We start from the raw sequence: 51,571 nt of genomic DNA on the forward strand, positions 1-51,571 counted from the left end.
CGCCGCGCGCAGCAGGTCGAGACCGGACAGGGAAAGCGGATTCATCGGGTTGTCTCCTGATTGAACGCGCGTCGCCGCGCGAGTAAGTTCCAAATTGGAACTGATTATTGATAAGCGCGCCGGGCTTGTCAATGCAGCCGGCACCCGGTGCAACCGAAGGTCAGTTCTATAATCGAACCCACTCCTTCGCTGAACCGTCGCACGAGACTCGATCATGAAATGGGATGACATCGGTACGCTGAACTGCTCGGTCGCGCGCACGCTTGCCGTGCTCGGCGATCGCTGGACCATGCTGATCCTGCGCAACGCCTTTCTCGGCTGCCGCCGCTTCGATGCATTCCAGACGCAGCTGGGCCTCACGCGTCACGTACTGGCCGAGCGGCTCGCGCGCCTCGTCGACGAAGGCGTACTGGTCAAGCGCGCGTATCAGGAACGCCCGCCGCGCTTCGAATACCGGTTGACCGAAAAAGGCCTCGACCTGTACCCGGCCCTGCTCGCGCTGATGACCTGGGGCGATCGCTGGAAGGACGACGGCCAGGGGCCGCCGGTGCAATTGCGCCATCGCACCTGTGGCCAGCTGATGCATGCGGTCGCGGTGTGCTCGGCGTGCGGTGAGCCGCTCGACCCGCGCCACGTGCAGCCGGAACCCGGGCCCGGCTGGGTCGCGCACGAGGTGGCCGGAACGCACGATGCGTGACGCGTCGCGCTGAGCGCCGGCCGTACGCACATGGGTACGCCCATGACAGCGCGGCGCGGCCATCATGCGTGCGCGTGTTGCATGCGTCTTCGCTCGACGCGCATCGTTCGTGTTGCCGCGCCCTGCCTGCCGTTCCCGTCTCGTCGATCGCACGCCGCATCGACCCTGCGCCCGCACGTGCGTGCCGTTCGTCACGCAGGGACCGTGCCGCCTGCGCACACGCGCGCACCGCATCGACTTCCGTCACCCGGCACGACTGCCGAGCCGATGCAGGCGCGGCGCGGCATGATGAACATCACCACGTCGAGCGCTGCAGACAGCCATCCAGCGTCTTCCATTCACATCCGGGCGTGACCACGCCGCCGTGTCTGCGTTACACTCACGGCCCGCTGTCTCAAAAAAGATTCGCTGTCCAAGATGTTGTCGCGCAAACGCCTCGCCGCCGCCTGCCTCGCTGCTTCCCTCCTCGCCACACCCTTCGCCGCCTTCGGCAAGACGCACAACGAATCGCTGCTGCAGCAGGCGTTCGACTTCATCGCGCAACTGCTGCCGACCCCGACCCATGAAGCGCCCGCCACGCAATCGGTCGAATCGGCGTTTTCGCCCGATGGCGGTGCGGAGGCACTCGTGCTGAAGGCAATCGGTGCCGCGCGCACCTCGATTCGCGTGGCCGCCTACTCGTTCACGTCGCCGCCCGTCACGCGCGCGCTGCTCGCCGCGAAGCGACGCGGCGTGAATGTCGCGGTCGTCGTGGACGACAAGGGCAATCGCGCGAAGAGCAGCAAGCAGGCGCTGAACCTGCTCGTCAACGCGGGCATTCCGACGCGCACGATCGACGCCTATGCGATCCACCACGACAAGTACCTCGTGATCGATGCCGAACATGTCGAGACGGGCTCGTTCAACTACAGCGCTTCGGCAGCCAGCCGCAATTCCGAAAACGTCGTCGTGGTCTGGAACAATCCGCAACTCGCGTCGCGCTACCTCGCGCATTGGCAAAGCCGCTTCGACCAGGGCACGCCGTACCGCTCGTCGTACTGACGCTTCGCCGCACGCGATCACAGGCGCCGTTCGCGTGCGACGCGGCCGACGCGCGCCGTCGTCGCACATCCGCGTCGTGATGTCGTCAATGATCGGTGCGCATTGCATGGCGATCAACCTGGCCGAATGGCCTGCACACCGGGCGTGACGGCGCCGCGATCGCTGGAATCAGTTGAAATCAGTGGATGTCGGGCGAGCGCTCGGCGATCTGCGTGGCCGCGACGCACCGTCCGGCATGCGCACGCGCATCGCTTGCCGAAGGCTTCGGCCGATCGCGCGTACCGCCAGGCAACGCGTCGAGTACGCAGTCGGCACTGAAGGTCAACGTGTTCTGGACCATCGGATAGAGCAGATACAGCGCCAACGCGAGATACCCCGCGTACAGAATTCGAACCATGGTGCGTGGGATGAACGATTGATCTTGCCCTGTTTACGGCATCACGTCGGACAGCTTGAGCACCGGGCGTCGAATTGCATGGCCGGCAGCAACGCACGACGCGTGAAGCGTCCGTATCGCATCGACACGGCTACAACGCGTGGTGGCAGCACGATGGAGCATGCGTGATGCTGCTCGACGGGCGCTCGTCGAGCGTTGCGGTATCGACAGAAGCGAAGCACGCCGCCCGGCTCGCCGAGCGACATACGATCCCGCGCGGCATCGCGCGGTCGCCGACCGGCTCGCATCGGCCGATCGGCACAGGTACGAACCCGCGGACAAGCAGCGAAGCAACGCCGCCGGCACCTGAACGCGGACGAGCCGCGCGCCGATACGCGCGGCCATGAGCCACGTTCAGTCGCGTTCAACCGGATTCGCCCGGCCCGGTCAGGCTCCGCACGGCGGCGCGCTCGCCATCGCTTCCGCGATCTGCTCGGGCGTCAGGTCGCGCTGGTGGGTCGCGATCGACCAGCGATGGCCGAACGGATCCTCCACTTGCCCATAGCGATCGCCCCAGAACATGTCGGCGGCCGGCATCGTGACTGTCGCGCCGGCCGAGACGGCCTGCGCGATCGCCGCGTCGGTGTCCGGCACGAACAGGTGCAGGCAGACCGGCGTGCCTTTCAGCGTCTTCGGCCCGAGTGCGCCGTGCTCCGGCATTTCATCCACGAGCATCAGCGTCGAATCGCCGATTGAGAGGCATGCGTGCGCGAGCCGGCCGTCCGGGGTCGGCAGGCGGAACCGTTCGGTCGCGTTGAACGCGCGCTTGTAGAAGTCGATGGCTGCGGCGGCGCCGGCGCAGATCAGATGCGGCGTCAGCGTGCGCATCCCTTCCGGGATCGGATTGACGGATGTGGTCATGGGTGTCGCTCCTTCAGTCGGTATCGTGTCGGAAATCGGGACGGACGCACGATGCGCACGCCTCCGATGCTACGACGGACGGACTCGACGGAAATCGACACGCCGGACGACATTTTTTTGTTCGCGACAGGCGCCGGAACAGGTTCGGCCCGACAACGCGCGAGCATCAGGCAGGGGGCGACCTCCAATGGGGCGATCGCGCATCCGGGCATGGCCTCGTGCGCGATGGCACGGCTCGCGGAACACGCGCCGATCGCCGCTCAGATCTGCGGAAGGTCGCGCAACGTGCGCGACTCGCTCGTCGCATCGATGTCGAGTTCGATCCCCTCCGACGCGTCGCGATACAGCACGCGCTTCAGCCGCGGCCCCACCGCTGTGCCGTCCGCTTCGTCAAATACGGCGCGAACGTCGTTGCCGGCCGCGAGCGCACGTGCCACTTCCGCCACCGACGCCTCGCTCGGCGTCGCCGCCCAGGACCGGTCCGCCGGATTGACGGCCGCCCAGCGCACGTGCGTCACACGCGCACTGCGCACATCGATTCGGACACCATTCACCGCGAACATCGACATCGGAATCTCCTTCGAAACGGTTGCGGCCGGGCGAACGCCCGACGATGGAAACCGGCGATGGCGCGACAGCACGCATTCGATCGCCACCGGACCCGCCGGACGCGCGATCACCCAGGCACGCAGCTTCGGCCAACGCGATTTTCGATGATACATTGGGACGCTTTGCAACCGTCAACAGACAATCGTGCACGGGAGAAACACATGACCGACGCCTGGGGAACCTTCCCTGCCAGAATGGGCGACCATCAGGCCTTCATCAGCTTCAATCACGGCTTTGCGGAAATCGCCGAAAGCGACCCGCGCACGTCGCTGCTCAGCGTGCGCGTCACCCTTGCGCATCCGACGCCCGACGGCCTGCCGAGCGGTGACGAATTCGCCGATCTCACGAAGATCGAGGATCTGCTGGACGCCGCGGTGACCGCGAAAAACGGCGTGCAGGTCGGCCGCATCACGGTCGACGGCAACCAGGATTTCCTGTTCTACGTGCCGTTCGACGAAGCAGCCGCGGGCGAGATCGTCGACTCGCTGGCCGAACAGACGACCTACGCACTTCAGTACGCCTATCAGGACGATCCGGACAAGGAAACGTACTGGCGCACGCTCTACCCGACCGACGACGACTGGCAACTGATGCGCGACATGCGCGTGCTCGAGGCGCTGCGGCAGAAAGGCGACGTGAGCGACGTGAGCCGGCGCGTGATGCACTGGGCCTACTTCCCGGACCCCAGCGACGCGCACCAGTTCGCCGACTGGGCCGAGTCGAAAGGCTATCTGGTCGAATCGGTCGCGCCCACCGAGGACGGCAAATCGGCCGTGCGGTTCGCGCACGAAGGTACGACGGTGCTGGCCGACATCACGCACCATACACTCGAGATCAATCGCGAGGTGCACTCGCTCGGCGGCGAATACGATGGCTGGGAAACCAGCGTCGAGCAGGCAGGCTGATTGCGCTGACACGCGCGTGACGCGCGATCGGACCGTGGCGGGTTCGGGATCAAAAGCATCCCGGCGGCGCAACCGCGTACCGCCGGGACCCAGGCATCGCCGGCCGCAACCGGCGATCGGCCCCAAGCGATCGCTCACGCACGAGGAATGCGATTCATGCGGATCAGGCGAACGGATGCCGGGACGCGAAACGTCGTCTGCCGAACGCCTGTCCGGTTCCGCCGACGCGGCTTGCATGCGTCGTGCGGCCAAAAAGCCCCCGCTCCTGCGCGAGCGAGCGGGGTAACGGTTGACCGGGCCGGGGTAGAACGGTCAACCGGCCAGATTGTCATCGTGGCCCGTGCAACCGTCTGTGCGGCAACTCACCCTTTCAACCGGAAAGCCCGCCTGCGCCGGCACCGCATGCGGCACTTCGCGGTCAGCGCGCGACGCCGGCGAGTGGCGCGGCGACCACGACAATCACCGGGAACAACACGACAGCCCCGATCATCATCACGCCGTCGGCCGCCAGCGTGACCGGCGTCGCAAGCACGCGAACGGCCTTGTCGCCCTTCGTCAGGCGATCGTCGACCTCGATCGTGTAGGTATGGGAAAACGACGACCACGCCTTGCCCTGCTCAAACCCGTCGGCCCGATAGCGCGAACCGTTCAGCGCGCCTTCCATGCTCAGCTCGCCTTGACGGGACGTCGTAAAGCCGTCCGCCTGCGCACGCGCCCAATCGTCGTCCGTCATGCCGGCGCGGGAAAGCACGAGCCGGTATTCGCCCGAGATCTTGCTGCCCTGCGCGACGAATCCATGGAGCGCCGCCTGGATCGACTTCCGGTAGGACGAAGCCAGCACGGCGCCGAGATGCGCGGGCATGTCGAAGATGTAGTGATACTGGTTGCCGAGCACGACGAATTTCTTGCCGTCCTCGCTGACGAGGAATCGATCGACCGTCTCTTCGTATCGGCCGTTTTCGAACAGCATCGCGGTACATCCTGCCAGACTGGCGGCAGCGACGATCGCGCCGGAGGTCAGCAGCGTTCTTCTTTTCATGTTTCAAGTCTGGATTTTTTTGATTTATATCGGCGATTTTCAAATCGCGCGCCAGTCTCCGGTATCGCGCATGCATCGTCAAAGCGGCGTGATGCCGCTTTCCGTGAATCCGCGCTTTTCTTTCCGGATTTTCGTGAAACGACGTTTCACGATCCAACCCACTCTTGCTGGATGGAACGGTGCAAATCCGACGCTACGCCGGGCCGTCCGTGAACCATTCCGCAATCATGTCGATCCAGTCGAGATCGCTGGCGATTTCGACGACGACGTCGCTGATGGTTTCTTCGACTGAAGAATCGCTGGCGACCGCACTGGCGGTACCCGCGGCAGCACCTGCTGCGACCGCCTTCGCGGCTGGGATTTCGACGAGCGGCGCGCCCCGCGGGCTGACCAGCTGCTCCAGCCAGTCGACGATACTGGCGCGCGCGTCGTCCTCGTCGGCGAAGTCGGTGCGCTTCAGAAAACGGTCGAACACGACCCATGCGAGCGTCTTGCTTCGGGAAACGGAATCCAGTTGCCATTCGGTCACGGCGACCCGCCCCGTTTCCCGGGTTTCGAGCGTCGCTGTGAAGTGGTAATCGAGATATTCGATCTCAAGTTCAGGCGACATGATTTTCTGCGGCCACTCCGCTCTCTCGGTTCTTATTGATGTGCCACGCCAGTCCGGTTTCACGCGCCGCGTGAATCTTGTGTGAATTCCGGACCGCGCGTCATGCAGACACGCAGTATCGCGATATTCTCACAAGCTGTCGACCGCGACTGAAAATGCATGGCCGCACCCGTCCAGTAACCGATACCCGTTATGTGATCGATTCCGCGCCGCGTTCTTTCGCGCATGATGCCGCCGGCTCGATTCCGGGTATCCGCCTGCTCCGCGGTCGCAGCCGCGCTGCTACACTCCCGCCACAAAAAACGCTTGCCCCACCTCAGGAAACAATGACAGTCGCTCGGGCACAACATGACGGCGTCGATGTCTGGATCATCCAGCTTCCGGGACACCCCGCCTATGCCTATACACATCTCAAACGGGTATTCGCGTCCGACGACTCGCGGCATCGCGTCGTGACGGTCGACCTGGCGAAGCTGCTCGCGTGCGCCGATCGCGACACGACCGACTATGTGCTGCCATCGGTTCAATACTGGGCGCCCGGCAAGGCCGCCGGCATCCGCGATTTCCTCGATCCGGCCGAAGCCCGGATTCCCGACATGCCCTTCATCACGTTTCGCGAGACGAGAACGCGGACGCTGCTTGGCCTTCCGGGCCTGTCGAAAGTCGGCATCGCGTCGTTCCGGAACGGTCAGCATCGCGCGCGCTATCTGGCATTTGCAGGGGCAACGAGCCTGCCTGTCGAGGTGCATGAAACGGAGGCAGATTTGCTCGTGCGGTATTGCGGCGAGTAGCGGACGCGCCGCTTCATCTTCAGCGGCATCGGTCGTGCAGCGTGCAGCCTTGGGGTTCGGTGCCGGCATCGATCACGTAGATCCGGTCGGCGACCTCCGTGCGGCCGATGAAGCTGGTTTCGACGCCTGCCAACCGCCAGCCGTTATGCTCGTAGAAGCCGATCGCGCGGACGTTGCCGTCGAGTACCGAAAGATGAACCTTGTCCTCGCCGATATGGCGGGCCCATGCGCGAACGGCTTCGATCATGCGCTTGCCGGTACCGCTTCCGTGATGCGCGGGATGCACATGAAGGCAATCGAGCATGACGCCGCGCGCCGGATCGACCGGCCTTTCGGCGCTGACGAAACCGACCGGAGCCCCGTCGGACTCGGCGATCAGCACGAGGCCCCACTCCGCTTCGGCGCGGTCGAAATAGTTTCGCCACCGCGTCGCGTGCTCCGTCGGCACCTCATCGGCGAGATAGGCCGCCGGCAGGATATGGCTATAGGCGTTCTGCCAGCTCAGCGTGTGCAAACGAGCGATGTGTTCCGCGTCGTGTGGTGTCGCGTTGCGCAGCGTGATGGTGCGGTTTTCCGGCATGCGAGGGTCGCTCTCGTTGTGCGATGGAGGCAGGGAAAGTGTAGCAATCGCGACGTTTCAGTGGCGGGTTGCATAGGGAATCGTGTGCGGCAGTGCGCGTCATGCCGTGGTAATCGCGTAGTTCACCGTGACGTCTGCCGCATTCTCCAATTCCTCGACAGCAGCGCCGCAAAAAAAAATGTCCCGACGCCTTCCGGGGCGTCGGGACCGAACGGCCCTGCAAAGCTAAGGGCACGAGGAATCGATACATTACATGAATGTAAGACTATTAAGCATTGGCGGCTCGTGCCAAGTCATTGGCTTAATCCGCCAATCTGCGAGACGATGAGCGAAGCCGGTCGCCGCTTCGCTTCGCGGGCTCATGAGCAGCGGCCGCTCGATGGATCGGCCACGCGCGAGTGACGTGACTCGGCGCGCAGTCTCAATATCGAAACGGCTTTCGTCGGCTGACGCGAAATGGATGAATGGCGAGCAGAACGCTCTGGAAATGGCGCGGCTCGAATCGATGCAATCGCATCGAATTTTCCGCACAAAACAAAACAGGCGCCGAAGCGCCTGTTTTGTTTGAGAATTTTGGGGTGGCTGATGGGACTCGAACCCACGACAACAGGAATCACAATCCAAGACGCCAACCGACGAAATCCCATTAAAATCAAACAACTAGACAAATTTCGTTGGAATGATTTCAGAGTTTCGTGCACCGCCGGGCGAGGGTTTGCGACCGGTCATTCCGAAAAGCACGCCAACTACGAGGCATGTTTCGAGGGCCGCACTCCTGCATCGAAGGTAGCAAAAAGGCTACCGCAGTAGCGGCAGCCTACCTCTCATCTCAGAACGTCGGCATCTCACTGATGGGATATTTGGTTTCGTTCTTCGCGATTCGAAGTTCAACCTCGACTCGAGCCCCGCGCCAAATTGACTTCCCGTCATATTTGGCCGTAATCACCTCGTTCCCCTTCTCGATCAGTTCGACAACCTGTTTCGCAGTCGCAGGCGACAACTGTGGTGCCCACGATTCATTTGCTGTGTCCCACAGCCACAACTTGAATTTGGAAGCGACGTGGTTGCTCGGATTATCGTGATTTGCTGCCGTAATGCAGTAGAGTGCCATGCATTTCTCCCGTAGTACCATCGATATTGACGGCACTGGCATATTGGGGGGTCAAAAGCCAGAAAACAACCCCCACGGAAACTGATCCATCAATTGATGGGAATGAGTTGCCGTTTCGGGACCGGCAATCGGTCGGTCGGCGTGCTCTCCGAGGGTTGTCCCTTTCCTGCTACGTAGCGGTACACGATATACCGCTTGTCGGTGCCCTTGTCCGTATTCGGCATCACCACTAACATTTCCCGATCACCCGAATAGAGCCACCGTGGCAGCGCCTTTTCCGCAAAATAGATGCGTTCGTTGGCGTGAGTGCGCGGGTTCACTCGAATAGCGACGCCTTTCAGGTAGGGCGACCCGTATTCAAGGGCAAAGACGAGCGTCTGGCCAACGCACTTCGACATCACAACACGGCCTACAAAGTCGCTATCCGGCATGTCGAGGAATGCGCGCTCAATCTTGTCATCGATCTGCACGAACAACTCATCACCATCCAGCCCGTGCGATCGAGCCTCCAAGATGGCAGTACTTCCGTCAGCAAGAGTGCACGACAGAATCGGCCGTAGCTGGATAGAATCGCTAGCTCGTGCAGGCATACCCATCGATACGCTCGCGATCAACAGAAGAGCAAGGGCCAGGATTTTCATTTGGTCATGTCACGCAGAATTTGCATCGATTCCGGGTCGGCCTTCAGTTTGGCAGCGCAGGCACTGATTTTTTGATAGTAGATGCCATTCGCGAGGCCGCGATATTTCTTGTAGGCATCCGCCACAGAAGGCGATGTATCGATCCAATATTGCATGTATTCCGTACCGAGCTGGATGTTGGTTGCCCCGTCGAATATCTGAGGGCCATTATGGATCGTGGCTCCGTCCTGAAATGCCTGCTGGACCTGCGGATCGCTCGGCATGTGTCCGAGCGTCCTTTGCATTCTGTACTTGTAGACTTGCTTAACCGCTGCAGTCGTCATCTGCATGAGCCCCTTCGCGCTACTTCCCGAGGTAGTAGCGTTAGCGTCGAACCTAGACTCCATGTAAATCTGGCAGATGACGATGTTCTCGTCGAGCACTGAACGATTGTTCGCACGAACCAGATTACGAATCTCGCGCAATCGCGCAGAATCGTCTACCTGTACACCAGCTGGCGTTGTATTCGACTTCGGTGTTAATGCGGCCTTGTGCGTTTTGATAATTTTTTTCTTCGCTGTCATAGGTATCGATCCCAGTTCGGGTCAAGCGGTGCATGCTCTTCGAATACGTGAATGGTCGCACTTATTGCGCTGTTCGCGGCTACTTTTTGCGTGCGGCCCAGTGAATCTGTACGGCCCTCGATTTCTCGTCCGTCCTCAGACACGATTTTGTAGGGTATGTCTATCAGCGGCGCGCCCGTGCGCTCGCTCTTCACGAGAAAGTGCTGATCGTATGCTTCACCCGTGGTTTGGCCGTAGTCTAGCGTGGTGTAGTCTCCGTGCTGTCCCTGCTTTGCACCCATGTCCTCGAACCATGCCGTCGCGATTGTACGAGCGACCATGCGAGGAGGCTTAGGGCAAGCACAAAGCAGAATATCCCCGTCGAGCGCGAGTTCAGTGCCGTGGTGGATATGCCGCCGCGATCCGCCAGCCTTGGTAATCAAGCCGGTGTGCTTACAGGCGTTGCAGTAGCAACGCGCCCCGATCTTCGCCGGCGCGTGTCCGTAAAAGCCGATCGGCGGCCCCGAATACGGCTCGATCACGCCTCCTGTTTCCGGTTGATCGTCCACAGATAGGTAGCGCCGCATCATGTTGCTGGCCTCCTTAAACTTTAAAGGGAGACCACCCTAGCACCGAACTCCTGAGGCAAGTATCAACAAGTGTCAGGGTGCCGACGAGGCCGAGATCCCCCCTCCTACAGAGCCGACGTCCCTAAAAAAGCCCGTCGGTCTGCGTACCGGGCTCCCAATTCGTAATCACCAGCTCGCGGCTCGTCGACGCCCCTCCATTCCTATTGTCGATGCTGTACTTGATCGACAGGCCGAGCATCGGAAAGCCATCGAACGCGCGCCGTATGTCCGGATGGTCGTTGATGCTGACCATCACCTTACCTTTGCAGGATCGCATGAACGCGGCCATGCGCTCGTACTCTTCGAATGGAAACGGCACACCGTAGCCTTCGGTTTTCCAGTACGGCGGGTCGCAGTAAAAAAACGTGTGCGGCCGGTCGTACCGGGACATGCACTCATGCCACGGCAGGTTGTCGACGTGCGCGCCGGCCAGGCGCAAATGCGCGGCTGACAGGCTTTCCTCGATTCTGAGCAGATTGACCGATGGCGCGGTCGTCGCTGTACCGAATGTCTGTCCGTCGACCTTGCCGCCGAATGCGTGATGCTGAAGGTAGTAGAAGCGCGCGGCTCGCTGAATATCAGTGAGGGTTTCCAGGACCGCCTGCTGATGCCACTTGAACACCTGCCGGCTCGAGATCGCCCATTTCAACTGTCGAACGAATTCCTCGAGGTGGTGCTGCACGACTCGGTAGAGGTTCACCAATTCGCCGTTGATGTCGTTGAGCACCTCGACCGGCGCCGGCACCGGCCGGAGAAAGTACAGTGCGGCTCCGCCGCAGAAGACCTCCACGTAGCACTCGTGCTGCGGGAACAGTGGGAGGAGTTGGTCGGCGAGACGACGTTTGCCGCCAAGCCAAGGAATAATGGGATTGCTCATTGCGAATTGCCAACTTCAGGTTGATAATATTTGTTGCCTCCGCAGAGGTGGCAGGGCCTTGGCTGATTCGCTGCTCATCCAGTGAAAAGGCGGCCGGCACGGTGTTTCCTGCACCGTATTGGCCGCCCTGCTCTATTTCGCGTGACCGCTCTGATATCACACCGATCACCTCGTCGCACTTCGGCTCGAACGCGGCCTTACAGCGCCTCGATCACTCGCTCGATGAAGTGATCTTCGACGTTCGGGAATGGTAGCTTCGGCTTGCCGATCTGTGTCAGCAGGCCGGCGTGACTCCAGCCGAGCGGCACCCCGGTAACGACGTCGTTACCGTTGCGAAACAGCCGCACCGGCACCTTCGCGAGCACCGCCCGGACACCGACGCCGGGACTGACTCGTGGCGGCTCGAACCCATAAACGGTGACCTTGGCATGGCCGATCAGCGTCAGCGCGACGGCGGCCATGATGGCGATCGCCGCGCCGAGCGAATGACCGACCAGCGTCACCGGTTCATCTCCGATAGCTGCCGTCACCGGTAACCGTCGTAATCGGTCAGCGCCATCCGCGGGATGTTTTTGGCGCGGAACTTCCCGGGCGTCGGCCAGCCGAGGCTCACCATGTTGCCGGCGCGGAAGCGCTTGTCGAACACGTTGTCATCATGTCCGAACGGCGACAGCCGACCGCGCATCTCCGGGCTCGCGTAGATCATCCGATCGACACGATTTCGACTGAAGGTTCTGCCGTCGTCCTGTGTGACGAGCACGATCATCATGTCGGCCGGATCGTCCACGACCGAGTAGACCAGCCATCCCTCGACGAGACTCTGTGTTTTGCCGCTCTGCGCGACGCCGACAAATATGACGGCCTCGAGGTCGCGCCGCGTCAGGCAATCCATCGGCGTCACGACGTAGGGGGTCCGTTCGGGATCCCACGGCCCCTCATAACCGCCCGGGGTGCTAATCCGCAGGTTTGCTATTGCGCTTTCGCTTACCTTGTCCCGCTTTGGCGGGAGCAGGATTTCCAGCGTCTCCGCCGCTTCCATCCGCCCCGTCGACAGGTTGTTTGTCGGGTACAACGATTGATAGGGCATTCTTGTACAGGTCCCCGCGAACATGCGCGATCTTGCGGGCAAGCTCGGTCACCTGCTCCGGGGACAGCCCTGCCGATTGCTCCAGGACGTCCGGGAGCGTGTCAAGGAAGGTGGCAAAGAATTTCGACAGATCCGCCATCTGCTCGACGTGCTGCGCGACGGACATCAATTCGCCTTCAAGCTTGGCGAGATCGAGGTCATTCCGGCGCGTCTTGCTGCGCAGGTTGTCGATCTGCGCCTGCTTGTAAGGGTCTTTGTCGTCCAGTTGGGCGGCGGCCTGCTTATCCAGCTCACGCCGCCAAAGATTGCGCAGACTCAGCCCCGCGAGGTAGCGGCCCCGACCGGATTTGACGGTTACACCATCAGCTACGAGGCGGATCACCTGCTCGCGTGACGAATACGGGCCGAATTTTGTAAGCCAATGGACAGTTACCTCGAAGTCCGGCTCCGCTACCTTCGGCGTCTCGCTCATCACAAAACCTTGTTTTTTCTCAGTCACAAACTTGAGGGGGTTGAGGGCCGGATGCGCCAACAAATCCCGAAGTCGAAAATCGCTGCAGTCCGCATGCAGAAAGGCGCTGCGGATTATTGCGAAATCCGCAATAGCACTATTTGTGATTGTGACTGGGCTCGTTTCAGGACCGAAAATTACTTAAATATCGCGCGTCGCAGCATTCCCCGCGGTTTGCCATCGCGCCGGCAAGGACCCGCGCCGTTTCGGCACTACCTTTCATATAGCCTTCTGCGGCGCAGGCGGCGGCCCCGACCCGCGGGAGCACGGCGAGAACGGCGGCTCTAGCCTGCCGCCTTGCGGGCGATGCGTTCGAATTCAGCGGCCAGGCGTTCATCGAAGCGTTTCCGAATCACGGCGTCCACCGTCGGCTGCATATGCAGGCGCTCTTTGATACTCACCTGCGGCTTCAGAATGAAGAGCGGCACGATTCCATGACCGACGCCGGCTTCGCCTGTAACAACAGCGTAGAGCCCCGACTTCAATGGCACGACAAACGCCTTACCCTTCGCAATCAGTGCGCTGGCACGCTGTCCTTTCGCAATGACTTTGGCCGGCGCACCGCCGACAGGAATCGCAAGATACGGCTTGCCATGCACCTTGACACTCTCACGGCCTTCGTCGCCGGCATGGCGGGCTGTGTCTTCGGTCTGCTGCGCAGTCCACCAGTCGGTCGTGCCGACAATCGCCGTCAGATTCTGTTTCGTCGACTTCTCCGTGACGATGCCGCTCTGCGTGCGCTTGTTCCGCAGCGTGAACGTCCCGGGTAGCGTGTCGGTTCGAATCGACTTTTGCGCCTCGAACGCAACGGTATTGAGTGCCTGGGACGTCGCATACGGAAGATCGCGCGAGAACATCCGGAATTTCAAGCCAAGCTTTTCGAAGCTGCTCTTCACGTCCAGTTTGATCATGCGGTTTTCAACGGGTTGAAGTCGACGTCGTTGCCTACCAAGCTACGGCTTGGATTGCCGAGTATGTCGCCGCAGACCTCACCTGCGTCTTGAGCGACTGGAGACGCTGAAATGCAGCAGCGCCTTGCGCACCGATCGCCTGCGCGAGCCCCTGCATATCAGCGTAGGTAAATGGCACCTGCGTATTGTCGGCGGCCACCCAATAGAAACCTTGCGGTGTCGCGCCGGCCGCCTGAAATGCAATCAGCATCGCCTGCAGGTTGGAGACACTCTGCGAATCCGCTTGATACGTCTTTTGCACCCCGGCTTGCGTTGTGAAGCCCACCGATTGCTGCGTCGCGAGTGCGTACGAGTTCGCCAAATCCGTCAGTTTCGCCGTCCGGACATCAGCCAGTTCCGCGACGTTCAGTGGCCGAACGATCCACGCATTGTTCGCGACGTCGGCCACAACAACGCTATTCGGATCAGTGTTCGCCGGCGGCGCAACCGTGAGGCAAAACGGAATCGTCGTCGTGTCATCCACTTGCCCGGCATAACGCAGGGTGTCGGGATAGTAGAGGTATTTCATGGTAGGCGTGTCCACAAACGTATCCGGCGTCAACTGGCGCCCGCGCGACGGCCAGCCCGTCAGCACTAAGCGCTTCGCCCTCACGACTGGCGACTGTGTTGTGCCGCCCCAGAGCCCGGCCACAACAGACGGGATAGCGCAGACAATCGCCATGCGTGAAAACGAAAAAGCCCGCTCAGTGGCGGGCCTTATCTTCAGACGAGCGACGGCCCGGAACAGGCCGCGTCACTCGGTAAATACCGGAATCAAATTGTTCTACGAATTTTAGTAGACCTAATCTGAATCCGCAAGCCCCTTGTTCATCTTGTCAACTATCGACTGCATCGAGACATACACCGGGCGCGGCTCGATCAACTTCTCTTCCACAGCTCGGCGCGCGTGCGCGAGCGCGAGATCGAAAATTGTCGTCGGACGAACCTTCAATCCGAGACGTCGACAGATGACCGGGGGTGACGCACGCCACACATAGTGCATTTGCAGGATCTTCCGATCGAGCGGTATCAGCTTACGAACTGCCGTCTCAACCGCTGCCGCATCCTTGACGTCAATCGACGAATCGATGGTTTCCCCTCGCACCGATGGGAAGTAGATGTTCGCTACCATTCCATCTCCGCCACCCGGCCCACTACGCTGCGCGCGCGCCCAGTTGTCGAGCCGCGTTTCAATATCTGATTTCCGTGTACAGCTCATGTTCTGCGTTTCCTCGCGGCATGTCCCATTGGGGCATCTAGTATTTCGGAGCGTCACATCACCACTGTGAAACTGATGCCGTGATGCGTGAGCCAGTCACCTATGGCATGGCGCATCGTCCGGTTGCGCGGCCACGGAAACGAAATCTGCATGCCGTGCTCCGTCTCCGTGATCTCGCCGGAGAACGGGCATTCATCGAACGCGATGAGATCCGCTTCCGTCACCCCGTCGCGATGACGGATCGCCGATATCATCAATCGTTCGGGCACGTCGCTATATAAGATGCATGCGGCAGCGCTCATGCCAGGCTTTTCAGAATGGATTGAAATTGACGCAGCTTTTCGAGGTTGGCCGCGTTCTCGGCATTGCCCTGCTCGATCGTAAGCGCAGCCGTCTCGATGTCCGATGCGAGCATCACGAGATCCGTCGCTATCGACCGTGCGCGCTCGGCGATCTTCGACAGGATATCGATCGGGAGAACTGCCTGCTCATCGGCCGCCGCAGCAGTTTGTTCGGTTCTTTGATCCGGCACCTTCAATACCTCCCTCTCTCTAACTTCGATTCGTTGATAGCGACCGCGGCTCGGTTCGCGAATCAGCCCGGCATCCTTCAGTCGGCGAAGACACCCATCGATTACCGCAGCGTCCGGCGAGCTCTTCGTTACCCGCAAGAGATGACCCGCAATCTCCGAACGCGACCACGCCTCCTGAATCGGGACCATATCGAGGACTTTTTTCGCGATCGCAGACAGTCCGCTCACGGCGGCTTGATATTTCGCCGGCGTCATTTCTGGTTCTCCACTTCAAACTCGGTTTCGCCTGCGTCCATTCGAACGAGAAACGGAGCCAACGTCCGCGCGTTCCAATTCACGGGCACCTCAACCGGATACGTTCCGTCCGGATTCCATGCGTGCGGCGCAGCCTGATCGCGGTATTTGTCCGGCACGATCACGTCCGCATAGATCCAAGCCGTCGCAGGTTTCGCGGGAGTGCCGCGGCGAACCGGGCCGCGCAGGCGAACCGCGCGGCATTCGAACGTTTGGTAGCTCTCGCGGAAAAAGCGCCAATGGCGCGTCGCCGGAAGTGACATCTTCACGACAAGCCTCAAGCTGCCTCCGGTCGACGGACAGGAAGCGGCAGGCGCCCCGAATAGCGCTTGATCAGCACAACCGTCAGGACCACGCCGCTCGCCAATGCGAAACACACCAACCCGAGCACCAGCAGCGCAACCGCGCCGCCATCGTCGTCCTTGCTATCGAACAGCTTGGACACGCTATCGAGCGCGCTGGGAATGCCGTCGACGGCGCCCGCAATGTTATGAATCTGCGCGAAGGTGTTGTACGCAGCCGTTCCCATATCCAGCAGACTGCGCGTCCGGAATGCGACGATCCACGATTGAATGGTGATGATCAGCCCCGTACCGACTAGCGGGACGATAACGAGCAAGTACCAGAGCGACATGGCTCCGGTCGCAGCCCTCGCCGGTAAATGGCCGGTCGCGTACAGCGCGTACCCAGCAACAAAGCCACCTACGCTGCTGAAGCCAATCGCCGATTGGACGGCACCGCACCACGCAAGCAGGCGGACGAAGCCACCGAGCGCTTTCGACTCGTTCCAGATGCCGCCAACCGACCAGCAGTTGAACCAGCTGATGCCGAAGTTCAGCGCGAGAAGTAATACGATTTCCATTCAGACCACCTCCTGTTCAGGTTGATTGATACCCATCTTTCGCGCGCGCACAGGCGCCCATTCCTCGTATGCCCGGTCCCACGTGTCGAACTTGACCTGTTTCGGCGTGCCGACGCGGTTCTGATCGGTCCATGCGTGACACCACATGCAGCCCGGAACAGTGAATTCGTTTTTCGCCTTCAGGTTGCCGGCCTTCCCGTGGCGCCCCTGGTTCGAATGGCACGGCACCACCGTGTCGTCGAGCGGGTTGAGGCGGCAGACGCCTGGCACGCGCAGATAGCACGGCTCACCGCGGCAAGCCGCCAAGTACTTCGAGCCTTCGGCGACAGTCGGCCGCTTCGCACTGCGCTTCATCGCCACCTTCCGCGGTGCCTGCTCCGGAAGCGGTGAGCTTTTTCGGGACCATGAACCGCGCGCGAGCGGCTTCTTGCGCGGACCGAAACCGGAGCGCTTCATCAGCCGCACCGCCGCACCAACATCGCAAGGGATGCACGCGCATCCAACGATTGCTGATAGCCGGCGAGAGTGCTGGTCAGATTCGGACCGACTCGCGTATCCGGCCGTGCTGGCCCGCCGCACGTTCCCGCAATCGAGTAGCGACGCGCGCTCTGTATGGTTTTGACGTCGAGCCGCGTGATTGCCGGATCACTGCCGAGCAAGTTGCGGATCGTCGATACCGGCATCTCCGTCAACGCAGCCAGTTCATGCGCTGTGTAGCGAATGCCGGGTTTCATTGCAGCGATGAGCGTTCCGAGCGTGAATTTCTTCCTCATGCTGCCGCCGTCCCGAACAGCGCCCGCGCTGCGATGTCACGTTGTGCGGTGCCGGTACGCTTCGCGGCATTCGCGCGCCGCCGCACCATCACGCGCATGTACTCGTCCGGCTGGTTTTCTCGCAGGTACGTCATGCGATCGCGGAATTTCTGCCCCGGCGTACGCACCGCCGGGCGAGGTGCATCCTTGCGCTTGCCCACGGCATAGACGCGTGCCGGGTACCCGCTTGCGCAGAATCGCTCCCACCGCGCGATGTGGACCTGGCCAGCTGCGTGCAACACCTTCAGATGCTTCATGACGGTGCGGCGCGAGATCCCGGTTTTCGCCGACAACTCGAGCGACTCCATCGGACCTTGTGCCAGCACTCGCAGGATCGCCGATGCGTTCGGATCACGGACTCGCGCGTTCCGGTTCGGTCGAACGCCCAAGCCGATCTGCAAACCGTGCGTCAAAACGGCTTCGACGCGCCGGCCATTGAACAGGTCTAGGTACTGTTTCATCGGGCCGTTGGCCACCCATACGCGCCGAAGATCTGCCTCTTCCTGCTCGCTCCATTTTCGCCACGGGCGCTTGCCTTCCATCACACCTCCCTTATCGAAATTTTGTGCACGGCCAACATGTCTTTCCGCTTCTGCACATAGGTCGGGTTCTTCCGCGTGATCGGCGACTTCACATCCTCGACCACCTGCTTTCCCGTCTCGCAGTCGACGTAGACGAAATCGGCCACGTACTTCGACGCGCGCTCCCATCTTCCGTCGTCCCGCTGCATGCGCTCCGTCAGCACGAACGGAATCTGAAGCCGCAAATCCCGGATCAAGCCGGCCGCCTGCATTCGCACGAGCTCGAAATACCGCGCCCGCTCTTTCTCGCTGTCGAACCGAATGCCGTCGTGTTCGCACTTCCTGTTGCGGTACTTCGGCGCGGCGGCCGGCTTCGTCAGATTCGCGATCGCCTTCGAAAGCGGCGCCGGCACGCCAATCTCAGCTGCGACGTGCGCCGAACGCGCGATGCTCGAGGCAATCGCGGGCGCACCGATGCCGTCCGCGATGTCGTCGAACTCCGACGGCGGCTGCACGCCGGTCTGCCGCATGATCTGTCGCGCCGCCGAGCTGCGGCCCACGGCCCAGCTATCCCGCACTCGTGCCGTTCCTACGGTCTTCGCATCAGTGTCGATCCGCATAGGCCAGGTTGTTCGCTTCGTCATGCCCTCTTCCCGCTATCGACGTATTTCCGCAGCTCACGACGTGCAATCTCCGCCGCCGCATCACCGTGCCGCTCGCGCACCGACGAGATCAGCGCACGCGCCTTACCATTTCGGCCCGCGCGCGCGTCGCGCACTGCGGCCAGGAACCGATCGAGACACGCCTGCGCCGTCATTGCTGGCCCGGTTCACGCGGAATGTCGTTGAAGAACGCGTACAGGGCGTCGTAGCGTTCCTCGCTCTCGCGACCGACCGTCCGCAGCATGTCCTCCATCCATTCGCCCGGACCGGCCGCCTTGAACACGCGCGCCTTGTACTGCTCGAACACCTGATTCGGCCTTTCCTCGACGCCGAGCTGCTTGCCACGCTCGCGGATTCCCGGCGCGGTCTTCCACCAGTCCGGCGGGACAGAGCCGCCCGACGTCGACGACGCGGCAGCCGGATCGGCCTTCGCCGGGAAAAGCCCGGTCCAGCCGCGCAGCACGGCCTCGTCGATGCAAGCAACGGGATCGTGTCCACCGTCACGGAGCTTCGTCAGCCGCTTGATCGAGACTTTCGCCGTCGCGTGCGCCCATGGCGCCGACTTGTCCGCCGCTTTCGCCTCCCGGTGTTCGCACCAGTCGAGCCATGCGTCCGACGGCAGCCAAGCGGGCAATTCGACCGCTCGCAGTTCGGCATGCAACGCAACTCGCGGCGCACGCCGCGCAGGTTGACGGTTCCCTGACGGTTCCATTGGAGGTTCTTGACGGTTAGACGGCACCTCGTTCGGGGGTGGGGTGAACGCCGTGCCGGGGTCCCCCGAATCTCCCGCGGGGGTGTGGTGCACGGTGTTCGCGGGTGCATTTCCTTCGCCGGTGCATTTGGTGCCGGGGTGAATATCCTTCGGGGGTGAATATGCTGCGGGGGTTATCGTGTAGCTCGTATGCCGGCCGTTCGTCCGGTTCGCAGCAACAATCCCGGCCAACTCAAGCCACTTGATCGCGTTCTGCACCGCGCGATCGGACGCACACACGCGTTTCGCGATGGTCGGAATTGACGGCCAGCAAACGCCCTGATCGTTCGCGTTATCCGCGAGCGAAATCAGCACCGCTTTCTGCGCGATCGACATTCCGCCAAGCGGCCAGCATTGAGACATGATCATCGTGCTCATGACCGTAGCCTCAATGCCCGCACGGCAGTTCGCCGCGGTCGTCCGTGGTCGAGCCGCACGAAATACAACGGCGCCCGGCACGTTGCACGTACACGTCGGCCGCCGCGCCGGGCTCTGATGCCACTGCATCGGTGACAGATACCGACCCGGCCTGGCCCAGAGCGCGCGACAATTCTTCAATTTGCCTCATGCAGCCGTGCCCCCGGTCGCAGCGTCAGCGACTTCGATACCGAGCACCCATCGAAGCGCCGCTGCGCGCTCGCCTGTCGCCTGCTCGAGTTCCGTCGTGATCTCTTTGCGGGAACGCACCCGCGGCGTCCCGTTGTCGACGACTGCCCGCTGCGCACGCGAACGCGCATGACCAGTCTTACCCTCGCCGGCCGCGACGAGCTCGCGCACCTTCTCCCGCTGCTCGACCGGTTCGAGCTTCGCGAGCTTCCGCGCGTGCGTAACGTTGATCTGCCCCGCGTCGACGGCCTTCTGAACCGCTTCGCAGCATTCGAGCAGCGCGACCGTCGCCCGGACAGTCTGGACGTTGCAGCCGAACAGGATTGCAACGTCATCCTCGGACCGCATGCTCAGTTGGCGCGCCATCTTCGCGGCCGTCGTGAGCGGTGTCTCCTGTTGGCGAATTGCGTTCTCGCTTGCAACCCGTGCTGACAACACGGAAGCACGCTCGTTGCGCCCGAGACGCCGAACGATCCCCGGCACCGTGATCTGCGGTTGCCCGCGATCGACGAGGCGCCGATTCGCCTCTCGGGCCGCCTTCACGCGCTGCCGCCCGGTAACAACCTGCACTTCACCGGTCTCCGGATCCTTCGTCACTTCGATCGGCTGAATCACGCCTTGAAACATGATGTTGCGGACCATGCTCTCGTCGACCGGCCAGTGGACGCGCTCGTCAAAAAGCGGATGGGTCGGATCGGTTACGAGAACAAGTGTGTCCGGATCGAAGTCGAGCGCGTTGCCCTTTCCCTTCGCGCCGTAGACGTCAATACTGTTTTTTGCCATTGCTGCTCCTATGCACGGGGCCTATTCACAAAGCCCGTATTCGGACGATCGCATCCACCGATGCGGTATCGATCTGCGTAAGCGCCACGCGGCAGTCGCCGATGTGCAGTACCGCATCGCCGATACGTGATTGCCGTCACGCGGCCTCCCGCACGTGCGCGGCCAGAAACATCCCGCCGAAGTACTCCCAATCGCGAAAGCTGCCCGGATAGTCGTTCGCCGCTGCCCAGCCGCAAGCCCACTGCCGCTCGAAACGAGCGAGCGCGCCACGGACGAACGGGTTTTCATGGAAGGGAGTACCGGCGCGCGCGGCATGCCAACCTGCGCGGAATGCCGCGCGTTCAAAGAGGAATCGCATAGTCAGCCTCGCTCGCCCTTCGCTCGAATCGCAAGATATTCACTATAAAAATAGGATTACTAATTCAATGCAAAAGCGCTCGCCGCGAAAGCGCTTTTGACGGAACCCCGCCCTTACATCACCACCGGCCGCCGCACTCGCCGAACCCTTCTCGTGCGCAGTGACAGTTCACGCCCACCTTGCTCATCGTCGACAAACCATCCAGGTATTCGCGCGATACGACGCGCAGCTCGAGCGACGCGATGCCGGCGTCGATCTTGTTGATGGGAATGCCGAGTTGGCCGGACAAGAAACGACTGACCTGCGAGTCGTCCCATCCGAGCGCGTCGGCAACCGGCCCGCGGCTGCGCGGATCACTCAGCGCCTCCCGGAAAGCCCGCTCAATGCTCGGCTTGCGGACCACTTCAATCGTGCTCATTGCGATGCAACTCCGTTCAAAACTTCCTGAATGACCTTGAAGGTCACGTCACGTAACCTGATGCCACTGACTCAACCGACAACGAATCGACGTGATGAACAATCGTCCATTTTGTTGCTTAAACTGAAATTGCGACCACTCGTTTCAAATACCTGTCAACAACCAAAAAACTGTCCTGACATTATTTAGGGAATGCGTATCCACCTCTATGCGACGATCGTTGACTCTCACCTCTTCAACCACCCATAAAGGGGATACGCATGACTCAATCAAACCTGCCGATGAACCTGTACGCCTTTATCTACGACGTTGAAGCGCGCCCCGAGCATCCCGATCCGGCCGTCCGCAACGCGCCTTTCGTTCGCATTCGAGCATTTGCGTTCGGCGATGATCCCTATGAAGTGCAACGCAGGCTCGCCGCCGATCTGAATGCCGAACACTGGAAAGTCCTCAATGTCGTCGAAGCACAAGAAATCGAAGAATCCACGGTTACTGAACCCGGCGATCTAGCTCTTGTTGAAACAGCTCGGCGTCACGGAACAGCTCTTGGCGTCTGCGCACCTCACTTTCGGTCCGGGGGCGTCCACTAAACTTCCCCAACTCCAACGCCCAATACTCATCCCAAGCCTCCTTGGTGCGAAACGTGACCCGATAGCCCACGTTTGAATCGCGCAAGGAGGCCGGTTGCCGCGGGCCGACAAATGCGGCCCAAAACAGCTCGCACTGTTCAAAAATTCGACGACATGCGTCTCCATGCTCAGGGAGCAGGTCACGAGCCATCATGCGATCTCCTGTTGTTGCGGGGCGAGGGTTCCGGCTCTCGCCGTAGAATCAGCAGCTCTCACACAAACCTTTTCCACTTTCATCTCTGAAGGAACCCTCATGGATCTTTCGCTTATCAATGCCGCCTTCGCCTCATTGGGCATGGCCCGCGAGTTTGGTAAAGCTGCCCTTGCTGTCCGCGATTTCAATGAGATGGCAGCAATCGTGAGTCAGCTCAACGACCAGATCCTCAAGGCACAGGACAGTCTCTTTGCGCAGCAGGCTGAGTTGTTCCGGGCACAGCAAGAGCATTTCGAAACCATCCAGAAGCTGCGAGAAATGGAGCAGGCCCTCGATGACCGGCGTGAATACCACTTGGTCGACATCGGAAACGGCCTTCGCGCGTACCAGCGCAAGACTTCCGCAGTACCGAGCGGAGAACTCCCGCCAACTACGCCGGACGCCACGCACTACCTCTGCCAGCCGTGCTTCGAAAGCAAAGGGATCAAATCCACGCTCCAGCCGACTTTCTACATGGGTGCGGTCAACGGGCGGGAATGTCGCGTCTGCAAAGAGAGGTTCCTCTCCGGCGCCACGTCGTACGACGAGTTCACTCGGCTTGCCGAGAGCATGAATCGACCGTAACGATTTCACGCGATCTCCTGCTGTTGAGTGAGCTCAACTCGGGACCGATGCAGCTTCGTCAGCTTGTCCACGATTCGAAACGAGGCCCGCGACCCTCTGGTCCCGTTCAGCAAGGCGGAAATTAGCGATTGCGAGCAAGGGACCAACGCAGCGAGCTGCGCCTGCGTGAGGCCGGAATTCAGAAGGTCCGCGACGGATTTTTGGATGTCCATGCCCAAGTATCACATTTGTGTTTTCGCCAGTCAACACAAATGAGATGAGCCGTTCAATTACGATTGTGATATGTACACTCTTGCAGACCGACTTAAGTGGGCGAGGACCCAAGCGCACCTATCTCAAGAACAGTTGGGTGATAAGGCCGGGGTTTCCCAATCGACGATCGGGAACTTGGAGGCCGGGACTCGTCAGAGCGCCCGACGGCTGCCGCAAATCGCGGCCGCCTTGGGTGTAGATTCTCTGTGGCTCGCGGAGGGGAAAGGCAAACCCCAGCCGGGTGGCGACCAATCCCCGAACTACGATTCAGCCGTCGAGGCTGCAAGCGAAGCGGCCCGAGCACTCATCGACGCGGTTCTCGCCGCCGACAGGGCGGGCGAGCCAGCCCAGACCTTCAACTTGATGCTCAGGATGCTTCCTGAGGAAAATGAACCTATTGGGCGACTGAATCCGTGACAGCGTCTGCGTTTGGCGGTTGAGGCTCCCTGCCCAACGGCTCCAACGCCCAATCGTCAGCAATCAGAGTTTGTGTGACGACATAGCGCCTGCGATCTTCGCTTAATCCAAACGCGGGCCCATCAAGCACCCGTACCAACCATTCGGTTTCGCTGTACGAGTGCCGTACGAGTACGAGCCTCCCCTCCAGCAATCCGTTCCATGCCTTTCTAATCCGCGCCAGGTCCCCCGGCCTGCACCGGAGCTTTGCTCTCAAGTTCCCTTTCATCACCGTTCCGCCCCAACCAATCAAACCACTGTATATCCATACAGTATCCTACCCCTAAATCCAGAGGCCTTTTACGAGCATCGTCAGAGATCGCCGCACCCGCTCCCCATCAAAATCACGTTTGTGTTGACATTCATAATCACGTATGTGATAGTTCACTCCAACGCAGCACCACTCGCTGCGCCACCGCGCAAGCGGAACGCTCTTTAACAACCGAAGGTAAGCCGGGGAAACCGGCCGGCGCGATCTGCGTCGTGAATCAGGACGGACGCTGCGGAAGGCCGCGGCGGTATGCAAGACCCGAACGAGCCTGACGCAAGACAGCCAGCAATACGTGTCGATGGCGTCGTAATCGGCACAAACCTCGCACCGAGTCCGGAGCCGGCATGACCGGGTGTAGCCGGGCCGGTGCGACGAGCATCAAGCGTTCTCCGTCGTTGAGCGAGCAAGCGTCAGCACGGGCGGAAACTCCGTTGTACGAATCGTCGATTGATTCACCGTGGACGATGCTGTGTTGTTCCGCGTGCCCTTGCATATGCTCCCCAATCCGTTTGTGCTGTATCGGGAGCGCTGCTCCCTGGGGAGTAATGGTATTGCATATTCGAAAATTCCTAGCACGAAATATTCTCTGTGTAAGATCTCGTTTTTGGAATATCCTGGAATTCTAAACAGTAGGGAGTTTCTGTCGGAAAATCCCTACCAGCCAATTGAAGAGCTTCATCGCGGACGGCGACCGGCGGCAGTCGAGGGGATGCACGATGTAATAGCTTCCGCCGAAATCGGCAGTAGCTTCGCTCGCAAGGACGAGTTCGCCAGTCCCAACGAGACGCGAGTATAGGTAGTCAAAACCAACGATTACCCCATGCCCGGCAATTGCCATGTTGACCAATAGCGGATAGCTATTCGCTCGAATCATGCGGCTGTGTACTGGGTCATTGACGTTATTGACCTGGAACCACGTTTGCCAATGAGTCAAATGAAGAACGTCGTCGTCGACGAGCAGGGTTTTGTTCACCAATTCGCCAGGCTGAAGAAGCTTTCCGCCAAGATAGGATGGCGAGCAATAAACTCCAAATCGTCCGGTAATAATTTTTTCCTGCGTTAGGCCTTGAGGGATCTTCTCTCTATCTCCAAGGTAGAAGAGCCCGAGGTCAAATTCACTGGCGGTGAAGACGTCCATCCCTTTGCGGACGACGATACGCACCGCGATGTCTGGATTCTCCCGACAAAACTTCGGTAGATTTGGCCCGAGCCATAGATGCGCCATCTCCTCATCGCACAAGATCGTGATGGCCATCGCCTTTGGGCTATTCATGAGCGCCGCAGTGACTTGCGAGGTGTGGCCAAGTAGCCCCCTGATATCTCGCACGTACTTTCGACCTTCGTCGGTCAAATCTAGTGCGTTCGGCATGCGTATGAAAAGGGGCGTCTGCAGATAGCTCTCAAGCTTGCCTATCTGTTTGCTGATAGCCCCTTGGGTGACACTGAGTTCCTTGGCGGCGCCTTTGAAGCTGCCATGTCGAGCCGCCGCCTCGAAGTATACGAGGGATTGCATCGGGGGTAAGGGATCAATTCGCATACAAATTCCCAGCCTAATACCGGCCCCGTCCCGGCCAACCGCTACCGCCAATACTCAATTTGGCGAGCGTCATGTCTCCGCGCATTTACGTCTGACAAGAACCGATTCTTGATCAATACGGCAATGTGGCGCACCCACCTCTCTTGAGGATAGTGCATCGGCGCCAAATGGGAACCCGAACCCTCAAGAGCGCGCATTCGGTCGCGGATCCTCCGCATCCATCGACCCAGCGCAGCAGCACCTACCCGAGTGCGCGCCCTTGAGGGCAACTGATCTGATCAATTCAACCAGAACGGGAACGACATGCAAATAATTAATTTTGTATTCCTACGTACCAAGGGCGATAACGCCCTTCTCCGTGCCTGTCCGTTCCCTCGCCGCCGCTTGCGAGCAATCGCCACGGTGGGCGCCTACGGAATCGCAATCGGGATTTTCTGGCTGGTCTGCGTTGCATTGCGCGCCGGGGGCGCGGCATGAGCAAGCGTCCGAACAGCAAAACTGCACTGCCCGACCACGCTGCCGCCGAGCGCCGCTACCACGCCGGCCAGCTTGACGCACTCGGACGTGCCCTGAACGCGGCCCAGCAAGCGCAGTCGCTCGAGCAAGCCCGCCGCAGCATCAAATCCCTACTCGCCGACCTCAAGGTGCCGCGATGAAACGAGACGAAGGTTCCTTCTTTGATCGACACCCGCTACTCGCCATGATTTTCGGGTTCGCTGTCGCCTTCCTGCTTGCCTATGCCGCAGCACCCGATTCCGATGGGATGGGTCTGGCGGCGTCGATTACCGCAGGTGCCGTATGAATGCCCGTGCCGCTCGCGTGCCGGCTCACGAAATTACCGTCGACGCTGAAGTGCTCGCCCGTGAACTCGTTGAGCTGGGCTGCAGCGGTTCACCCGGCAACGATCCGCCGTGCATGGTCGCCCTCGCGCTCGCCCGATGCCGCGCTCGGATTGATCGTGGCGGATGGGCTCATCAGCGACACGATGCCAGGCCGTCCGGCTGGCGCCCGCCGCCGCGGATGCGTCTCGCCACGGTCAGCGGCAAGGATCGCGCAGCCGGCGATTTCGAATAGTCCCCGTTGGCCGCTCGCTTGCCCCCGTTGGTGAGCGGCCCTTTTTATTCCAACCATGCGCTGTCACGTCCGATGCCGGCATTGCGCAACGCGTCGATGCCTTCCCAAGCGCTTGACCGATTACACCAAGCCACCGCAATGCAGCTGCTGCGGGCGGCGCAGTTACCGCGTCGACGGCTGGATGAATCGGCGCGACACGAGAAAGATGCGCTGCGATTGTGCGGGCTACTGGTTCCCCCACCGCCGTGGCTCCCTGTTTTGCTGGTTGCGTAGCGACGGATCCGAACGGTTTCCGGGCGATCCGGATTTCGCCGACCGCAACTACGACCCTGTTGCTGCCTGATCTCAAGCTCCTACACCGAGGAAATCATGTCACTTTTCACGTCGCTTTATCCGCTCGCGCAAAACGCCTCGCTGACGATCCTGGTCGTCGCCGAGGGCGATCAGTTGCGCGTCAACGTCATGCCGAAGTCGAAAGACGAAAAAGCTGAACAGACGCTCTACCCGCTGTCGCTGCTCGCTTCCCCCGAAGAGCTCGATCGCGACTTCGCAGAGGCGGTGCAGATCTACGCGCCCGGCTCGCAATCGGTGCTTGAGCAGGCGCGCGCCGCCAGCGCAGCGAATGCTGACACCGACGCGCCCAAGGCTCTCCCGGCTCCGACCAGAGGAAAGCCGGGCCGGAAGCCGAAGCCGCAGGCGCCCACCCCGAGCGGCACCGACGGCCCCGCCGCGGACGCTGGAACTGGCGCCCCCAGCGACGGCGCACCGGAAGTCGACCCGCGCCAAACGTCCCTGCTGGAAACCAGGGACGGCGAAGCCGCAACGTCCCAAACGGGCGACGGCAATACGCCCCCGGCCGCCACAACGACCGACGCTGCTCCTGCGGCGGCCGACGACGACGACGGCATCGACATTCTCTGAGGACGTGACATGCAAACCGAAACGCTCATCCGCGAATTCCGCTACAACGGCGCGCGCCTCACCGATCCGTCGCCGGCCTTCAGCCTGCAGCAAGTACGCGACTTCTACGGCAACACCTATCCGGAGATCGTGAACGCCGAAATCGAGGGGCCGGAAGTCGTCGGCAATCGCAACGTGTATACGTTCCGTCGGGCGGTCGGCACGAAGGGTGCGGCCATGACGCTCGAGCAGCTGCGCGCCGAGCTGGTTGGCGGAACGCTGCGCAAGGCCGCCGAGAACCTAATCTCGCCGACCGACGCGTCAGTCGATCCGATGCGCCGATTCATGCTCGCAGCAACGTCACCGGTCAGCGGCACTCGCCTGACGCTTCCGATCAACCACATGCCGGTGCTGCCGTGAGTTTCGCGCCGCTTGCCATTCCCGCGCTCGACGATGTGCCTGCCAGCTACACGATCGGCGTCGGGCGCACCTTCGCGCGCGAACTGACGCTCTCGCTGCTGGATACGCGCGTCATCACCGACGCGGATCTGGAAGAGCGGCCGAAGCACGAACTCGAGCTCGCCTCCCGCGCACTTTCCCGCCGGTGGACGCAAATCACCGACGGCATGCGGTATTTCGACTGGCAACTTCACATCGATCCGACACCCGATGGATGCTTCTACGGCTACCACAGCCCGCCCGACACCTTGTGGGCATCGATCCGGACGACGGATGGGCCGGTGTCATGCCGCCACGTCTACATTCGAGACGGAATACAAGCCCTCGAAAATGTCCGCGCCGGCCTCGGGCAAACCGTGCTGGCAACGCTTTACGACGCGTTTCGCATGTTGCCCACCTCCATCACCCCGAGCTACGCATTGGGGATAGCCGAGTACATGTATTGGTATGGCGAGGCCGATGAGTCGGTGGCACTCGAGGAAATGATGGCCTGCTACGACGTCAAGTCGGTGGACGAGCTCAAATCGGTAACCGACGTCTTCACGCGCGCCCAGTTCTTCGCAGCAATGCCGGAATGGGTCGCACGCCCGAAGCGCGTTCTGACGCACCGACAGGTGCGGCTCGCCGCGAAGCGCGACGACTACGCGCAGGAAGTCGTCGATGCGATGGACGCGCTCTGGAACATCGTCCGCTTCTATGGCCCGTTCGCCGACCTCCGTAGCGAGGACATCGGCGCCGAGCCCATCGATTTTGCTCTGCTTGTCCGGTGGAGTGACGACGACGAAATCACGCGTGTGGTCGATGACTTCCTGCACCATGCGGCCGATGGAGATTACGTCACCGCAGGGTCTGTCACTCCGCTGCAGGTTGTCGGCGACGACTTTGCGAACTGGTTGAAGGCGATGGAGTCAAGCGCGCTGCTCGCGAAGGCCGTCGAACGGGTTCTCGCGCTGTTCGAGGCGCATGAACGTCAACTCTCCCGAATCATGGTGCGCGTATGAAGACCGTCACGATCAGCCAAGAAGGCGACGACGAGCTCGAGCTGGATTCCGGGTTTCTCTTCTACAAGTCGCGCACGAGCTCGCGAATCTATGCCACGCGCCATCCCGCGCGCGTCGTCGACGGAAAGCCGATGCTTCTCGCCGGTACGCCGGTCACGCTCGAGGCGCTCGCCGACATCGCCGAAATTGCCGCGCGCAAGACCAGTTACCGCGGCTTCGTGCACGACCGCGTGATCTACCTTGGTCCGAACAAGCTCGCATGGTGGGTGCCCGCGTGCAAGCGGCATGTCTGGTTTCAGACGAAGGACGCGATCGGCGAGCGCGCCGGCGACGCCAATCACCCGGCGCTCGTGTTCATCGTCGACCGAGACGACTGGTCCGTGTTCGCGCTGCGCGAAAACGCCCGTCCAGGCCCGGCGACGCGGCTGTACAACGCCCCGTATTACAACGTTTGGGAAGACGGCCTGATCTGCACCGGCAACGTGCCGACTCCCGAGCGGATCGACATGAACAGCATCAGGCCGTTCGAAGACGCGTTCTTCCGCAGCCGCTTCACTCACCCGAACAACAAGCGACTTATCCACAGGCGCGGCGGCGCCGAGCGCCTGTGGCTCGATTTACTCGATGGTGCCGAATTCCCAATTGACCGCCTGATCGACGCGAAGAAAACGCTTGCGGAAGCGATCGGCAAAACTTCCGACGAGGATTGAAATGGAAAAGCTGCTCGCTGAATTTCAGGATGCAACCAAAGAAGGGCTGCAGGGTATCGCTGCAGCGCTGGAGCGATTCTCCGCTGGAGTCGCCGAAGAGATCCGGCGCGCGCAACCTCGCGCGATCGCCGCGGCCGAGGACGACGAAAACCTCCCGCTCGACGCCGCGCTGTTCGACAGCGCCCCGATTGTCGCAGTCCCGAAGCACGCGAAATTCGTACCGCTGCAGGACGTCGGTCACCGCTTCCTCGCGACCGCCGAAGGCATTTTCGTCGAAGTGCGCCGCCCGTGGCTGCACGTGATTCAACTGCTGACGAAACTCCCGGATGCTTCGCCGCGTCCGCCCTATGGCCTGATCATGCCGAAGATCGAGCTCGCGTTCGGCCGGCTCGGCGTCGCGATCCCGTTCATGCAGGCATTCGCCGAAGAAGCGCGCGCAGCGCTGCCGAACGAACATGCCGCATGGATCGTGTGGGATGCCGAGGCGCAAAAGCTCGACTACAAGGCGCTTCACGTTACGACGTCGTCTCCCGGTGCCATTTCTTTCGAACGTCCGGAGCTGCCGCCCCACCTTTCGCTCGCGATCGACCTGCATAGCCACGGGAGTGGGCCGGCCTTCTTCAGCGGAACAGACGACGCCGACGATGCCGGCGAGGTGAAAATCTCGGGCGTGATCGGAGGCCTCGGCGACGGCAACACACCGTGTGTCGCGTTCCGTCTCTGTGTGCTCGGCATCACGATCCCGCTGAAGGTGCCGGCGGAAGCAATCCTCAAGGTGCCGGAGCACGCATGATGCATATCACGCCCGCTCACTTTCTCGACCGGCGTGTCGACGTCGTGCTGGTCGGCTGCGGCGGCAACGGCTCCCAAATGCTCACCGGCCTGGCACGCCTCAATCACGCATTGACGGCGCTCGGTCATCCCGGCCTGCGCGTGACGGCGTTCGACGGCGATACCGTGAGCGAGGCGAACATCGGCCGGCAAATGTTCAGTCCGGCCGATGTTGGTCAGTTCAAGAGCGTCGTTCTCATCCACCGCCTGAACGCGTTCTTCGGGCTCGACTGGATCGCCCGGCCGATCTCAGCCGGCCCACAGGAACTCGTCCACGCCGGGCCCGGGATAGCGATCATGTGCGTCGACAGCGCCAAAGCGCGCGCAAAGCTCGCGCCCATTCTGCACCGCACGGCGGCATACGTGATGGACCTCGGCAATCGTGCGAGCGACGGCCAGGTCGTGTTCGGAACTGCCAGAAATCACGATGGGTGCGGTTCAAAACTGCGCTGGCCGTATGACGTACTGCCCGAGCTGGTCGATGAATGGGCGCCCGAGGACAACACGCCGAGTTGCGGCCTCGCGGAGGCGCTCGAGCGCCAGGAGCTATTCATCAATCAGGCGATTGTCACGCCGGCGCTCGGGATTCTATGGGAGTTCTTCCGCCACGGGCGGATCTCGTGGTGCGGTGCGTTCGTCAACCTGAAAACAGGCCACGTCCGGCCGCTTCCGGTCCCTGCAGCGGAGAGTGATCAATGAGCTTCGAATACATCCGCAAGCACTACGGCGTGCCGGCCGAGCGTGGGCGTCAAGTGAAGTGCTACGGCGAGCGCGGCGTAATCGTGAATGCCGACGGCCATTACCTCTGCGTCGTCATCGATGGCGACAAGAGCGAAGAGGAGCGTCGCTATCACCCGGTTGACCAGGTCGAATACGGCGAGCTCGTCGACGCGCCGGTGTTGCGCGAGTGGCGCTGCCTCCCGCCATGGCGCGACGAGTTCGAATACGAAGCCTGGTTCACGGTAACCGCCAGCACGCGCAGCAAAGCCAGGTACAAAGCCTTCCTCGACCTGCGCGACGTCTGCGATATGACCGGAAAGGACATGATCCGGATCCGCGTGCGCGCCGATCCGAGGCTGAAGCCTGGTCGCGTTGTATCCGTGCCGCCGGCCGACGATCCGGATCTGCCGTTCTAGAGAGCCGGGACATGAAATGCCTCGAGCTGGATCTCGTCGGCGGATTCCACGTCGGCCCGCTATTCGTGCCCGTTAAGCGGCGCCCACCGCTCATCACATCGGGAAAAACCGCCGGGCGCCGTCGACGCATGCGCGAACGTCGCGCCATGCCGCCCTGGGTGAAGCTCTCCGACCTGCGCCCGTTCTATCGGGAGGCTCAACGCCTCACGCGCGAGACGGGCGAGCTGCACGTCGTCGACCACATCGTGCCGCTCGACGGTGAGACAGTCTGCGGGCTGCACGCACCACACAACCTGCAGGTCAGTCATTGGCGCGTCAACGCCGTCAAAGCGAATCGCTATTGGCCTGACATGCCGTTCGAACAACTGGACATCTCATTTTCTTGAGGCGTGACCGTCCAGTGAGAAGAACTTCCCCAAAGGAGCCACTGATATGCGCCGTCTGGCTTGGACGTGGCGATGCGCTCGCGCGCTTCGCCGTCTTGGCGGTCTCTCCCGCCGTGATGCATGGCAGGTCGCCGAAACGTGCCACGAACAATACGCCCCGGAAGGCTTCAGCCCGACTGATGCCGCGTGGGAAGAAATGTCTTACTGGAGCGAGTGATCATGTCCACCGCGAACGAAAAAAGCCCGGCCTCGGCGACCGAGGGCGGGCATGAAGGACAGGAAAACTCTGCGCGAGACCTGTCTGCTGAGGATAACGGCAAGTCGGTCGAAAACTTTAGCGATGCCGCAAGCCGCGCTGATGCGCTGACGGACGACGAGCGCGAAGTGCTCGAACACGCAGCTTGCTTCCTGCACACGAAAGCAGCGACGGCACTCCGTAAGCTGCTCGCCGCATCCCCTGTCGAGCAGCCCGCAGCAGCGCCGATCGACGATGAGGTAGAGGCCGCTGCACGCCGCGATGACGTCAACGCCGGATGGGCACTGTACGAGCGGCTGCACGCGTCGATGCCGGACTGGTATCCGGACGCATGGGAAGACCTGCTTCCGAAATACCAGCGCGCTTATACAGACGCTGCCGCGACCCGCTCGCCCGCTATAGCGGCGGAAGCGGTGGCGACTCCTACCGCAGAAGAAGTGATCGTCTTGCTGCAACGGGCCGTTCGCGAACATCCTGCCACGTTCGCAACCGAAGTTTGGCGAGTTACGCCAACTCAGATTGCGTGGGTGGTCGGCATGCTGCGCAAGACCGCCGCCCCGCAGCCGCCTGCGCAGGCTGACGCTCGGGGAGCCGCTGCCGTGCGCACGCTCGAAACGAAGGGATACACGTACACCGAGGGCGCGGAGTTGTGGCGGCCACCATTGGGTAAGGCGCCGGCATGGCTAAAACACGATACGCAGGCAGTGCACGACGTGATTGCAGAGCGCCGTCGGCAAATTGAGCAGGAAGGCTGGACGCCGGAGCATGACGACGAGCACGACAACTGCGAAATGGCTCTCGCGGCGATCGTCTATGCAGAAAGCGCGGTCGGGTATCACGCGACTTGCCCCGATACGTGGCCGTGGTCGCCGACTTGGTTCAAGTCGACCACGCCGCGCCGCGACCTCGTGAAAGCTTGCGCGCTTGCGCTGGCCGAGATCGAGCGCCTCGACCGCACCGCCGCCCGCGCAGGAGCCCAATCATGAAAACGCCGTCATTTTTTCAGCGCGGGCGCGAAGCCATCTTGGATCCGCGCCCTATGTCCGATGCCGAGTGGCTACGTCGGTGTGCTGCACGCTTCGTTCAGCGCGGCAACGTTGAACAACGGATCGCCGATTCATTTGCCGAAGCTGCTTTCGAGAACGTCGCCGATTTCGGATTCGAAGACGATCCGGAAGGCGCGGCGGATTGTGAAATGTCGTACTGGAATTGTTGAAAGACACATCATGACTGAAATCAACAACACGCCTACGCACAAGAGCGACATCCCGATCGAATGCTCGAAGGTCCGCAAATGCGGCTGGAAAGGCATGCACTCTGATCTCGTCGACGGCGGACTGGCCAAGGGCTTTTCCGGCACGCTCAGAATCAAGCAGCTCGTGTGTCCGAACTGCGGGAACGACTCGTATTACACGCGCGATGTCGGCGCAGGAGAAAGCCAATGATCCCGCCGATCACTGATCCGATGGGTCGATTTTGGGACCAGCCGGCGCGCGACGAAATTCTCGTCGACGATACACACGCGGTCATGAACCGATCGACGTTCTGGAAACTGCTCGAGTACTCCACGTCGAGGCCGAGCGGCGTCTACCCCGGAAAGATGTGGAAAGCCATTTTTGGGGACGAGGCGTACCTCCGCTGGTACGGAATCGTCGAGGGGCGCGACGATCTCTGCTCGAATAACCAACGCTTGATCCTTCTGTGCGATTAGGAGCGGCCGATGCTGACAGACGTCGAAGTGTTCGCGATCCGCGCGGTCGGACTGCCTGATCACCTGCGCGAGAAGCTGTATCCGGAGCTTGCGAAGCCCGATAGTGCACGCTCGTGCACGAAGTGCGGTGCAAGCGACATTCCCGCAGGCGCTTACTGCAAGGGCATCGATTGCCCGCTCAATCCGATCGGCACTGGAGATAGCCGGTGAGTGAAAACAGCAAGATCGATCCCCACGATCTGACCATGCAACAACGTGAGGCGCTCTGTGAATGCGAGCGCTGGAAGCGCGGCACGTACGCCTACAAGCCGAGAACCATGCGCAAGCTCGCCGAAATGGGTTTAGCCGAAAGCGTTGGTAATGGCACGCACGCACTGACGGCTGCCGGCATCAGCGTCGTGCAGATCCTGAAGGGAAAATCACGATGAGCGCCATCATCAGTAGTTGTTGCCGTTACCGATATCGCCTCGAGCGCGACGTGGCACCGACCTACCAACGCGCGCTCGCAATCCTATTCCCCTCGGTTTCCAGTTGCTGCCGTGCGGATTCCAACTCGGTAACGAACGCTTGGACTGGGGCGAGCATGCTCTGATAGAAATCGAGCGAACCGTCTCTGAGGAAAATACCGCGTACGTTGATGGATGCCTGCGCTGCTGCAACGGCACGTACAGCATCCGCTGTCGGCATCGAATCGAGCGCAATCGCAAGAACAGCATTGCATGCCGTTCTCGCATCTGCCCGGAGCCGCGCATCAGCGACTATCGCGGCGGCATTCATCGGTTTCATTTGCAGATCACTGACCATCAACCTTACCGCTTCGTGGGCCAAGGCGAGGATGGCGGCGGTGCTTCGAACCTTGTCGGCCCTTTCAGTACGGCGCAATTGCAGCGCCGATCTCGCTTGCAATTCCGATACCAGAAAGGCCGCACCGACTGCAACAACAGCGCCAAACGCTTGAGCCCAAGATGCGGTCCCCGGATGGGTCTCTATCCAATTGAGAAACGTCATGCGCGAACTCCCGATTTTATTTTCCGGTCTGAGCGGTTGCTATAAATCGCCCTCGTCAAGCTGAATCACGAAAGCTTCGGGCACCGCGACCGGGCCCTCTGGATCGTATTGCGCGATACGTCGCTCGACGATTTCGCGCACACGCCGCTCAATCCGAGCCTGCTCACTTGCATCGCCGGCTTCATATCGATCGATCGCATCCGTGTCGATCACGATGACAAGCGGCGCATTGCGCCGCGGCGCATCGTCCGCGCCGACGATTTCCCACTCGACAATGACGTGATTCCCCCGACTTCCCTCCTGAAATTCCACGCCAGGAGGAAAGTCGTCGTACAGCACAAATTCCAACCATTCGGACTCGCGAGACATATCGGTCTCCGTGACGTCTTTTCGGAAATCCTAGCATGAGTGATTACCTCACCGCCGGAGAACTGGCCGACCTTGTCGGCTGCAAACCGAACCAGCGCGCAGCAATGACGCGGTGGCTCGAGCAAAACCACTGGCGATTTGTCGTCGACAAATCCGGCCTGCCGAAAGTCGCGCGCGCGTACCGCGACCAGAAGCTCGGCCTCTCCGTTGAAAAGAAAACCGCAAAATTCGATGCCGGCCCGAACCTCCAAGCATTCGCGTGAAAATGAATCGACCGGGATCGACCGTCTGTACCGGCGCAACGGAGCACGGAAGATCTCGTTTTGGTACAAGTACCCTGACGGTCGCTCCGAAACCCTCTCCAGCGCGCCACGCGGCGACCGCTCCGCGATCGCAATCGCGGAGCGCACAGCGAAGCGTCGCGCGATCGACATACAGGAAGGTGCGATCATTGCCGACTCAGTCGGCCAAGCGATCGAGCGATTTCGCGACCAAGTCGACCCCGAGCACTTTCGCGACCAATCACGTGACGGCAAGGCCGTGCGCAATTCAGCCTACGACCGCCTGATCCGGTTCTTCGGCCGCATGGCGCCGCAGCGGCTCGAAACCATCCACGGCTACCAGTTCCTCGACGCGCGCGCGAAGGCAGGCGCGCCGATCGGCGCCAACAAGGACATGGCGTTGATGTCGACGATGTGCAATTACTGGATCCGCTGGGGACTCATCAAGGCAAACCCGTTTGTCGGGATGATGCAGAACAAGGCAGAGAAGGACGTTCGCGCTATCGAGCGCCACCAGATCCTCCGCTTCTACCTCTGGGCGCTGCGCCAGGATCAGGCGTACCGGACGATGGGCCTCGCCGCGATGTTCTGCTATCTCACTGGATTCCGCGCCGCCGAAGTGCGTCCGTACCACATGTCCGGATTGACGGACGCCGGCGTGCGCGTCGTCGGCGCAAAGCGAAAGAAAGGCGAAGCGCAGACCGTGAAGCTCCGGCACTGGTCGCCGCGGCTGCATGCCGTTGTCGAGCGCGCGAAGCGCGGCCGGAAAGTCGACAGCCTGTTCCTCTTCCCAAACCGGAAGGGGCAGATGTATTCAAAGAGTGGATGGGCGTCGGTGTGGCAAGACGCGATGTATGCCTACATCGGCGCGTATGACGCTGAGATCGCGAAAGAGTTCGAGGTAAAGAAGATGCGCGAGGCGGCGCAGCGGATCGCCAACCGAATCAACCGGCCGGTCAAAGGTGGGATGGAGCTGATGCTCACGAAGCACGCCGACTACTTTTCGCTGCTGGACATTCGTCCGGCCGCGATCACGACGAAACTCGAAAATCGATCGGCCGATGCATACGATTTCGCGGCGCACTCGAACCCGAGCACAACGCACAGACACTACGATAGGCGGAAGGTTAAAGCGGCGGACGCGACGGAGTGAAATTCCGAAATTGCGTTTTTCGTTCCGAATTTCATACCGTGGAAAACAAAACAGGCGCCTAAGCGCCTGTTTTGTTTGATAATTTTGGGGTGGCTGATGGGACTCGAACCCACGACAACAGGAATCACAATCCTGGACTCTACCAACTGAGCTACAGCCACCACTGATACTGCTTTGTTTCTTCGCTGTTTCGTTTCGTGTTCAGCAGCGAAGAACAAGATTATACGAAGACTTTTCCGTCTTGCAAAGCATTTTTTTCAAAAATTTCTTCGGCGTCGTTCAGATGCGTGCGCGCCTCGTCGAACACGGCCAGATCGCCGCGCGCGAGCTTCTTGTTGTCGGACAGCACACGACGCCAGCCGCGCGCACCCGCGACGCCACGATAGAGCCCGAGAGCATGCCGCACGATCGCGCCGAGATACGTGCCGCGCTTCAGTTCCGCCGCGCAGTATTCGATCAGTTTCGCCTCGGCCTCTTCGCGCGTCGGCACCGCCGCAGTCGACCCGTAGAAGCGCGCATCGACACCCGCGAGCACATACGGGTTGTGATAAGCCTCGCGGCCGAGCATCACGCCGTCCACGTGCTCGAGATGCTGCGCGACTTCGTCGAGCGTCTTGATCCCGCCGTTGATCACGATCTCCAGCGACGGGAAATCGCGCTTCAGCTGATACGCATAGTCGTACTTGAGCGGCGGGATCTCGCGGTTCTCCTTCGGCGACAGCCCCTTCAGGATCGCATTGCGCGCGTGCACCACGAACGTTTCGCAGCCAGCCTCCGCCACCGTGCCGACGAAGTCCCGCACGAACGCATAATCCTCGACCGCGTCGACACCGATCCGGTGCTTGACCGTGACCGGCACCGACACCGCATCGCGCATCGCCTTCACGCAGTCGGCAACGAGTTGCGGCTCGTTCATCAGGCACGCGCCGAACGCACCGCGCTGCACGCGCTCGGACGGACAGCCGCAATTCAGGTTGATCTCGTCGTAGCCCCACTGCTCGCCGAGTTTCGCGGCGCGCGCGAGATCGTCCCGTTCGCTGCCGCCCAGTTGCAGCGCGACCGGCGATTCGTTCGGCGTGAACGCGAGATGCCGCTGGGCGTCGCCGAACAGCAGCGCGCCCGTCGTGATCATTTCCGTATACAGCCACGTGTCGCGCGTCAGCGTGCGATGGAACGACCGGCAATGACGGTCGGTCCAGTCGAGCATGGGCGCCACGGAAACGCGGCGGGGAGGAAGCGAGGACGGTACGGACATGGAATTCGGGGCAGCAAGCGGCGCGGGAAACAACCCGACATTTTACCGCAACGCGACCAGGCCGGCCCGGCAGCCTGACTAGACCGGCCCGCCGTCGCCCAGTTCGGCGTCGACGGCCCGCCGCGCCTCGTCGAGTACGCGCTCGATCACGCGCCGTTCGGTCAGCAGCATCCCGTCGACTTTCACGAGCCGCCAGTCGATCCGCACGGCCGAGCCCTGCAGCACGCGGTAGTGCGCATGCTCGCCGTCCCACACCTGCTCGGTCTTCACCTCGATCTCGTAGCCGCGGTACGGCTCGCTGAAATCGCCGAGATCGCTGCCTCTCGGTTCCATCGCTCGCTCCGTGGCGACACGGCGCCAGGCCGCCGCGGCGGCCGGCGCCGTGCGCTCAATCGTATTCGTTGGACAAAACGGATTTGCCATCGGCGGTCAGGTCGACACGGTCGGCCGCCGCCTGATAGATCAGCCCTTCGTTCAGCAACGCATAGACGACGTCGTCGAACGCGGCAGGGACCGGCCGGCTGTCGCCGAACTGGTCGATCCACTTCAGCGCCACGATGGCTTCGGGAGAAAGGATGGGGGTCATGCGTTGGCCTCCGGCGTCGGTGTCGTTCCATCCTAGCACTTCGTCCTGACGCCGAATACCGAGGCAAACGCTCGACCATGAAACCGAGGCGCCGCGGACGGCCAGACGGCCCGTCCGCGGCACCCTGCACCGGAAACGCGCTCAAAGGCGCGCGATCGACACCTCGGTGGATTTCACGAGCGCGACGACTTCCGCGCCGACCTTCAGTTCGAGTTCGTCGACCGAACGCGTCGTGATCACCGACGTGACGATGCCGAACGGCGTCTCGACGTCGACCTCGGACACCACGGGCCCGCGAATGATCTCCTTCACCTTGCCTTTGAACTGGTTACGCACGTTGATTGCAGTGATGCTCATCGGGTTGATCGCTCCGAAGAAAAAAGTCTGAGAACGGGCGGCCGGTGCCGCCCGGATTTAAACGGCCCAGCGAATCTGCCCGACCGGTCGTACGTGCTCCACCTCAGGCACCGCACCCTGCTCGCCCCCGCCCGGCCCGCCGGCGAGTACGCGTTGCAGCACACGGTCTTCCAGCGCCGCGAATGCGGCCGACGCGCGCGCACGCGGCCGGTCGAGCGGAACGGACTGATCGAGGGCGACGCGCCCTTGCTCGATCAGCAGGATCCGGTCGCCGAGCGCGACGGCTTCCTGCACGTCGTGCGTGACGAGCAGCGCGGTGAACCGATGCTCGCGCCACAAGCGCTCGATCAGCGCATGCATCTCGATGCGGGTCAGCGCGTCGAGCGCACCGAGCGGCTCGTCGAGCAGCAGCAATTGCGGCCGGTGCACGAGCGCGCGGGCGAGCGCGACCCGCTGCCGCTGGCCGCCCGACAGCTGGGCGGGCCAGTCATTCGCGCGCTCGAGCAGCCCGACTTCATCGAGCACCGCGCGCGCCTGGTCGCGTGCCCCGCGGCCCAGGCCCAGCATCACGTTCTGCAGCACGGTCTTCCACGGCAGCAGTCGCGCATCCTGGTACATGATCCGGGTGTCGAGCGTGCCGCCACCCTCGCCGCGCGTCACGAGCGCACCGCTGCTCGGCGCCTCGAGCCCCGCGACGAGACGCAGCAGCGTGGATTTTCCGCAGCCGCTGCGGCCGACGATCGCGACGAAGCTGCCGCGCGCGATGCCGAGTTCGACGTTGTCGAGCACGGTGCGCGTGCCGAAGCGCTTGCTGACGCCCGACAGCGTCACCGCGTCGTCGGCTGCCGGGCTGCCCGCGCGCCGCCGCGCGAGCGGAACGACGGATGCACCGCCGTCCCGATCGACGATCGCCGCATCGCGTGCGTCGTCGTCCGTCACGCGTGCCTGCACCAGTTCGGCCTCGAGGTCTGCGCCGGCGAGCGGGCCGTAGGCGGCCGCCGAAGTCGTCGCATTCATGCCTTTGCTCCTGATTGATAAGCGGGGTGCCAGCGCAGCGTCACGCGCTCGATCCATTTCGCCAGCACGTCGGCCAGCTTGCCGAGCACCGCATACAGCAGGATGCCGACCACCACCACATCGGTTTGCAGGAATTCGCGCGCGTTCATCGTCATGTAGCCGATGCCCGATTGCGCGGAGATCGTTTCCGCGACGATCAGCATCACCCACATCAGCCCGAGCGCGAAGCGCACGCCGACGAGAATCGACGGCAATGCGCCGGGCAGGATCACGTCGCGATACAGCGCGAAGCCGCGCACGCCATAGCTCTTGGCCATCTCGATCAGGTTCGCGTCGACCGAGCGGATTCCGTGATACGTGTTGATGTAAACCGGGAAGAACACGCCGAGCGAAACGAGGAACAGCTTCGCCTTCTCGTCGATGCCGAACCACAGGATCACGAGCGGAATCATCGCGAGCGCGGGGATGTTGCGGATCATCTGGATCGTCGAATCGAGCGCGACCTCCGCCGCTTTCGACAGGCCGGTCGCGAGCCCGAGCGCGAGACCCACGCCGCCGCCGATCGCGAAGCCGAACAGCGCGCGCCAGGTACTGACCTTCACGTTCGCCCACATCTCGCCCGACGTCACGAGCGACCACGCGGCACGCACGACCGCCAGCGGCTCGGGCAGCACGCGGGTCGACAGCCAGCCGACGCGCGCGCCGACCTCCCATGCGGCCAGCAGCGCGAGCGGCACGAGCCACGGCGCGATGCCGCGCCAGGCGCGGGCGGCCACGGCGGCGCCCGTCGTCGACGTTTTCGTTGTCATCGCAGGCCTCCTTCGTTCAGCTCTGGCTCGCCTTCGGCAGGTAGTTGTTGCCGACGATCTCGCCGAACGGCCCCGACAGCGGGCCGGACGGACGCGCCGCGCCCTTGCCCTTGATCAGCGGGAACACGAGCTCGGCGAAGCGGTACGACTCCTCGAGGTGCGGATAGCCGGACAGGATGAACGTCTCGATGCCGAGATCCGCGTATTCGCGCATGCGTTCCGCGACCTGCTCGGGGTTGCCGACGAGCGCGGTACCCGCGCCGCCGCGCACGAGACCGACACCGGCCCACAGGTTCGGATACACCTCGAGCGCCTCGCGGCCGCCGCGCTTGCCGCCGTGCAGCGCGGCCATCCGGCGCTGGCCTTCCGAATCCATGTTCGCGAATGCCTGCTGCGCGCGGGCGATCGTCTCGTCGTCGAGACGGCTGATCAGGCGGTCGGCATCGCGCCACGCCTCGTCCTCGGTCTCGCGCACGATCACGTGCAGGCGGATGCCGAACTTGATCTTGCGGCCGCGCGCCTCGGCGCGGGCGCGGATGTCGGCGATCTTCTTCGCGACGGCCTCGGGCGGCTCGCCCCAGGTCAGGTAGGTGTCGATGTGATCCGCGGCGATCGCGTGCGCGGCCGGCGACGATCCGCCGAACCACAGCGGCGGATGCGGGCGCTGCACGGGCGGATACAGCGCCTTGCCGCCCTTCGACTGAAGGTGCTTGCCGATGTAGTCGAAGCCGCCGTTATCGTGCGAGGCGGACAGCAGTCCGCGCCAGATGTTCAGGAAGTCGTCGGTGATCTCGTAGCGCGTATCGTGATCCGCGAACAGCCCGTCGCCTTCGAGTTCGGCGGCATCGCCGCCCGTCACGACGTTGATCAGCAGGCGGCCGCCCGACAGGCGGTCGAACGTCGCGGCCATCCGCGCCGCGAGACCGGGCGATGCGATGCCGGGACGCACGGCGACCAGGAACTTCAGACGCTGCGTCGCCGGAATCAGGCTCGACGCAACGACCCACGCATCCTCGCAGGAACGGCCGGTCGGCAGCAGCACGCCTTCGTAGCCGAGCGTGTCGGCCGCGACGGCGATCTGCTTGAAATAATCGTAATCCGCGGCGCGCGCGCCTTCGGCGGTGCCGAGATAACGGCTGTCGCCGTGCGTGGGAATAAACCAGAAAACATTCATCTGCTGCTCCTGCTTGACTGTCCTTGCCGGAATCTGGATAAAACGAAGCCCTGCTCGCGTCGCGAATCAGCGACGCATGCATGGTGTGCATTCGAATCGGGATGGCTCGCCGGTCAGGCCGTGCCGCGGACGAGTACGCGATTGCACGGCTGTTTCTGGGAAATCAGTCTATGGATCGGTGCAGGGCTTTGGAACGATTTTTTTGAGCTTAGGTTTTCCGCTTTCGTGATTAGCACGACGCTCCAGCGAATATCGCATCGGCCGGGCCCTATAATGACGCACCTATCCGAACAACTTCGCGCGGACGGCTCCGGCCGGCCGCGCCTGCAATACGCTCATCGATGCAGAAAGTCATCCTGCCGTTCCTGTCCGGCTTCCTGGCCGCCCTCTTCTTTCGCGAAGCGACGCTCGCGCTCCTGCATACGGCCGACCTGATCGCCGCAGCCGGGTTCTCCACGCAACCGTTCGCGCCGCTCGGCATTCCTGAATTTGTCGCGAACGCGCTGATCAGCGCGTGCTGCGCGATCCCGATGGCGTGGCTGCTGCGCGTGTCGCCGGAGCGCGAAGCGCCGTGGATCGGCGCGCTGGTGTTCGGCGGCGTCGTGCTGACGGCCGCCCGCGTGTTCGCGATCGATCCGCTGCGCGGGATCTGGCCGTCGGGCAACATGATGCCGGTGCTCGCCGCCGGTTTCGCCGCGAACGCGGTGTGGGGTTTCGGTGCGCTGGTGTTCATGCGCGCGTTCATGTCGGACGACGCCGGCGACGAATAACGCGCGGCTTGCGGCGAGGCCCCGGCCCTGCCGCCGAGCCGGATCGGCATCCGTAAACGCAAACGCAAAGGCCGCCTGCACATGCAAGCGGCCTTTTTGCTTTTCGCTTCGATACCGCGCGCGTCAGTCCTTCAGGTTGCGCAGCGGATGCGTGTCGGGCGTCCACGGGCTGTCGAACATCGCGAGCACGTCGGCCCGGTCGATATCGGCCGTCGACTTGAAACGCCAGACCGGCTGTTGATCCTTGTCGACGATCAGCGCGCGCACGCCTTCGATCACGTCGCCGTGCGCGAACGTCGAACGCGTGAGGTCGAGATCGCGCCGCAGGCAATCGGCCATCGTCGCGCCGCGCGCGCGCTCGACGACTTCGAGCGACACGGCCATCGACAGCGGCGACAACTGGCTGCGCATCGCGTGGGTCGCCTTCTCGACCCATCCGTCGATGGCCGCGCAATCCTGCTCGGCGTCGAGCGACGCCAGGATCGCGCCGATATCGGGCTGCGCGAAATGCCGGTCGATCCCGGCGCGCGCGTCGGCCAGCGCCGACGTGTCGGGCGTCGGCACGACCTTGTGCGCGGCAGCTGCGTCGGCCACGCACGCGACGGCCTGCGCGCCGCTGTCGATCCGCGCGCCGTGCAGCGTATCGAGCAGCGCCGGCAGCGCGGCGTCAGGCAGGTATACGTCGGCGAGCTGCGCATACAGTGCGCCGGCCGCGTCGAGCGTCGTGCCGGTCACCGCGAGATAGCGGCCGAGCGCGCCCGGCGTGCGCGCGAGGAACCAGCTCATCCCGACGTCCGGGAACAGCCCGATGCGCGTTTCGGGCATCGCCATCTTCGTCGAATCGGTGACCACACGCAGGCCGCCCGTATGTCGCGCCGCCTGCGAAATGCCCATGCCGCCGCCCATCACGACGCCGTGCATCAACGCGATGTACGGTTTCGGATAGGTGAAGATCGTATGGTTGAGCGTGTATTCCTCGATGAAGAACGTGTCGACCGCATCGCGATCGCCGCGCTGCCACGCAGCGTGGAAGAAGCGCACGTCGCCGCCCGCGCAGAACGCGCGCGGATGCGGGCTGTGCACGACGACGGCCGTCACCTCCGCTTCGTCGCGCCATGCATCGAGCGCCTGCTGCATCAGTCGGATCATCCCCACCGACAGCGCATTCAGCGCCTTCGGCCGGTTCAGTTCGAGATAGCCGATGCGGTTCGCGACATACGCGCGCACGTCGGGCTGGGCGGCTTCGGCGGAAGCGGCAGTGGAATCGGTCATGTGAGCCATCCGGCGTATCGCGGGCGCACGCTCAGTGCGCCTGCATCTTCGAGAACAGGTTCAGCACCACGACGCCCGAGACGATCAGCCCGAGGCCGATCACGGCCGGCAGGTCCGGCACCTGGCGATAGAGCAGCATCGCGACGAGCGTGATCAGCACGATGCCGGCCCCCGACCACACCGCATAGATGATGCCGACGGGCATCGTGCGCAGCGTGAGCGACAGACAGTAGAACGCGATGCCGTAACCGGCCACGACGAGCGCCGACGGCCAGAAGCGCGTGAAGCCGTCCGCCGCGCGCAGCGCGGACGTGCCGACCACTTCCGCGACAATCGCGATCGCGAGCCATGCGTAACCCGGAATCTGCATCGCTCAGCTCCTTGCAAGTGCCAGCACGGCATAGTCCTGCCCGAGCTCGGCGCACAGGGCTTCGACGACGAACTCGTGATCCGCGCGCTGCGGCAGCCCCGATGCGGTGATCGAGCCGATCACGCCGGCCCCTGCGACGGTCAGCGGAAACGCGCCGCCGTGCGGCGAATAGTCGGAGATCGGCAGCCCGTGCTTGTCGGCGAGCGTGGCGCCGGCCTGCTGCATGCGCAGGCCGATCGCATACGAACTGCGGCGGAAGTGCGCGACGACGTTGCGCTTGCGGCGTACCCAGTCGGCGTTGTCCGGCGTCGCGCCGGCGAGCGCCGCATAGAACAGCGGCTGGCCGAACGTGACGATGTCGATCGCGATCGCATGGCCGCGCGACGTCGCGAGCGCGTGCATCCGGTTGCCGAGCGCCCAGGCACGAGCCGGGTCGAAATGGGGAAACACGAGCGCCTGTTCCTGCGCGCCGATCGATTGCAGATCGTGAGCGATGTCCATGAATCCGTCGATGCAGTAGTGAGTGTTGCAACGGCACCGACGCGATCGCGCGCGACGCCGCTGCAGGCGTGAACGACACAAGCAAACCGCTCGATTCTAGCGCACGCGCCTGCCGTACCGGCCCTGCCGGCGTCCCGCCGGCGCTTGAAACGCGATTGTCAGAAAGTGCTTGCAAGCATTCGGGTTAGTCCATATAATTCATTTCTTCGACGGACGCGGGGTGGAGCAGTCTGGCAGCTCGTCGGGCTCATAACCCGAAGGTCGTAGGTTCAAATCCTACCCCCGCAACCAACGTCCCCATTCATGCAAAAAGCCCGGCTCCACGCCGGGCTTTTTGTTTTCCGGCGCGCGATTGCGCGCCTCGCACGTTGCGCTTCGCGCCGCGCGCATGCGCTCGCGTTCGAGAATGCCCCGCCCCGGTGATACACTCGCATCACCTCGTCCCTTCCACTCGACATGAAATTCTGCTCCGTCTGCGGTCACGAAGTCATCGCGCGCATTCCTCCGGGCGACAACCGCGAGCGCTTCATTTGCGATCACTGCGGCACGATCCATTACCAGAATCCGCGCAACGTGGTCGGCACGGTGCCGGTCTGGGGCGATCAGGTGCTGCTGTGCCGCCGTGCGATCGAACCGCGCTACGGTTTCTGGACGCTGCCGGCAGGATTCATGGAAATGGGCGAGACGACGGCCGAGGCCGCCGCGCGCGAAACGCTCGAGGAAGCCGGCGCACGCGTCGAGGTTCAGAACCTGTTCACGCTGCTCAACGTGCCACACGTGCACCAGGTCCATCTGTTCTATCTGGCGCGGCTCGTCGATCCGGCTTACGAGGCCGGCGAGGAAAGCCTCGAGGTCAAGCTGTTCGACGAAGCCGACATTCCGTGGGACGAGATCGCGTTCCCGACCGTCAGCCAGACGCTGCGCTTCTTCTTCGCCGATCGCGCCGCCGGCGACTACGGCGTCCACACCGGCGATATCTTCCGCTCGCTGCGCAACGGCTGAGCCCGCGCCTCATGGTCCCCTGGCTCGGCCCGGACGATCCGTTCCCGCCTGTCGAACGCGCGCTCGGCCCCGCGACCGGCGCGCCGGGGCTGCTCGCCGCGAGCGCCGACCTGCTGCCGTCCCGCCTGATCGAGGCCTACCTGCGCGGCATCTTCCCGTGGTATTCGGACGGCCAGCCCGTGCTGTGGTGGAGCCCCGACCCGCGGATGATCCTCGCGCCGGCCGAATTCAAGGTGTCCCCGTCGCTGCGCAAGACGCTCAAGCGCGTGCTGCGCGACCCCGCGTGGGAAGTGCGCGTCGACCATGACTTTCCGGGCGTGATGCGCGCATGTGCGCAAGCGCCGCGCCGCGGGCAGCGCGGCACCTGGATCACGGCCGAAATCATCGACGCGTATTCGTCGCTCTACCGTTCCGGCAACGCGCACAGCATCGAGGCGTGGCACGACGGGCGACGCGTGGGCGGGCTCTACGGCGTCGCGTTCGGGCGGATGTTTTTCGGCGAATCGATGTATGCGGATGTCACCGATGCGTCGAAGATCGCGCTCGCGACGCTCGTCGCCCACCTTCGCGAGCAGGGGCTGGAGATGATAGACTGCCAGCAGAATACGTCGCATCTAGCGTCGCTCGGTGGCCGCGAGATCGCACGCAAGGCCTTTGTCGCTCACGTGCGCCGCGCGGTAGCCGAACCGCCGATTCCGTGGCAGTTCGACAAGCGTGTGCTCGCCATGCTGACGAGCCCTGCCGAACCGGCCGCCCCCTCCGGGATCGAGCGCTAGCGCGGCACTCCCTCCCTGCATCGAGAGCTGCCCATGACTCACCCGACTGAGCTGCCGCTTTCACCGCTTTCGGCGCTGCAATTCTATGCAACGGCGCCCTATCCGTGCAGCTATCTGGACGGCCGCGTCGCGCGCTCGCAAGTCGCGACGCCGAGCCACCTGATCAATTCCGACATCTATACCGAACTCGTGAAGGCCGGCTTCCGGCGCTCGGGCGTGTTCACCTATCGCCCGTACTGCGACGGCTGCCGTGCCTGCGTGCCGGTGCGCGTGCCGGTCGGCGCGTTCACGCCGTCGCGCACCCAGCGCCGGATGTGGAAGCGGCACCGCGCGCTCGTCGCGACGGTCTCGCCGCTGCACTACGACGAGGAGCACTACGCGCTCTACATGCGCTACCAGTCGGCGCGCCACGCGGGCGGCGGCATGGATCGCGACAGCCGCGACCAGTACGAGCAGTTCCTGCTGCAGAGCCGGATCAATTCGCGCCTCGTCGAATTCCGCGACCTCGACGCGCCGGGCGGCGAGCCCGGCAAGCTGCGCATGGTCAGCATGATCGACATCCTCGGCGACGGACTGTCGTCGGTCTATACGTTCTTCGAGCCGGACGAGCAGCACACGAGCTACGGCACGTACAACATCCTGTGGCAGATCGAGCAGGCGAAGAGCCTCGGCCTGCCGTACGTGTATCTCGGCTACTGGATCCGCGAGAGCCCGAAGATGGCCTACAAGGCCAACTTCCATCCGCTCGAAGGGTTGCTCGACGGCCGCTGGAAAATACTCGATCCGGATCGTGTCGACCTGCCGCCGGTCGACGCGGCACTCGCCCGCGCGCCGCTGCCGGGCGGACATTCCGGGTCGGGCTGACGGGCCATCCCGCGGCGCGGCGGCGCGCCTGCAACGGGCACCTTGCGGCCCTTGCACGCGTTGCCGCGCGGCACAAGCGGTGCCACCGGCCGCGCATGCGAAGCGAAGCCCGCCCCTGCCGCGCAACTCCCGGTAAAATAGCGGGTTGTCATTCATTCCGGCCGTCCGCCCAATTCCCGTGTTCAGTTCCCTCTATCCGCTGGCCCGCGCATCCCTGTTCAAGATGGATGCGGAAGACGCTCACCACCTCACGCTGCGCGCGCTCGGCGCGGCCGGCCGCACGGGCCTCGCCTGCGCGCTGTCGGCCCGCGTGCCCGATGCGCCACGCACCGTGATGGGGCTCACGTTCCGCAACCCGGTCGGCCTCGCCGCCGGCCTCGACAAGGACGGCGCGGCCATCGACGGCCTCGCGGCGCTCGGCTTCGGCTTCATCGAGGTCGGCACGGTCACGCCGCGCCCGCAGCCGGGCAATCCGCGCCCGCGGATGTTCCGCCTGCCGCAGGCGGAAGCGCTGATCAACCGGATGGGCTTCAACAACCACGGCGTCGATCAGTTCGTGAAGAACGTCCAGGCGGCCCGCTATCGCGGCATCCTCGGCCTGAACATCGGCAAGAACGCCGACACGCCGATCGAACGCGCCGCGGAAGACTATCTCTACTGCCTCGAGCGCGTGTATCCGTTCGCAAGCTACGTGACGATCAACATTTCGTCGCCGAACACGAAGAACCTGCGCCAGCTGCAGGGCGCGGGCGAACTCGACGCGCTGCTCGCCGCGCTGAAGGACAAGCAGCAACGCCTCGCCGACCTGCACGGCAAGCTCGTGCCGCTCGCGCTGAAGATCGCGCCCGATCTCGACGACGAACAGGTCAAGGAAATCGCCGACACGCTGCTGCGCCACAAGATCGAAGCGGTCATCGCCACCAACACGACGCTGTCGCGTGCGGCCGTGCAGGGCCTGCCGCACGCCGACGAAGCCGGCGGCCTGTCGGGCCGTCCGGTGTTCGATGCGTCCAACGAAGTGATCCGCAAGCTGCATGCCGAAGTCGGCAGCGCGGTGCCGATCATCGGCGTCGGCGGCATCTTCTCGGGCGAGGACGCGCGCGCGAAGCTCGCGGCCGGCGCGTCGCTCGTCCAGCTGTACACGGGCTTCATCTATCGCGGCCCCGCGCTCGTCGCCGAGTGCGTGAAGGCGATCGCGCGCGAACGCGCCGCGTAATATAGCCATAAACAAACGATATTTAATGGTCGATTGTATTTTTGCTATGATCGACCCCACAGTCAGAATCAAGCGCCCCGCTGGGGCAAGGAAGCTCACACGATGAAAATTTCGCTGCTGAAGAAGCTGCTGGTCGCCGGCCTGATCGGCACGTCGTTCGCCGCCGCCACCGCGCAGGCGGCCGACCTCCTCGACCAGGTGAAACAACGCGGCACGCTGCGCGTCGGCCTCGAAGGCACGTTCCCGCCGTTCAACTCGAAGAACCCGCAAGGCGAACTCGTCGGCTTCGACGTCGACATCGCGAATGCCATCGCCGCGAAGCTCGGCGTGAAGGCCGAGTTCGTCACGACCGAATGGAGCGGCATCATCGCGGGCCTGCAGGCCGGCAAGTTCGACGTGATCGCCAACCAGGTCGGCATCACCGACAAGCGCAAGGAAACGCTCGACTTCTCGCCCGCGTACACCTATTCGTCCGCCCAGCTGATCCAGCGCAAGGACGACACGCGCCAGTTCAAGTCGCTCGACGACCTGAAGGGCAAGAAGCTCGGCGTCGCGCTCGGCACGAACTACATGGACATGGCGAAGTCGGTGCCCGGCATCGACGTGAAGACGTACCCGGGCGCGCCCGAGTATCTGCGCGACCTCGCGGCCGGCCGTCTCGATGCGGCGCTCAACGACCGCCTGATGCTCGCGTACCTGACGAAGAACTCGCAACTGCCGCTGCGCCCGGGCGCGAACGTCGGCTCGGCGAATCCGTCGGGCATCCCGTTCAAGAAGGGCAACCCGAAGTTCCAGAAGGCGATCGACGATGCGATGGCGCAACTCGAGGCCGACGGCACGTTCACGAAGATCTCGGACAAGTGGTTCGGCATCGACGTGACGAAGCCGGTCAAGTAAGCACGCCTCTGCTTCCCGCCTGACGGCGGGCCGGAAAGGGCGGCATCCGAAACGATGCCGCCCTTTGTTTTATCGGTCCGGTTTATGATTGCGCTTTCGCGCACGCATTCGATTCGTATTCCATGTCGACAACGTCCCTGCTCGTCCAATCGCTGCCGGTGCTCGCCCAGGGTGCCGTACTGACCGTCAAGTTCGCCGTGCTGTCGATGGTGTTCGGCCTGCTCGGCGCCGTCGTGCTCGCGATGATGGGCATCCGGCAAAGCGAACCGCTCGACGGCTTCGAACGCATCTGGGTCAACGCGCTCGCGGGGCTCGCGCGCGCCTACGTGAGCCTGATGCGCGGCACGCCGCTGCTCGTGCAGATCTTCGTCATCTATTACGGACTGCCGAGCCTCGGCATCTCGCTCGACCCGACGCCGGCCGGCGTGATCGCGCTCTCCGCGAACGTCGCCGCTTACATGTCCGAAAGCATGCGCGGCGCGATCAACGGGATCGCGCGCGGCCAATGGCTGGCAGCCTACAGCCTCGGGCTGTCGTGGGGGCAGACGCTGCGCTACGTGATCGGCCCGCAGGCGCTGCGCATCGCGGTGCCGAGCCTGTCGAACAGCCTGATCAGCCTGATCAAGGACACGTCGCTCGTGTCCGTCATCACCGTGACCGAACTGCTGCGCAGCGCGCAGGAAGTGATCGCGGCGACCTACCAGCCGTTGCCGCTGTACCTGGCCGCCGCCGCGATCTACTGGGTGCTGTGCCAGATCCTCGAATGGGTCCAGCGCTGGTACGAAAAGCGCCTGTCGCTGCCCGCGCGGCACTGAGCACGTCGCCTCTCCCGCCGGGCCGCGGATGCGCGCCCGGCTCCCGCCTTCCCGTCCTTCCCGCCTACTCGCCCGAATAGCGCACGCCGAGCGCCGCGCGTGCCGCATCGGTCATCGCGATCATGCGCCGCGAATGGTCGTGCGTCATGATCGGGCTCTCGAGTTCGCCCGCGCGCAGCAGGTCGCAGAAATGCGCGGTCTCGTAGTTCAGGCCGCCGCCGTCGACCGGCGCGTCGAGTTCGACCGTGCGCCCGTCCGCATAGCGGATCGTCGCCCGCGCGGGGTTCCACCACTTCTCGTGAATCGTCACGTGCCCGCCTGCCGCGGCGATCAGCGCATCGCCGCGCCCCATCACGTCGAGCCCGCAAAAGAGCTGCGCAATGCCGCCGTTCGCGTGGCGGCTGTTCAGGCTCGCGAACACGTCGACGCCCGTCGCGCCGACGCGGCCGAGCGTCTGCACGTCGACTGCCGCGCCGAGCCAGTCGACCGCGAGAAACGCTTCGTAGATCCCGATGTCGAGCAGCGCGCCGCCGGCGCGGTCGAGCCGATAGACGGAATGATCGTCCGGCACCGACGACGACGCGCAGCCCGCGCGCACGAGCCGAATCTCGCCGATCGGATCGTCATGCAGATGCGCGCGCAACTGACGATACAACGGAAAGAACGGCGGCTTCATCGCTTCCATGAAGAGCCGGCCGGCCGTGCGTGCCGCATCCAGCACGGCATCGAGCTGCGTCGCGTTCAGCGTCGCGGGTTTTTCGCACAGCACGGCCTTGCCGGCGGCGAGCGCCGCTTGCGCGTAGTGCGCGTGACTGTCGTGGAGGGTCGCGATATAGATCGCGTCGATGTCGCTCGCGAGGAGCGCGTCGAGGCTGGCGGCAGGCGTGCCGCCGCAGCTGTCGGAGAAAGCGGTTGCCGCATCGGCGCGGCGCGCCCACACGCCGGCGAGCGTGGCAC

General features: G+C 62.9%; 77 protein-coding genes and 2 tRNA genes (2 of these 79 only partly in view). 33 read left to right on the plus strand and 46 right to left on the minus strand.

Annotated elements, in window-relative coordinates:
* Positions 1-45 carry the start of a PaaI family thioesterase gene (locus U4012_RS15480; protein WP_006757989.1) on the minus strand. Its footprint begins 393 nt before the window's first position, so 45 of the gene's 438 nt are visible here — the first part of the coding sequence; the start codon lies at positions 43-45; its stop codon lies beyond the left edge, outside the window.
* 169 nt (positions 46-214) lie between these two features.
* Here U4012_RS15480 and U4012_RS15485 point away from each other — a divergent pair, with 169 nt between their 5' ends.
* A complete protein-coding gene (locus U4012_RS15485) occupies positions 215-697 on the plus strand; it encodes a winged helix-turn-helix transcriptional regulator (RefSeq protein WP_044845044.1) in 483 nt (160 codons plus the stop codon).
* A gap of 417 nt (positions 698-1,114) precedes the next feature.
* Positions 1,115-1,738: a phospholipase D family protein gene (locus tag U4012_RS15490; protein WP_321799688.1), complete on the plus strand. Its 624-nt coding sequence runs from the start codon at positions 1,115-1,117 to the stop codon at positions 1,736-1,738.
* Between the two features lie 178 nt (positions 1,739-1,916).
* On the opposite strand, the gene U4012_RS15495 is transcribed toward U4012_RS15490, so the two are convergent.
* The 3 genes from U4012_RS15495 to U4012_RS15505 form a co-directional block, all read right to left on the minus strand.
* Positions 1,917-2,135, minus strand: a complete 219-nt coding sequence (locus U4012_RS15495) for a hypothetical protein (RefSeq protein WP_124485550.1) — start codon at positions 2,133-2,135, stop codon at positions 1,917-1,919.
* 426 nt (positions 2,136-2,561) lie between these two features.
* Positions 2,562-3,035, minus strand: a complete 474-nt coding sequence (locus U4012_RS15500) for a VOC family protein (protein WP_321799691.1) — start codon at positions 3,033-3,035, stop codon at positions 2,562-2,564.
* A gap of 260 nt (positions 3,036-3,295) precedes the next feature.
* On the minus strand, positions 3,296-3,604 hold the full coding sequence (locus U4012_RS15505) for a hypothetical protein (protein ID WP_044845154.1): 309 nt from the start codon (positions 3,602-3,604) through the stop codon (positions 3,296-3,298).
* A 201-nt stretch (positions 3,605-3,805) separates the two neighbouring features.
* Between U4012_RS15505 and U4012_RS15510 the strand changes: the two genes are divergently transcribed.
* A complete protein-coding gene (locus U4012_RS15510) occupies positions 3,806-4,549 on the plus strand; it encodes a DUF695 domain-containing protein (protein WP_044845048.1) in 744 nt (247 codons plus the stop codon).
* A 418-nt stretch (positions 4,550-4,967) separates the two neighbouring features.
* On the opposite strand, the gene U4012_RS15515 is transcribed toward U4012_RS15510, so the two are convergent.
* Both U4012_RS15515 and U4012_RS15520 read right to left on the minus strand, forming a co-directional pair.
* A complete protein-coding gene (locus U4012_RS15515; protein ID WP_321799695.1) occupies positions 4,968-5,588 on the minus strand; it encodes a hypothetical protein in 621 nt (206 codons plus the stop codon).
* Positions 5,589-5,781: 193 nt separating this feature from the next.
* The gene (locus U4012_RS15520) at positions 5,782-6,198 is read right to left on the minus strand and encodes a hypothetical protein (RefSeq protein ID WP_321799697.1); all 417 of its coding nucleotides are present in this window, start codon (positions 6,196-6,198) and stop codon (positions 5,782-5,784) included.
* Between the two features lie 326 nt (positions 6,199-6,524).
* Between U4012_RS15520 and U4012_RS15525 the strand changes: the two genes are divergently transcribed.
* Positions 6,525-6,989, plus strand: a complete 465-nt coding sequence (locus U4012_RS15525) for a plasmid fertility inhibition factor family protein (RefSeq protein ID WP_044845051.1) — start codon at positions 6,525-6,527, stop codon at positions 6,987-6,989.
* 19 nt (positions 6,990-7,008) lie between these two features.
* Here U4012_RS15525 and U4012_RS15530 read toward each other — a convergent pair whose 3' ends face one another.
* The 24 genes from U4012_RS15530 to U4012_RS15645 form a co-directional block, all read right to left on the minus strand.
* Positions 7,009-7,569 (minus strand): GNAT family N-acetyltransferase, encoded by a 561-nt coding sequence (locus U4012_RS15530; protein ID WP_321799698.1) that lies wholly within the window; start codon positions 7,567-7,569, stop codon positions 7,009-7,011.
* Between the two features lie 829 nt (positions 7,570-8,398).
* Positions 8,399-8,680 (minus strand): hypothetical protein, encoded by a 282-nt coding sequence (locus U4012_RS15535; RefSeq protein ID WP_321799700.1) that lies wholly within the window; start codon positions 8,678-8,680, stop codon positions 8,399-8,401.
* Between the two features lie 89 nt (positions 8,681-8,769).
* A complete protein-coding gene (locus tag U4012_RS15540; RefSeq protein ID WP_321799702.1) occupies positions 8,770-9,321 on the minus strand; it encodes a hypothetical protein in 552 nt (183 codons plus the stop codon).
* Positions 9,318-9,884 carry a transglycosylase SLT domain-containing protein gene (locus tag U4012_RS15545; protein WP_321799704.1) on the minus strand — a complete coding sequence of 189 codons (567 nt, stop codon included), beginning with the start codon at positions 9,882-9,884 and terminating at the stop codon, positions 9,318-9,320. Before U4012_RS15545 ends, U4012_RS15540 begins: the two co-directional genes overlap by 4 nt.
* Positions 9,881-10,453 carry a PAAR domain-containing protein gene (locus U4012_RS15550; RefSeq protein ID WP_321799706.1) on the minus strand — a complete coding sequence of 191 codons (573 nt, stop codon included), beginning with the start codon at positions 10,451-10,453 and terminating at the stop codon, positions 9,881-9,883. Before U4012_RS15550 ends, U4012_RS15545 begins: the two co-directional genes overlap by 4 nt.
* A gap of 121 nt (positions 10,454-10,574) precedes the next feature.
* Positions 10,575-11,369, minus strand: coding sequence for a DNA adenine methylase (locus tag U4012_RS15555; RefSeq protein ID WP_321799708.1), 795 nt, complete (start codon positions 11,367-11,369; stop codon positions 10,575-10,577).
* A gap of 197 nt (positions 11,370-11,566) precedes the next feature.
* A complete protein-coding gene (locus tag U4012_RS15560) occupies positions 11,567-11,872 on the minus strand; it encodes a lipase family protein (protein ID WP_321799709.1) in 306 nt (101 codons plus the stop codon).
* A gap of 23 nt (positions 11,873-11,895) precedes the next feature.
* Positions 11,896-12,261 (minus strand): phage terminase large subunit family protein, encoded by a 366-nt coding sequence (locus tag U4012_RS15565; protein ID WP_321799809.1) that lies wholly within the window; start codon positions 12,259-12,261, stop codon positions 11,896-11,898.
* 61 nt (positions 12,262-12,322) lie between these two features.
* Entirely contained in the window at positions 12,323-12,991 is a 669-nt protein-coding gene (locus U4012_RS15570; RefSeq protein WP_321799710.1) for a hypothetical protein, read from the minus strand.
* A 260-nt stretch (positions 12,992-13,251) separates the two neighbouring features.
* Positions 13,252-13,878 (minus strand): hypothetical protein, encoded by a 627-nt coding sequence (locus U4012_RS15575; RefSeq protein WP_321799712.1) that lies wholly within the window; start codon positions 13,876-13,878, stop codon positions 13,252-13,254.
* A gap of 34 nt (positions 13,879-13,912) precedes the next feature.
* Entirely contained in the window at positions 13,913-14,446 is a 534-nt protein-coding gene (locus U4012_RS15580; RefSeq protein ID WP_321799714.1) for a DUF4376 domain-containing protein, read from the minus strand.
* A gap of 273 nt (positions 14,447-14,719) precedes the next feature.
* The gene (locus U4012_RS15585; RefSeq protein WP_321799716.1) at positions 14,720-15,136 is read right to left on the minus strand and encodes a hypothetical protein; all 417 of its coding nucleotides are present in this window, start codon (positions 15,134-15,136) and stop codon (positions 14,720-14,722) included.
* Positions 15,137-15,189: 53 nt separating this feature from the next.
* A complete protein-coding gene (locus tag U4012_RS15590) occupies positions 15,190-15,438 on the minus strand; it encodes a phage portal protein (protein ID WP_321799718.1) in 249 nt (82 codons plus the stop codon).
* On the minus strand, positions 15,435-15,923 hold the full coding sequence (locus tag U4012_RS15595) for a hypothetical protein (RefSeq protein WP_321799720.1): 489 nt from the start codon (positions 15,921-15,923) through the stop codon (positions 15,435-15,437). Before U4012_RS15595 ends, U4012_RS15590 begins: the two co-directional genes overlap by 4 nt.
* Entirely contained in the window at positions 15,920-16,231 is a 312-nt protein-coding gene (locus tag U4012_RS15600; RefSeq protein ID WP_321799722.1) for a hypothetical protein, read from the minus strand. Before U4012_RS15600 ends, U4012_RS15595 begins: the two co-directional genes overlap by 4 nt.
* A gap of 8 nt (positions 16,232-16,239) precedes the next feature.
* A complete protein-coding gene (locus tag U4012_RS15605) occupies positions 16,240-16,824 on the minus strand; it encodes a hypothetical protein (protein ID WP_321799724.1) in 585 nt (194 codons plus the stop codon).
* Positions 16,825-17,280 carry a nuclease domain-containing protein gene (locus tag U4012_RS15610; protein ID WP_321799726.1) on the minus strand — a complete coding sequence of 152 codons (456 nt, stop codon included), beginning with the start codon at positions 17,278-17,280 and terminating at the stop codon, positions 16,825-16,827.
* Positions 17,280-17,597 (minus strand): hypothetical protein, encoded by a 318-nt coding sequence (locus U4012_RS15615; protein ID WP_321799728.1) that lies wholly within the window; start codon positions 17,595-17,597, stop codon positions 17,280-17,282. Before U4012_RS15615 ends, U4012_RS15610 begins: the two co-directional genes overlap by 1 nt.
* On the minus strand, positions 17,594-18,178 hold the full coding sequence (locus tag U4012_RS15620) for an ArsR family transcriptional regulator (protein WP_321799729.1): 585 nt from the start codon (positions 18,176-18,178) through the stop codon (positions 17,594-17,596). The genes U4012_RS15615 and U4012_RS15620 overlap by 4 nt, the downstream gene beginning before the upstream one ends.
* A complete protein-coding gene (locus tag U4012_RS15625; protein WP_321799731.1) occupies positions 18,178-18,777 on the minus strand; it encodes a DUF1064 domain-containing protein in 600 nt (199 codons plus the stop codon). The genes U4012_RS15620 and U4012_RS15625 overlap by 1 nt, the downstream gene beginning before the upstream one ends.
* 193 nt (positions 18,778-18,970) lie before the next feature.
* Complete coding sequence (locus U4012_RS15630) at positions 18,971-19,948, minus strand: helix-turn-helix domain-containing protein (protein ID WP_321799733.1); 978 nt, start codon at positions 19,946-19,948, stop codon at positions 18,971-18,973.
* A gap of 186 nt (positions 19,949-20,134) precedes the next feature.
* The gene (locus U4012_RS15635) at positions 20,135-20,959 is read right to left on the minus strand and encodes a ParB/RepB/Spo0J family partition protein (RefSeq protein ID WP_321799736.1); all 825 of its coding nucleotides are present in this window, start codon (positions 20,957-20,959) and stop codon (positions 20,135-20,137) included.
* A 136-nt stretch (positions 20,960-21,095) separates the two neighbouring features.
* Positions 21,096-21,317, minus strand: coding sequence for a hypothetical protein (locus U4012_RS15640; RefSeq protein ID WP_321799738.1), 222 nt, complete (start codon positions 21,315-21,317; stop codon positions 21,096-21,098).
* Positions 21,318-21,435: 118 nt separating this feature from the next.
* On the minus strand, positions 21,436-21,735 hold the full coding sequence (locus tag U4012_RS15645) for a DNA-binding protein (RefSeq protein WP_321799740.1): 300 nt from the start codon (positions 21,733-21,735) through the stop codon (positions 21,436-21,438).
* Positions 21,736-21,995: 260 nt separating this feature from the next.
* On the opposite strand from U4012_RS15645, the gene U4012_RS15650 reads away from it, so the two are divergent.
* Positions 21,996-22,325 carry a hypothetical protein gene (locus U4012_RS15650; RefSeq protein WP_321799741.1) on the plus strand — a complete coding sequence of 110 codons (330 nt, stop codon included), beginning with the start codon at positions 21,996-21,998 and terminating at the stop codon, positions 22,323-22,325.
* Between the two features lie 292 nt (positions 22,326-22,617).
* Entirely contained in the window at positions 22,618-23,142 is a 525-nt protein-coding gene (locus U4012_RS15655) for a hypothetical protein (RefSeq protein ID WP_321799742.1), read from the plus strand.
* A gap of 5 nt (positions 23,143-23,147) precedes the next feature.
* On the opposite strand, the gene U4012_RS35950 is transcribed toward U4012_RS15655, so the two are convergent.
* Complete coding sequence (locus tag U4012_RS35950) at positions 23,148-23,354, minus strand: helix-turn-helix domain-containing protein (protein WP_415750381.1); 207 nt, start codon at positions 23,352-23,354, stop codon at positions 23,148-23,150.
* Between the two features lie 70 nt (positions 23,355-23,424).
* Between U4012_RS35950 and U4012_RS15660 the strand changes: the two genes are divergently transcribed.
* A complete protein-coding gene (locus tag U4012_RS15660; protein WP_321799744.1) occupies positions 23,425-23,811 on the plus strand; it encodes a helix-turn-helix transcriptional regulator in 387 nt (128 codons plus the stop codon).
* Positions 23,812-24,743: 932 nt separating this feature from the next.
* Here the strand turns inward: U4012_RS15660 and U4012_RS15665 are convergent.
* Positions 24,744-25,658: a LysR family transcriptional regulator gene (locus U4012_RS15665; RefSeq protein ID WP_321799746.1), complete on the minus strand. Its 915-nt coding sequence runs from the start codon at positions 25,656-25,658 to the stop codon at positions 24,744-24,746.
* Between the two features lie 473 nt (positions 25,659-26,131).
* Here U4012_RS15665 and U4012_RS15670 point away from each other — a divergent pair, with 473 nt between their 5' ends.
* From U4012_RS15670 to U4012_RS15745, 16 genes are all read left to right on the plus strand, one after another.
* On the plus strand, positions 26,132-26,314 hold the full coding sequence (locus tag U4012_RS15670; RefSeq protein ID WP_321799749.1) for a hypothetical protein: 183 nt from the start codon (positions 26,132-26,134) through the stop codon (positions 26,312-26,314).
* Positions 26,311-26,460, plus strand: coding sequence for a hypothetical protein (locus U4012_RS15675; RefSeq protein ID WP_321799751.1), 150 nt, complete (start codon positions 26,311-26,313; stop codon positions 26,458-26,460). The genes U4012_RS15670 and U4012_RS15675 overlap by 4 nt, the downstream gene beginning before the upstream one ends.
* A 641-nt stretch (positions 26,461-27,101) precedes the next feature.
* On the plus strand, positions 27,102-27,653 hold the full coding sequence (locus U4012_RS15680) for a PRTRC system protein E (RefSeq protein ID WP_321799753.1): 552 nt from the start codon (positions 27,102-27,104) through the stop codon (positions 27,651-27,653).
* 9 nt (positions 27,654-27,662) lie between these two features.
* Complete coding sequence (locus U4012_RS15685) at positions 27,663-28,052, plus strand: PRTRC system protein C (protein ID WP_321799755.1); 390 nt, start codon at positions 27,663-27,665, stop codon at positions 28,050-28,052.
* Positions 28,049-29,092 (plus strand): PRTRC system protein F, encoded by a 1,044-nt coding sequence (locus U4012_RS15690; RefSeq protein WP_321799757.1) that lies wholly within the window; start codon positions 28,049-28,051, stop codon positions 29,090-29,092. The genes U4012_RS15685 and U4012_RS15690 overlap by 4 nt, the downstream gene beginning before the upstream one ends.
* On the plus strand, positions 29,089-29,802 hold the full coding sequence (locus U4012_RS15695) for a PRTRC system protein B (protein WP_321799759.1): 714 nt from the start codon (positions 29,089-29,091) through the stop codon (positions 29,800-29,802). Before U4012_RS15690 ends, U4012_RS15695 begins: the two co-directional genes overlap by 4 nt.
* Before the next feature lies 1 nt (position 29,803).
* Positions 29,804-30,595 carry a PRTRC system protein A gene (locus tag U4012_RS15700; RefSeq protein WP_321799761.1) on the plus strand — a complete coding sequence of 264 codons (792 nt, stop codon included), beginning with the start codon at positions 29,804-29,806 and terminating at the stop codon, positions 30,593-30,595.
* The gene (locus tag U4012_RS15705) at positions 30,592-31,332 is read left to right on the plus strand and encodes a PRTRC system ThiF family protein (protein WP_321799763.1); all 741 of its coding nucleotides are present in this window, start codon (positions 30,592-30,594) and stop codon (positions 31,330-31,332) included. Before U4012_RS15700 ends, U4012_RS15705 begins: the two co-directional genes overlap by 4 nt.
* Positions 31,329-31,769 (plus strand): hypothetical protein, encoded by a 441-nt coding sequence (locus U4012_RS15710; protein ID WP_321799765.1) that lies wholly within the window; start codon positions 31,329-31,331, stop codon positions 31,767-31,769. Before U4012_RS15705 ends, U4012_RS15710 begins: the two co-directional genes overlap by 4 nt.
* Positions 31,770-31,780: 11 nt before the next feature.
* A complete protein-coding gene (locus tag U4012_RS15715; protein ID WP_321799766.1) occupies positions 31,781-32,155 on the plus strand; it encodes a hypothetical protein in 375 nt (124 codons plus the stop codon).
* A gap of 219 nt (positions 32,156-32,374) precedes the next feature.
* Positions 32,375-33,397, plus strand: a complete 1,023-nt coding sequence (locus tag U4012_RS15720; protein WP_321799768.1) for a hypothetical protein — start codon at positions 32,375-32,377, stop codon at positions 33,395-33,397.
* Positions 33,394-33,627 (plus strand): hypothetical protein, encoded by a 234-nt coding sequence (locus U4012_RS15725; RefSeq protein WP_321799770.1) that lies wholly within the window; start codon positions 33,394-33,396, stop codon positions 33,625-33,627. The genes U4012_RS15720 and U4012_RS15725 overlap by 4 nt, the downstream gene beginning before the upstream one ends.
* 10 nt (positions 33,628-33,637) lie before the next feature.
* Positions 33,638-33,856: a hypothetical protein gene (locus tag U4012_RS15730; protein ID WP_321799772.1), complete on the plus strand. Its 219-nt coding sequence runs from the start codon at positions 33,638-33,640 to the stop codon at positions 33,854-33,856.
* Positions 33,853-34,122, plus strand: a complete 270-nt coding sequence (locus U4012_RS15735; RefSeq protein WP_321799774.1) for a hypothetical protein — start codon at positions 33,853-33,855, stop codon at positions 34,120-34,122. The genes U4012_RS15730 and U4012_RS15735 overlap by 4 nt, the downstream gene beginning before the upstream one ends.
* A 9-nt stretch (positions 34,123-34,131) precedes the next feature.
* Positions 34,132-34,332, plus strand: coding sequence for a hypothetical protein (locus tag U4012_RS15740; RefSeq protein ID WP_321799776.1), 201 nt, complete (start codon positions 34,132-34,134; stop codon positions 34,330-34,332).
* Complete coding sequence (locus U4012_RS15745) at positions 34,329-34,550, plus strand: hypothetical protein (protein ID WP_321799778.1); 222 nt, start codon at positions 34,329-34,331, stop codon at positions 34,548-34,550. The genes U4012_RS15740 and U4012_RS15745 overlap by 4 nt, the downstream gene beginning before the upstream one ends.
* A gap of 61 nt (positions 34,551-34,611) precedes the next feature.
* Here the strand turns inward: U4012_RS15745 and U4012_RS15750 are convergent, their stop codons facing one another.
* Together U4012_RS15750 and U4012_RS15755 are read right to left on the minus strand one after the other, a co-directional pair.
* Entirely contained in the window at positions 34,612-35,130 is a 519-nt protein-coding gene (locus tag U4012_RS15750; RefSeq protein WP_321799780.1) for a hypothetical protein, read from the minus strand.
* Positions 35,131-35,169: 39 nt separating this feature from the next.
* Positions 35,170-35,499, minus strand: coding sequence for a hypothetical protein (locus U4012_RS15755; protein WP_321799782.1), 330 nt, complete (start codon positions 35,497-35,499; stop codon positions 35,170-35,172).
* Positions 35,500-35,534: 35 nt separating this feature from the next.
* Between U4012_RS15755 and U4012_RS15760 the strand changes: the two genes are divergently transcribed.
* On the plus strand, positions 35,535-35,762 hold the full coding sequence (locus tag U4012_RS15760) for a DUF4224 domain-containing protein (protein ID WP_321799784.1): 228 nt from the start codon (positions 35,535-35,537) through the stop codon (positions 35,760-35,762).
* Positions 35,731-36,933 (plus strand): hypothetical protein, encoded by a 1,203-nt coding sequence (locus U4012_RS15765; RefSeq protein ID WP_321799786.1) that lies wholly within the window; start codon positions 35,731-35,733, stop codon positions 36,931-36,933. The genes U4012_RS15760 and U4012_RS15765 overlap by 32 nt, the downstream gene beginning before the upstream one ends.
* An 85-nt stretch (positions 36,934-37,018) precedes the next feature.
* Here U4012_RS15765 and U4012_RS15770 read toward each other — a convergent pair.
* From U4012_RS15770 to ssuD, 8 genes are all read right to left on the minus strand, one after another.
* Positions 37,019-37,094 (minus strand) — tRNA-His (locus U4012_RS15770).
* Positions 37,095-37,153: 59 nt separating this feature from the next.
* Positions 37,154-38,140 carry a tRNA dihydrouridine(20/20a) synthase DusA gene (gene dusA, locus U4012_RS15775; protein WP_044845062.1) on the minus strand — a complete coding sequence of 329 codons (987 nt, stop codon included), beginning with the start codon at positions 38,138-38,140 and terminating at the stop codon, positions 37,154-37,156.
* Positions 38,141-38,266: 126 nt separating this feature from the next.
* Positions 38,267-38,521: a hypothetical protein gene (locus U4012_RS15780; RefSeq protein WP_044845063.1), complete on the minus strand. Its 255-nt coding sequence runs from the start codon at positions 38,519-38,521 to the stop codon at positions 38,267-38,269.
* Between the two features lie 55 nt (positions 38,522-38,576).
* A complete protein-coding gene (locus U4012_RS15785; RefSeq protein WP_044845064.1) occupies positions 38,577-38,774 on the minus strand; it encodes a hypothetical protein in 198 nt (65 codons plus the stop codon).
* Positions 38,775-38,915: 141 nt separating this feature from the next.
* Entirely contained in the window at positions 38,916-39,131 is a 216-nt protein-coding gene (locus U4012_RS15790; RefSeq protein ID WP_006400187.1) for a TOBE domain-containing protein, read from the minus strand.
* Positions 39,132-39,188: 57 nt separating this feature from the next.
* Complete coding sequence (locus U4012_RS15795; protein WP_124522225.1) at positions 39,189-40,148, minus strand: ATP-binding cassette domain-containing protein; 960 nt, start codon at positions 40,146-40,148, stop codon at positions 39,189-39,191.
* Positions 40,145-40,957, minus strand: a complete 813-nt coding sequence (ssuC, locus tag U4012_RS15800; protein WP_044845066.1) for an aliphatic sulfonate ABC transporter permease SsuC — start codon at positions 40,955-40,957, stop codon at positions 40,145-40,147. The genes U4012_RS15795 and ssuC overlap by 4 nt, the downstream gene beginning before the upstream one ends.
* Before the next feature lie 16 nt (positions 40,958-40,973).
* Positions 40,974-42,131 carry an FMNH2-dependent alkanesulfonate monooxygenase gene (gene ssuD / locus U4012_RS15805; RefSeq protein WP_044845067.1) on the minus strand — a complete coding sequence of 386 codons (1,158 nt, stop codon included), beginning with the start codon at positions 42,129-42,131 and terminating at the stop codon, positions 40,974-40,976.
* Between the two features lie 341 nt (positions 42,132-42,472).
* Here ssuD and U4012_RS15810 point away from each other — a divergent pair, with 341 nt between their 5' ends.
* On the plus strand, positions 42,473-42,901 hold the full coding sequence (locus U4012_RS15810; RefSeq protein WP_321799788.1) for a hypothetical protein: 429 nt from the start codon (positions 42,473-42,475) through the stop codon (positions 42,899-42,901).
* A 123-nt stretch (positions 42,902-43,024) separates the two neighbouring features.
* Here the strand turns inward: U4012_RS15810 and U4012_RS15815 are convergent, their stop codons facing one another.
* Genes U4012_RS15815 through U4012_RS15825 form a run of 3 tightly spaced genes read right to left on the minus strand, consistent with a single transcriptional unit; the run spans position 43,025 to position 45,044 of the window.
* Positions 43,025-44,173 (minus strand): enoyl-CoA hydratase/isomerase family protein, encoded by a 1,149-nt coding sequence (locus U4012_RS15815; protein WP_321799789.1) that lies wholly within the window; start codon positions 44,171-44,173, stop codon positions 43,025-43,027.
* Positions 44,174-44,204: 31 nt separating this feature from the next.
* Positions 44,205-44,543 carry a DMT family transporter gene (locus tag U4012_RS15820; RefSeq protein ID WP_044845070.1) on the minus strand — a complete coding sequence of 113 codons (339 nt, stop codon included), beginning with the start codon at positions 44,541-44,543 and terminating at the stop codon, positions 44,205-44,207.
* A 3-nt stretch (positions 44,544-44,546) separates the two neighbouring features.
* The gene (locus U4012_RS15825) at positions 44,547-45,044 is read right to left on the minus strand and encodes a heme-degrading domain-containing protein (RefSeq protein WP_044845071.1); all 498 of its coding nucleotides are present in this window, start codon (positions 45,042-45,044) and stop codon (positions 44,547-44,549) included.
* Between the two features lie 214 nt (positions 45,045-45,258).
* Between U4012_RS15825 and U4012_RS15830 the strand changes: the two genes are divergently transcribed.
* The 7 genes from U4012_RS15830 (at position 45,259) to U4012_RS15860 (ending at position 50,614) form a co-directional block, all read left to right on the plus strand.
* A tRNA-Met gene (locus tag U4012_RS15830) sits at positions 45,259-45,335 on the plus strand.
* A gap of 165 nt (positions 45,336-45,500) precedes the next feature.
* Positions 45,501-46,046: an NUDIX hydrolase gene (locus U4012_RS15835; protein ID WP_040144100.1), complete on the plus strand. Its 546-nt coding sequence runs from the start codon at positions 45,501-45,503 to the stop codon at positions 46,044-46,046.
* Between the two features lie 11 nt (positions 46,047-46,057).
* Positions 46,058-46,822 (plus strand): leucyl/phenylalanyl-tRNA--protein transferase, encoded by a 765-nt coding sequence (gene aat, locus U4012_RS15840; protein WP_044845072.1) that lies wholly within the window; start codon positions 46,058-46,060, stop codon positions 46,820-46,822.
* A gap of 33 nt (positions 46,823-46,855) precedes the next feature.
* A complete protein-coding gene (locus U4012_RS15845; protein WP_124522241.1) occupies positions 46,856-47,686 on the plus strand; it encodes an arginyltransferase in 831 nt (276 codons plus the stop codon).
* Positions 47,687-47,864: 178 nt separating this feature from the next.
* Positions 47,865-48,902, plus strand: a complete 1,038-nt coding sequence (locus U4012_RS15850) for a quinone-dependent dihydroorotate dehydrogenase (RefSeq protein ID WP_044845074.1) — start codon at positions 47,865-47,867, stop codon at positions 48,900-48,902.
* A gap of 102 nt (positions 48,903-49,004) precedes the next feature.
* Entirely contained in the window at positions 49,005-49,799 is a 795-nt protein-coding gene (locus U4012_RS15855; protein WP_257773138.1) for a cystine ABC transporter substrate-binding protein, read from the plus strand.
* Between the two features lie 122 nt (positions 49,800-49,921).
* Positions 49,922-50,614, plus strand: coding sequence for an amino acid ABC transporter permease (locus U4012_RS15860; RefSeq protein WP_044845076.1), 693 nt, complete (start codon positions 49,922-49,924; stop codon positions 50,612-50,614).
* A gap of 64 nt (positions 50,615-50,678) precedes the next feature.
* Here the strand turns inward: U4012_RS15860 and U4012_RS15865 are convergent, their stop codons facing one another.
* Positions 50,679-51,571: the 3' portion of a Gfo/Idh/MocA family oxidoreductase gene (locus tag U4012_RS15865; RefSeq protein WP_321799791.1), read on the minus strand. Its footprint extends 94 nt past the window's final position; 893 of the gene's 987 nt are visible here — the last part of the coding sequence; the start codon falls outside the window, past its right edge; it ends in the stop codon at positions 50,679-50,681.

It is taken from the genome of Burkholderia sp. BCC1988, from assembly GCF_905339895.1.
Classification (GTDB): Bacteria; Pseudomonadota; Gammaproteobacteria; order Burkholderiales; family Burkholderiaceae; genus Burkholderia.

Excerpts from the sequence above, each read along its gene's own strand:
- U4012_RS15650 (WP_321799741.1), top strand. The coding sequence starts at position 21,996 with ATGACTCAATCAAACCTGCCGATGAACCTGTACGCCTTTATCTACGAC.
- U4012_RS15590 (WP_321799718.1), bottom strand. The coding sequence starts at position 15,438 with ATGAGCGCTGCCGCATGCATCTTATATAGCGACGTGCCCGAACGATTG.
- U4012_RS15860 (WP_044845076.1), top strand. The coding sequence starts at position 49,922 with ATGTCGACAACGTCCCTGCTCGTCCAATCGCTGCCGGTGCTCGCCCAG.
- U4012_RS15575 (WP_321799712.1), bottom strand. The coding sequence starts at position 13,878 with ATGATCAAACTGGACGTGAAGAGCAGCTTCGAAAAGCTTGGCTTGAAA.
- U4012_RS15815 (WP_321799789.1), bottom strand. The coding sequence starts at position 44,173 with ATGACCGATTCCACTGCCGCTTCCGCCGAAGCCGCCCAGCCCGACGTG.
- U4012_RS15655 (WP_321799742.1), top strand. The coding sequence starts at position 22,618 with ATGGATCTTTCGCTTATCAATGCCGCCTTCGCCTCATTGGGCATGGCC.
- U4012_RS15785 (WP_044845064.1), bottom strand. The coding sequence starts at position 38,774 with ATGACCCCCATCCTTTCTCCCGAAGCCATCGTGGCGCTGAAGTGGATC.
- U4012_RS15605 (WP_321799724.1), bottom strand. The coding sequence starts at position 16,824 with ATGGAAATCGTATTACTTCTCGCGCTGAACTTCGGCATCAGCTGGTTC.
- U4012_RS15750 (WP_321799780.1), bottom strand. The coding sequence starts at position 35,130 with ATGACGTTTCTCAATTGGATAGAGACCCATCCGGGGACCGCATCTTGG.
- U4012_RS15485 (WP_044845044.1), top strand. The coding sequence starts at position 215 with ATGAAATGGGATGACATCGGTACGCTGAACTGCTCGGTCGCGCGCACG.
- U4012_RS15505 (WP_044845154.1), bottom strand. The coding sequence starts at position 3,604 with ATGTCGATGTTCGCGGTGAATGGTGTCCGAATCGATGTGCGCAGTGCG.
- U4012_RS15630 (WP_321799733.1), bottom strand. The coding sequence starts at position 19,948 with ATGAGCACGATGATCATGTCTCAATGCTGGCCGCTTGGCGGAATGTCG.
- U4012_RS15585 (WP_321799716.1), bottom strand. The coding sequence starts at position 15,136 with ATGAGCTGTACACGGAAATCAGATATTGAAACGCGGCTCGACAACTGG.
- aat (WP_044845072.1), top strand. The coding sequence starts at position 46,058 with ATGGTCCCCTGGCTCGGCCCGGACGATCCGTTCCCGCCTGTCGAACGC.
- U4012_RS15725 (WP_321799770.1), top strand. The coding sequence starts at position 33,394 with ATGAAAACGCCGTCATTTTTTCAGCGCGGGCGCGAAGCCATCTTGGAT.
- U4012_RS15755 (WP_321799782.1), bottom strand. The coding sequence starts at position 35,499 with ATGTCTCGCGAGTCCGAATGGTTGGAATTTGTGCTGTACGACGACTTT.
- U4012_RS15670 (WP_321799749.1), top strand. The coding sequence starts at position 26,132 with ATGAGCAAGCGTCCGAACAGCAAAACTGCACTGCCCGACCACGCTGCC.
- U4012_RS15715 (WP_321799766.1), top strand. The coding sequence starts at position 31,781 with ATGAAATGCCTCGAGCTGGATCTCGTCGGCGGATTCCACGTCGGCCCG.
- U4012_RS15730 (WP_321799772.1), top strand. The coding sequence starts at position 33,638 with ATGACTGAAATCAACAACACGCCTACGCACAAGAGCGACATCCCGATC.
- U4012_RS15565 (WP_321799809.1), bottom strand. The coding sequence starts at position 12,261 with ATGGATTGCCTGACGCGGCGCGACCTCGAGGCCGTCATATTTGTCGGC.
- U4012_RS15635 (WP_321799736.1), bottom strand. The coding sequence starts at position 20,959 with ATGGCAAAAAACAGTATTGACGTCTACGGCGCGAAGGGAAAGGGCAAC.
- U4012_RS15820 (WP_044845070.1), bottom strand. The coding sequence starts at position 44,543 with ATGCAGATTCCGGGTTACGCATGGCTCGCGATCGCGATTGTCGCGGAA.
- U4012_RS15490 (WP_321799688.1), top strand. The coding sequence starts at position 1,115 with ATGTTGTCGCGCAAACGCCTCGCCGCCGCCTGCCTCGCTGCTTCCCTC.
- U4012_RS15720 (WP_321799768.1), top strand. The coding sequence starts at position 32,375 with ATGTCCACCGCGAACGAAAAAAGCCCGGCCTCGGCGACCGAGGGCGGG.
- U4012_RS15645 (WP_321799740.1), bottom strand. The coding sequence starts at position 21,735 with ATGAGCACGATTGAAGTGGTCCGCAAGCCGAGCATTGAGCGGGCTTTC.
- U4012_RS15845 (WP_124522241.1), top strand. The coding sequence starts at position 46,856 with ATGACTCACCCGACTGAGCTGCCGCTTTCACCGCTTTCGGCGCTGCAA.
- U4012_RS15525 (WP_044845051.1), top strand. The coding sequence starts at position 6,525 with ATGACAGTCGCTCGGGCACAACATGACGGCGTCGATGTCTGGATCATC.
- U4012_RS35950 (WP_415750381.1), bottom strand. The coding sequence starts at position 23,354 with ATGGACATCCAAAAATCCGTCGCGGACCTTCTGAATTCCGGCCTCACG.
- U4012_RS15540 (WP_321799702.1), bottom strand. The coding sequence starts at position 9,321 with ATGAAAATCCTGGCCCTTGCTCTTCTGTTGATCGCGAGCGTATCGATG.
- U4012_RS15500 (WP_321799691.1), bottom strand. The coding sequence starts at position 3,035 with ATGACCACATCCGTCAATCCGATCCCGGAAGGGATGCGCACGCTGACG.
- U4012_RS15660 (WP_321799744.1), top strand. The coding sequence starts at position 23,425 with ATGTACACTCTTGCAGACCGACTTAAGTGGGCGAGGACCCAAGCGCAC.
- U4012_RS15530 (WP_321799698.1), bottom strand. The coding sequence starts at position 7,569 with ATGCCGGAAAACCGCACCATCACGCTGCGCAACGCGACACCACACGAC.
- dusA (WP_044845062.1), bottom strand. The coding sequence starts at position 38,140 with ATGCTCGACTGGACCGACCGTCATTGCCGGTCGTTCCATCGCACGCTG.
- U4012_RS15780 (WP_044845063.1), bottom strand. The coding sequence starts at position 38,521 with ATGGAACCGAGAGGCAGCGATCTCGGCGATTTCAGCGAGCCGTACCGC.
- U4012_RS15825 (WP_044845071.1), bottom strand. The coding sequence starts at position 45,044 with ATGGACATCGCTCACGATCTGCAATCGATCGGCGCGCAGGAACAGGCG.
- U4012_RS15740 (WP_321799776.1), top strand. The coding sequence starts at position 34,132 with ATGCTGACAGACGTCGAAGTGTTCGCGATCCGCGCGGTCGGACTGCCT.
- ssuC (WP_044845066.1), bottom strand. The coding sequence starts at position 40,957 with ATGACAACGAAAACGTCGACGACGGGCGCCGCCGTGGCCGCCCGCGCC.
- U4012_RS15545 (WP_321799704.1), bottom strand. The coding sequence starts at position 9,884 with ATGACAGCGAAGAAAAAAATTATCAAAACGCACAAGGCCGCATTAACA.
- U4012_RS15535 (WP_321799700.1), bottom strand. The coding sequence starts at position 8,680 with ATGGCACTCTACTGCATTACGGCAGCAAATCACGATAATCCGAGCAAC.
- U4012_RS15665 (WP_321799746.1), bottom strand. The coding sequence starts at position 25,658 with ATGCGAATTGATCCCTTACCCCCGATGCAATCCCTCGTATACTTCGAG.
- U4012_RS15835 (WP_040144100.1), top strand. The coding sequence starts at position 45,501 with ATGAAATTCTGCTCCGTCTGCGGTCACGAAGTCATCGCGCGCATTCCT.
- U4012_RS15640 (WP_321799738.1), bottom strand. The coding sequence starts at position 21,317 with ATGCGATTCCTCTTTGAACGCGCGGCATTCCGCGCAGGTTGGCATGCC.
- U4012_RS15555 (WP_321799708.1), bottom strand. The coding sequence starts at position 11,369 with ATGAGCAATCCCATTATTCCTTGGCTTGGCGGCAAACGTCGTCTCGCC.
- U4012_RS15700 (WP_321799761.1), top strand. The coding sequence starts at position 29,804 with ATGGAAAAGCTGCTCGCTGAATTTCAGGATGCAACCAAAGAAGGGCTG.
- U4012_RS15510 (WP_044845048.1), top strand. The coding sequence starts at position 3,806 with ATGACCGACGCCTGGGGAACCTTCCCTGCCAGAATGGGCGACCATCAG.
- U4012_RS15550 (WP_321799706.1), bottom strand. The coding sequence starts at position 10,453 with ATGATGCGGCGCTACCTATCTGTGGACGATCAACCGGAAACAGGAGGC.
- U4012_RS15710 (WP_321799765.1), top strand. The coding sequence starts at position 31,329 with ATGAGCTTCGAATACATCCGCAAGCACTACGGCGTGCCGGCCGAGCGT.
- U4012_RS15615 (WP_321799728.1), bottom strand. The coding sequence starts at position 17,597 with ATGAGGAAGAAATTCACGCTCGGAACGCTCATCGCTGCAATGAAACCC.
- ssuD (WP_044845067.1), bottom strand. The coding sequence starts at position 42,131 with ATGAATGTTTTCTGGTTTATTCCCACGCACGGCGACAGCCGTTATCTC.
- U4012_RS15610 (WP_321799726.1), bottom strand. The coding sequence starts at position 17,280 with ATGAAGCGCTCCGGTTTCGGTCCGCGCAAGAAGCCGCTCGCGCGCGGT.
- U4012_RS15495 (WP_124485550.1), bottom strand. The coding sequence starts at position 2,135 with ATGGTTCGAATTCTGTACGCGGGGTATCTCGCGTTGGCGCTGTATCTG.
- U4012_RS15735 (WP_321799774.1), top strand. The coding sequence starts at position 33,853 with ATGATCCCGCCGATCACTGATCCGATGGGTCGATTTTGGGACCAGCCG.
- U4012_RS15515 (WP_321799695.1), bottom strand. The coding sequence starts at position 5,588 with ATGAAAAGAAGAACGCTGCTGACCTCCGGCGCGATCGTCGCTGCCGCC.
- U4012_RS15680 (WP_321799753.1), top strand. The coding sequence starts at position 27,102 with ATGTCACTTTTCACGTCGCTTTATCCGCTCGCGCAAAACGCCTCGCTG.
- U4012_RS15810 (WP_321799788.1), top strand. The coding sequence starts at position 42,473 with ATGCAGAAAGTCATCCTGCCGTTCCTGTCCGGCTTCCTGGCCGCCCTC.
- U4012_RS15790 (WP_006400187.1), bottom strand. The coding sequence starts at position 39,131 with ATGAGCATCACTGCAATCAACGTGCGTAACCAGTTCAAAGGCAAGGTG.
- U4012_RS15765 (WP_321799786.1), top strand. The coding sequence starts at position 35,731 with ATGCCGGCCCGAACCTCCAAGCATTCGCGTGAAAATGAATCGACCGGG.
- U4012_RS15855 (WP_257773138.1), top strand. The coding sequence starts at position 49,005 with ATGAAAATTTCGCTGCTGAAGAAGCTGCTGGTCGCCGGCCTGATCGGC.
- U4012_RS15580 (WP_321799714.1), bottom strand. The coding sequence starts at position 14,446 with ATGAAATACCTCTACTATCCCGACACCCTGCGTTATGCCGGGCAAGTG.
- U4012_RS15695 (WP_321799759.1), top strand. The coding sequence starts at position 29,089 with ATGAAGACCGTCACGATCAGCCAAGAAGGCGACGACGAGCTCGAGCTG.
- U4012_RS15685 (WP_321799755.1), top strand. The coding sequence starts at position 27,663 with ATGCAAACCGAAACGCTCATCCGCGAATTCCGCTACAACGGCGCGCGC.
- U4012_RS15620 (WP_321799729.1), bottom strand. The coding sequence starts at position 18,178 with ATGGAAGGCAAGCGCCCGTGGCGAAAATGGAGCGAGCAGGAAGAGGCA.
- U4012_RS15795 (WP_124522225.1), bottom strand. The coding sequence starts at position 40,148 with ATGAATGCGACGACTTCGGCGGCCGCCTACGGCCCGCTCGCCGGCGCA.
- U4012_RS15760 (WP_321799784.1), top strand. The coding sequence starts at position 35,535 with ATGAGTGATTACCTCACCGCCGGAGAACTGGCCGACCTTGTCGGCTGC.
- U4012_RS15520 (WP_321799697.1), bottom strand. The coding sequence starts at position 6,198 with ATGTCGCCTGAACTTGAGATCGAATATCTCGATTACCACTTCACAGCG.
- U4012_RS15625 (WP_321799731.1), bottom strand. The coding sequence starts at position 18,777 with ATGCGGATCGACACTGATGCGAAGACCGTAGGAACGGCACGAGTGCGG.
- U4012_RS15595 (WP_321799720.1), bottom strand. The coding sequence starts at position 15,923 with ATGACGCCGGCGAAATATCAAGCCGCCGTGAGCGGACTGTCTGCGATC.
- U4012_RS15705 (WP_321799763.1), top strand. The coding sequence starts at position 30,592 with ATGATGCATATCACGCCCGCTCACTTTCTCGACCGGCGTGTCGACGTC.
- U4012_RS15675 (WP_321799751.1), top strand. The coding sequence starts at position 26,311 with ATGAAACGAGACGAAGGTTCCTTCTTTGATCGACACCCGCTACTCGCC.